Below are 44,523 nucleotides of genomic sequence, written 5' to 3'. Positions count from 1 at the left end.
CCCCCCCCCCCCGCCCCCCCCCCCCCCCCCCCCCCCCCCCCCCCCCCCCCCCCCCCCCCCCCCACCCCCGGGGTTTCTTTTAGTGCCTAATCATCGGCGCTGGTGTGGTGCATCGACTCCTGCGCCCACTTGAACGCCGCCTGGCCGGTCTGGCCCAGGGTGTCCGCATCCACGCCGATCTTCTCGGCGATCTCCAGCGCGCGGTCGACCTTGTCGCGCTCCAGCAGCAGCACCATCATCAAATACGGGCCGTACTCGCCTTCGCTGTTCAGCAGCACGTCGCGGATCTCGTCCGACAGATGCATCTTGCCCACCAGGTTGGCCATCGGCACGCCCAGCAGCACGTCGAACAGCGACAGCAGGCCGACCAGGAACAGCTCGTCCCGCTTGGCCTGCGGCAGCGGGCTGCAGGTCTCGAGGAAGCGCGCGCGCGTCAGCGCCACTTCCAGCAGCGATTCGTCGCGGTCCTTGTTGGCGCCGCCGCCGAGGCGGAACATCGACACCGTCAAGCCCCGGTACAACTGGTTGCGGCCCAGCACCATGAATGCCTGGTTCAGGCTGGTGACCTTGGAAGCCTGGCCGTTGCTCGGCGCGTTGGCCCATTGCAGCACCTGGTAAGTCATGCCGGGGTCGCGCTTGGCCACCTCGATCATGGCCGGCAGTTCGGCGTCGCTGCGCAACAGGTTCAGCAGCTCGATCGACGTCATGCGGCTCTGGTCGACCTTGGCGTCCGGATCCACCTTGTCGCTGGTGGTCAGGAAATGGCCCATGAAGTAGTTGCAGCCCCACGACAGGCACATGCGCTGCTCGTCCCACGACTCGACGCCGTCGACCACCAGCTTCATGTCCGGGTAGCGCATGCGCAGCTGCTTGATGATGGTCTGGAATTCGGCCAGCGTGTGTTCGTTCAGGTACAGCACGGCGACGTCGCACAGCGCCAGCAGCGGCGCGTCCTCGGCATCGAGCGACACGCCGCGCAGCGCGACCTTGCAGCCGGTCTCGCGCAGCGCCGCCATGCGGCCGGCGATCTGTTCGACCGGGAGGGCGCCGGCCTTGCGGTCCAGCATGAAAATCGTATGCGGCGCGACCAGCGGCAGGTGGCGGTTGAACACCACGGTGTCCATGCTCAGCTGTACCAGCGCGATGCGCTTTTGTGCAAACTCCGGCAGCCGGGCGGCCACCAGCGCTTCCATCACCGCGGGTTCGGGCATCGCCACGCGGTTGGCGCCGAACGGCACCGAGAAGCGGTAGCCGCACAAGCGGCTGTGATCATCGACGATCTCGGAACGGACAACGATGGCCTCCGGATCGCGCGCTGGTTCCACAGCTTTTACCTTCGCCGGCGCGGCGGACGCCGAAGAGCTGGCAGCTGCTTTTTCGGGTTCCGGTTTTGATTTCAGAAACGATAAAAGTCCCACTTTATTGCCTCCATCAGCCGCGTGTTTTTTTGATCATACAATGAAACAACGGCACAAAATCATTCCTCAACGAAAAAATCACGCGGCCCGCATCACCGTATTTGTAACTAAAGTACAAGCTTGTCGTTATAATCCCTGCCACCCCTTCCAACCACGAAAGCGCGACCATGAGCTACGCCCCACCGACCGACCTGTCCTGCCCGTCCATCGTCACCAGCAAAGGTGGACCGACGCTGTCGCGCATCGTCGCCGGCATGTGGCGCATGAACGAATGGAAGCTGACGCCGCAGCAACGCGTGACCTGGATCGAGCAGGCGCTGGCCATGGGCGTGACCAGTTTCGACCACGCCGACATCTACGGCGGCTACGGCGTCGAAGCCGTGTTCGGCGAAGCGCTGGCGCTGGATCCGTCGCTGCGCGGCCGCATGCAGATCGTCAGCAAGTGCGGCATCAAGCTGCTCAACGCCGCCCGCCCCGAACACACGATCCAGCACTATGACACCAGCGCCAGCCACATCATCGCCTCGACGGAAAACTCGCTGCGCCAGCTGGGCACCGGCCATCTCGACCTGCTGCTGATCCACCGTCCCGATCCGCTGATGAACTTCGATGAAATCGCCGATGCTTTCCAGCGCCTGCGGCAGGAAGGCAAGGTCAGGCACTTCGGCGTGTCGAATTTCTCGCGCCACCAGTTTGAAAGTCTGAACCGCCGCATTCCGCTGGCCACCAACCAGGTCGAGTTCTCGCCGCTGTGCGTGGCGCCGATGTTCGACGAAACCTTCGACGGCCTGCAGGACCTGGGCGTGGCGCCGATGATCTGGTCGCCGCTGGCCGGCGGCCGCCTGTTCAGCAGCGACGACGCCGCCGGCGTGCGCGTGCGCGCGGCGGTGCAGAAAGTGGCCGATGAACTGCAGCGTCCGTTCGGCAGCGTGGTGTTTGCGTGGATTATGCAGCTGCCGAGCCGCCCGCTCCCGCTGACCGGTTCCGGCCGCATCCAGGCGGTGGCGGAGGCGGTGCAGGCGACCCAGTTCAGCCTGAGCCGCAGCCAGTGGTTCGAGATCCTGCGCGCGGCGCGCGGGCACGAAGTGGCGTAATTAGTCTGTGTAGACGGCTGGCGGGGCGATGCCCCTCCAGCCCCGCTTCCACGCCAGGTTCAGCGCCAGCGTGCCGGCGATGTAGACAGCGAAGAACAGCGCGAAATACATGGCCTGCAGCCAGGCCAGCAGCCCCAGGTTAATCAGCAGCACGACCAGCGCGGTGCGGCTCTTCTTTTGCTTGGAGCTGGGGAAGCGCACGGTGGTCACCATCAGCCCGCCCACGATGAACAGCAGCGCCACGATCAGGCCGCCATGCAGCACCGTGGCCGCCGGGTCCGGCCACGCCACCACCACCGAGGCCACGCAGGCCGCGCCCGCCGTGCTCGGCATGCCGACGAAGTAGCGCGGATCGGTGCGGCCGACGTTGACGTTGAAGCGCGCCAGCCGCAGCGCGGCGCAGGCGACAAAGAAGAAACTGGCGATGCCGCCGATGCGCAGCAGCGCCGCGTGGTCGACGCCCAGCTGCACGAATCCGTAGCAATACAACAGCAACGCCGGCGCGCAGCCGAAGTTCATCATGTCGGCGATCGAGTCGAGCTGCATGCCGAACTCGGAGGCGGTATTGGTGGCGCGCGCCACCAGCCCGTCGAGGGCGTCAAACACGCCGGCCAGCACCAGCAGCACGGCGGCCAGGCGGTAGTCGCGGGCCGAGCCGACCAGGGCGTTGTCGACCGAGATGACGATGCTGCCGAAGCCGCAGGCGATCGACATCAGGGTGACCATGCTGGGCAGGGCGAACTTGGCGCGTTGCACGCGCGCATGATTTTTAGGCTTCAATGGACACAATCAAAAAAACGGCTGGCGAAATGGCAAGCTTACCATTTTACCCTGCACAGGTTTATCCGTAACGGGTGCTGTCAGACCGGAATCTGGCTTAGAATTGGCTCAGCCAGGCGCGTTCCCGGCGGCATACCGTACAGGAGTACCGAATCATGATCCCCCGCCACCGATGGCACAACGTTCTTCCCGCGCTGCTGACGGCTGCGCTGCTGGCCGCATGCGGCGGTGGCGGCGGCAGCTCCACAAGCAACCAGGTGGTCACGCCGCCGGCCACCCCGTCGGAGCCGGGCGCGCCTGCGCTGACCGGCAACACCGCAACCGACGGCTATGCCTGGATCAACTACCGGCGCGGCATGCTGGGCCTGTCGCAATTGTCGCGCAACGCCAGCATCGACGCCGCCGCGCTCGGCCACTCGAACTACCTGCGCGCCAACAACACCGTCACCCATGACCAGACGCCCGGCCTGCCCGGCTTCACCGGCGCCCACCTGATCGACCGCCTGACCAACGCCGGTTATCCGGTGGTGGCGCCGTACGCGATCGGCGAAGTCATTTCCGCCACCTCCAATCCGTCCGGCTTTTACCAGGCCGAGGAATTGATCACGGCGATCTACCACCGCTTCGTCATGTTCGAGCCCATCTTCAAGGAAATCGGCACCGGCGCCGCCACCAACAGTTCCAGCTACACTTATTTCACCGCCGACCTGACCGCCGTGCGCGGCTATGGAACCGGCCTGGGCGCGGGCAAGATCGTCAACTATCCGATCAACAACCAGACCGCCGTGCCGACCACTTTCTCCAGCGACAGCGAATCCCCCGATCCGGTGCCCGGACAGGACGTGGTCGGTTATCCGATCAGCGTGCATGCGGACACCATCCGCGATGGCGTCGGCGTGGTGGTGCAAAGCTTCACGGTGGCGCCGCGCGGCGGCGCCGCGCTGTCGGTGCGCCTGCTCAGCCACGCCACCGACAGCATGACCACCGAGACAGCGGCCGCCATCATCCCGCTGGCGCCGCTCAAGAGCGCCACCGTCTACGACGTCAGCTTCAGCGGTGTGGTGGCGGGGGTACCGGTCACGCGCACCTGGTCGTTCACCACCAAATGACGACGGTCATCCTGCAAGTGGAGACCGGCCTGCAGCAGCTGATGGGCGACCGCGCGCTGTACCTGCAGATCCTGCACCGATTCCGCCAACGCTACCACGACGTGGCGGACCGGGCGCGCGCGGCGCTGGCCGCCGGCGACGCCGCCGAGGCGCAGCGCATTGCCCATACGCTCAAGGGGGCGGCCGGCATGATAGGCGCGCAGCAGGTGTATGTGCTGGCGGCGGCGCTGGAGAGCGCCTGCACGGCGCCGGCCCTGCCGGCGGACGGCCGCGCCGCGCCGCTGGCGCAGCTGGAGCAGGCATTGCGCAACCTGTTGCCGATGGTGGAAAACGTGCTGGCCTCGGCCGACTTGCCCCCGCCGCCCGCCGCGGCGGCGGACCTGCATCCGCCGTCGACGACGATGCTGGTGCAGCACCTGGCGCGGCTGCTGGAGGATGGCGACGGGGCTGCGATCGACGTGCTGGAACAGTCGGCGACGGTGCTGGCGGCCGGCTTGGGCGTGGCGGTGTTTCAGGAAGTGACGGCGGCGGCGCACCAGTTCGAATTCGAGGCGGCGCTGGCCGCGCTGCGGGGCGGTTCCGCCTGAGGTCCGGCCAGGGTATTCAGCTGTGCATCTAGCTGTACTCTCAGCGGGTATATTCCTTTTCCTCGTCGAAGGCATCGGCGCACTCCTTGTCGCAGAAGCGCTTGACGTTGTCGAGCGGCTTTTCGCAATACCAGCACGATCCCTTGGGCGGCAGCATCTGCCTGGTGCGCGGCGCCGACGGCGCAGCCGTGGAGGATGGCGGCGCGGCACCATCGTCCGGTACGCTTTCTTGTGTCGGTTCCACGATCCCTCCTTTCCAGGTAGTGCTCACGTCAACGTTGCAAGGTTACTTCAGCGGAATACCACAGGCATGAGAATTCTCAACGAATCAATAATAGCAGGTTCGGCAAGCCCGCCACACGCGCCGAAATGGCAAAAAACGTCGCCAAACGACACTTCCTCCAGCTCCCGCATTCGGTGAGCAACAATGCTCCGGGTGAAGAAATATTTTTTAATTGAAAATTCAAAAATGATAGTGCGTCTGGATGACAACGCTGAACCGTAAAACGTTGTGACGGAAGGCAAGATTCAATACAATCGACTGGCAAGCAAGCCGCTTTCGCAGCCGCCCGACAACCAATGCGCCCACCGTTCTCCTTGAAATGGAAACAAGCCCCCAACGTGCGCGCCAGCCTTGCGGCCCTGGTCATCGCTTGCATACTGCCAGTGGCCGCCGTGGCCGCCCTCGTCATCGTCAATTTCTACGCCAGGGAACGCGAAAAGCTGATTGAGAACACCGTCAGCCGCGCCCGCTCCGTGATCGCCGCCGCCGACCACGATATCGAAAGCGTCCAGCTGGCGCTGCAGATGCTGGCCACGTCGCAGGTGCTGCTCAGCGGCGACCTGCAGGGTTTTCACGCGCGCGCCACCTCGGTGGTCGGCAAGCTGGGCGCCGACAGCATCGTGCTGCTCGGCACCGACGGCGCGATGCTGATGTCGACCCGCCGGCCGTGGGGCGCGCCGCTGCCCAAGCTGGGCACGGCGCCGCTGCTGCGGCACATTCTTGCCACCGGCCAGCCCGGCGTGTCGGGCGTGTTCACCGGACCGCTGAACGGCAAGCCCATCTTCAGCATCGGCGTGCCGGTGGTGCGCAATGGCGTCATCGTCATGTCGCTCAACGCCATCGCCACGCCTGACCGCCTGCTGCACGTGCTGGCCGAACAAAAGCTGCCGCCCAACTGGCGCGCCAGCGTCATCGACCACGAGGGCCGTGTGGTCACCCGTTCGCACGAGATCGACAAGTACGCTGGCCGGCAGATCAGCGACCAGTTGCGCCAGCAACTGGCCAGCGCCAGCGAATCGGGCATGAACAGCCGCACCCTCGATGGCCAGGACGTGTACGTGGTCTACAGCCGCTCGCCAAGCACGGGTTGGGCCGCCGTGCTCGGCATCCCGCGCGACGAGCTGACGGCCGGCCTGCGCCGCACGCTGGCCTGGCTGGTCTCGGCGACGGCGGCGGCGCTGGGTGCCGGCATGGCGCTGGCGTGGCTGCTGGGCGGGCGCATCGCGCGCTCGGTGCAGGCGCTGGTCAAGCCGGCGCTGGCGGTCGGCGCCGGCTACAGCCTGCCGATCCCGCCGCTGCACTTTCGCGAAGCCAACGAGCTGGGCCAGGCGCTGCACGAGGCGGCCGCCAGCGTCCAGCGCGCCCGCGCGGCCACCCACGAAAGCGAACGGCGGCTGGCCCTGGCCGCCAACGCCGCCGAACTGGGGATCTGGACCCGCGACCTGCAGCGCGATGAAATCTGGGTCTCGGACGCCTGGCGCGCGCTGTTCGGCTTCCCGCCGGACCAGCGGCTGACGCTGGACCAGGTGCTGGCCATCGTGCACCCGGACGACCGCGCCGCCGTCCAGCGCACCTGGGACAGTTCGCTGCGCGGCGCGCCCCGCTACGAGATGGAGTACCGCATCCTGCGCAGCGACGGCGGATTGTCGCGGCTGCGCTGGATAGGCTCGCACGGCAGCGTCGAGCTCGACGACCAGGGCCGGCCGGCGCTGCTGCGCGGCGTGTCGCTCGACATCACCAAGCGCAAGCAGGCCGAGCTGGACCTGCAGCAGAAGCAGAAGGAAGTCACGCACCTGGGGCGGGTGGCGATGTTGGGCGAGCTGTCCGGCGCGCTGGCGCACGAGCTGAACCAGCCGCTCACCGCCATCCTCAGCAACGCCCAGGCGGCCCAGCGCTTCCTCGCCCAGCCGGCGCCCGACCTGGCCGAGGTGCGCGAGATCCTCGGTGACATCGTCGACGAGGACAAGCGCGCCGGCGACATCATCCAGCGCCTGCGCCGGCTGTTCGGCAAGCAGGACATGCCGCGCCAGCGCCTGGACGCCGGCGAGCTGGTGATCGGCGCCGTCCGCCTGCTGCGCAACGACATGATCAACCACGGCCAGACCGTGCGCGCCGAGCTGAGCGAAGAACCGCTGCCGATCGCCGCCGATCCGGTGCAACTGCAGCAAGTGATGATCAACCTGCTGATGAACGCCAGCGACGCCCAGCAGGACGGCGGCACCATCGTGGTGCGCAGCGCGCGGGCCGGCGACGCGGTGCAGATCAGCATCATCGACCAAGGCACCGGGCTGGCGCCGGCCGTGCTGGAACGGCTGTTCGATCCCTTCTACACCACCAAGGAGCGCGGCATGGGGCTGGGCCTGTCGATCTGCCGCACCATCATCGGCGCCCACGACGGCCGGCTGTGGGCCGAAAACAATCCGGACGGCGGCGCCAGCTTCCATGTGCGGCTGCCGCTGGCCGCCGCGGAGCAGGCGGCATGAGCGGCCTGGAACAACAGCAGCAGCAGGTATTCCTGGTCGACGACCAGCCGGCGGTGCTGAAGGCGCTGTCGCGGCTGCTGTCCTCGGCCGGCTTCGCGGTGCAGGCCTACGGCACCGCGCAAGCCTTTCTCGACAGCGGCAATGCGGCCACCGACGGCTGCCTGGTGCTGGACCTGTCGATGCCGGACATGGGCGGGCTGGCGCTGCAGCAGGTGCTGGCCGCGCGCGCCAGCGTGCTGCCGATTATCTTCCTCACCGGCCATGGCGACATCGACACCGGCGTGCGCGCGATGAAGCTGGGCGCCGCCGACTTCCTCACCAAGCCGGTCGACGACGAGCGGCTGATCGCGGCGATCCGCCTGGCCCTCGAACAGAACCGCGCGGCGCGCAGCGACAGCGACGAACTCGGCGACATCCGCCGGCGGCTGGCAAGCTTGACGCCGCGCGAGACCGAGGTCATGCAGCTGGTCGTCGAGGGCCTGCTGAACAAGCAGATCGCGGCCGCGCTGGGCACGGTGGAAAAGACCGTCAAGGTGCACCGCGCGCGCGTGATGTCGAAGATGCAAGTGCGCTCGGTGACGGCGCTGGTGCGGCTGGTGGACCGCGCCCGCGGCCGCTGACGGCGGTGCATCCCCGCCACATGTTGGCCCAAGGTCCAATATCGGCCGCCCGGCCGCCGCGGTATCGTGGCAGCCATGGACACCTCTCTTCCCTGGATAGCAATAGTCGATGACGACGAAGCGATACGCCGGGCGCTGCTGCGCCTGATGCGCTCGGCCGGCATCCCTGCGCAGGCCTACGCCGGCGGCGAAGCCCTGCTGGCAGCCATTCCGCTGGCCGCGCTGCCGCCGTGCTGCGTGGTGCTCGACGTGCACATGCCCGGCCTGTCCGGACTCGAGGTCCAGGAGCGGCTGGCCGCCATCGCGCCGGCCACCGGCGTCATCATCATGACCGGCCACGGCACGCCCGAGGAACAGGCGCGCGCCATGCGCCTGCGGCCGCTGGCCTACCTGACCAAACCCGTCAACGACCAGCTGCTGCTCGACGCCATCGGCGCGGCCTGCCCGTCACCGCTCCCTCCTGTCATTTGAGGCCCGCATCATGATATCGCTCACCAGCCTGCACAGCGCCAAGATCCTGATCGTCGACGACCAGCCGGTCAATATCGCGGTACTGGAACAGTTGCTCGCCAGCGCAGGCTACACGGCCGTCAGCTCCACCAGCGACGCGCCCGCAGTGGCCGAGATGCACCGCCAGCACCGCTACGACCTGATCGTGCTGGACCTGAACATGCCGCTGATGGATGGCTTCCAGGTGCTCGAAAGCCTGCGCCTGCTCGAGGCGGAGCAATATCTGCCGGTGCTGGTGGTGTCGGCCGAAGCCTCGTGCAAGCTGCGCGCGCTGGAGGCCGGCGCCAAGGATTTCATCTGCAAGCCCTACGACTACGGCGAGCTGCTGACGCGCATCCGCAACATGCTGGAGGTGCGGCTGCTGTACAGCGACAGCCGCGCCTACGGCCTGCGCATGGCCAGCTACGACAGCCTGACCGGGCTGCCCAACCGCCAGCTGTTCACGCAGTCGCTGGAGCAGCAGCTGGCGGCCGCCTGGCCGCGCGCCAGCGCGCTGCTGAAGATCGACATCGACGGCCTGTCGATCGTCAACGATACGCTCGGACACGGCGCCGGCGACGACGTGCTGCGCCAGTTCGCCGAGCTGCTGAAACGGCTGGAGCTGCCGCGCGCCTGCCTCAGCCGCCTGGGCAACGACGAGTTCGCGGTGCTGCTGCCGGCGCTGGACCAGTTGCACGACGCCGGCGCCGCCGCCGAACGGATCCGCGAGGCGCTGTGCGTGCCGTTCCAGCTGGACGGAGCCGAGCGCGCGCTGACGGTCAGTATCGGCATCGCCACCTGCCCGGGCGACGCCGACGACGTCGCCACGCTGATGCGCTATGCCGGCATCGCGCTGCACCAGGCCAGGCAGGAGGGCGGCGACCGCTGCTGCCGCTTCACCGCGGCGATGAACACACTGGCGCAGAGCCGCTACCAGCTCGAGCGCGCATTGCGCGGCGCCTGCGAGCAAGGCGAATTCGAGCTGTACTACCAGCCCAAGGTGCAGATCAGCAGCGGCCGCATGGTCGGCGCCGAGGCCCTGCTGCGCTGGAACCGCTCCGGCCACGGCCTGGTGTCGCCGGGCGAATTCATTCCGGCGCTGGAACATACCGGCCTGATCGTTCCGGTCGGCGCCTGGGTCATCGACCAGGCCTGCCGCCAGATCGCCGCCTGGTCGCAGGTCAACGACGAGCCGCTGGCGATCGCCGTCAACGTCGCCAGCCGCCAGTTCGCCAGCGACGCGCTGGAACGGACGGTGGCCGACGCCATCGCCCGCCACGGCATCGCGCCCGGCCTGCTGTCGCTGGAAGTGACCGAGAGCAAGCTGATGGACGACATCGAACGCACCGCCGCCACCCTGGCCAGGCTGCGCGCGATGGGCGTGCGCATCGCCATCGACGACTTCGGCACCGGCTATTCCAGCCTGGCCTACCTGAAGCGCTTCCCGGTCGACACGCTGAAGATCGACATCGCCTTCATCCGCGACATCACCAGCAGCCCGGACGACGCGGCCGTGGTCGACGCCATCATCGCCGTGGCGCACAGCCTGAAGCTGGACGTGGTGGCCGAAGGCGTGGAAACCGCCTCGCAGCTGAACTACCTGGGGCGCCGCTGCTGCGACCAGATCCAGGGCTACTACTACAGCCGGCCGCTGCCGGCGCAGCAACTGGAGCAGCTGCTGCAACGGGACGTGCGCCTGAGCGTGCCGCAAGCCGCCGCCGCCGAGCGCACGCTGCTGATCATCGACGACGAACCGCATGTGCTGGCCGCGCTGCAGCGCCTGCTGCGCCCGGACGGCTACCGGGTGCTGGTCGCCAACGGCGCGGCCGAGGCCTTCCAGCTGCTGGCCGCATACCCGGTGCAGCTGATCCTGTGCGACCAGCGCATGGAGGAAATGAGCGGCACCGAGCTGCTGGACAAGGTCAAGGACATGTACCCGGACACCTTCCGCATCATCCTGTCCGGCTACACGGAGCTGAAGACCATCATGGAATCGATCAACCGCGGTTCGCTGTACCGGTTCTACACCAAGCCCTGGGACAACCGCACGCTGCGCGACAACATCCGCGCCGCGTTCCGCCACTACTGGCAGCTGCACGGACTGAACGAAGAAGCGGCGCGCCCGCAAGCCGCCGCCCGGCCCCAACTGGCCCTGACGGGAGGCTGCTGATGCATCCGCTGCTGTCGCGCCAGCTCGAGCGCTACTGCCCGGCATCCGGCGACACCGACCTGCAAGGCCTGAGCGCCGCCGTCGACGCCAGCTACGCCGGCTTTGAACGCCAGCTGGCGCAGGCCGGCAAGATGGCCGCGCTGGGCCGGATCGCCGCCGGCGTCGCCCACGAGATCAACAACCCGCTCGGCTACGTCGGCTCCAACCTGGACACCCTGCAGGAATACCTGGAGCGGCTGCTGCCGCAAGACGGCGACGACGCCGCGCAACTGCGCCAGGACGTGGCCGCGCTGCTGCAGGAGTCGCGCGACGGCATGCGGCGCGCGCGGCAGATGGTGCAGGAATTGCTCGACTACGCGCACGGCGGCGAGGCCGAGCAGCAATGGGCGTGGACCGACCTGCGCCGGAGCCTGGACGCCACGCTGAACATGATGCGCAACGAACTCAAATACCGCGCCGAGATCGTCAAGGACTACGGCGCGGTGCCGCCGGTGCATTGCCTGCCGTCGCAGCTGAGCCAGGTCATGATGAATTTGCTGGCCAACGCCGCCCATGCGCTGGGACCGCGGCGCGGCCGGATCACGCTGCAGACAGGAACCGATGGCGACGGCGAAGCCTGGTTCGCCGTCGGCGACAGCGGCGCCGGCATCGCACCGGAGCACCTGCCGCAATTGTTCGAGCCGTTTTTCACCACCAAGCCGATGGGCCAGGGGACCGGCCTCGGCCTTTCGCTGGCGCAGCAGATCGTGCACCGGCACGGCGGCCGCATCGAAGTCAGCACCGAACTGGGCAAGGGCAGCACGTTTCGCGTGGTGCTGCCGCTGCGGCACGATGGCCGGCAGTACGCGGCCTGAACCATCAAGGAGACCGCCATGCCATTCCCGTCCAAACTGCTTGCCGTGCTGGGGCTGGCCGCCGCGCTGCCGGGCATGGCCGCGCCGCAGCTCGACGAACCGATCAAGCCGGTGCCGCTGACGCTGCACCAGGACCCGGCACGCGCCGATCTGGGCCGGCGCCTGTTCAACGAACGCCGGCTGTCGGCCAACAACACCGTATCCTGCGCCAGCTGCCACGACGTGGCGCGCGGCGGCGGCGACGCCCGCGTGCGCTCGCCCGGCTTCCAGGGCAAGTTTGGCGGCGTCAACGCGCCCAGCGTGCTCAATGCCGCGCTCAATTTCAGGCAATTCTGGGACGGCCGCGCCGACACGCTGGAAGCGCAAATCGACATCGTGGTGCAAAATCCGATCGAGATGGGCTCCAACTGGCACGATGTGCTGGCCAAGCTGGACGCCGATCCGGTCTACCGCCGCGACTTTGCCGCCACCTACCGCGACGGCCTGACCGCCGCCAACGTACGCAACGCCATCGCCAGCTACGAACGCACGCTGATCACGCCGAACTCGCGCTTCGACCAATACCTGCGCGGCGACCACAACGCCATCAGCGCGGCGGAAAAAACCGGCTACGCCAGGTTCAAGCAATACGGCTGCGTGGCCTGCCACCAGGGCGTCAACGTCGGCGGCAACATGTTCCAGAAGTTCGGCGTGATGGGCGACTATTTCGCCCGCCGCGGCAAGCCCACCGAGGCCGACATGGGCCGCTACCTGGTCACCCGCAATCCCGACGACATCCACGTGTTCAAGGTGCCCAGCCTGCGCAACGTGGCGCGTACCGCGCCCTACTTCCACGACGGCTCGGCCAGGACGCTGGAAGAGGCCATCGACGTCATGTTCACCTACCAGTTGGGCCGGCCCGGCACGCCCGAGGACAAGGCGTTCATCATCCAGTTTCTCAATACGCTGAGCAGCACACCGGTGGGGCAGCCATGAAGCTCCCACCTCACTGGCGCACGCGGCTGGCGCTGCCGGCCGCCATCCTGTTGCTGGCCGGCCTGCTGCTGGGGCTGTACCTGCGCACCCGGCACGACGACGCGACCAGCTATTTCGCCAACATCGCGCAGCTGCGCCAGATCCGCCAGCTGGACGCCCAGTGGGAACTGGACGCGCTCAAGTCCAAGGCCGGCCTGAACCAGAATTACGACGCGCTGGTCGATCCCCTGCACGACATGGGCGAGCTGCCGCAACAGCTCGACGGCCTGGCCCGGGAAGCGCCCGACGGCGCGCTGGCGGCCGCCGTGGCCGCCTATCGGAAAGCGCTGCACGACAAGTCCGCGCTGATGGAAGCGTTCAAGTCCCACAACGCCGTGCTGCGCAATTCGCTGGCGTTCCTGCCGGTCGCGGTCGACGACATCGGCGCGATGATCAACGCCCACCACGGCCGGCGCATGGTGGCCATGGGACAGGCCGAGGCGGCCGCCAACCGCGTGCTGCTGGCCACGCTGATGTACAACGAAATGCCGTCCGAGCAGGAGCTGGCGGAAGCGCAAGCCGAGCTGGCCGGGCTGAACGCCGTCAAGGCCAGCCTGTCGACCGACTTGAAGGAGCAGATCGACCTGCTGGCGGCCCATGCCCGCACCGTGCTGCGCGAACAGGCCATCGTCGCCCGGCTGCTGGGCGATATCGCGGCGACGCCCACCGCCGCGCGCATCGACGCCATCAGCGGCCTGCTTGGCGAGGCCCAGCAGCAGGCCCTGCAGCGCCTGCAGACCAACCGCCTGTACCTGACGCTGCTGGCCGTCACGCTGGGCGGCCTGCTGAGCTGGATGGCGCTGCGGCTGATCCGCACGCACGCCACCGTCAAGCGCGTCAACGCCGAGCTGCAGCAGGCCAACGACCACCTGGAGGGCCGGGTGCAGGAGCGCACCGTCGAACTGCTGCAGGCCAATGGCCGGCTGCAGCAGGAAATGGCCGAGCGCAAGGCGCTGCAAAGCCGCCTGGTGCAATCGGAGAAGCTGGCCTCGATCGGCCAGCTGGCGGCCGGCGTGGCGCACGAGATCAACAATCCGCTGTCGTTCCTGGCGTCCAACTTCAGCACGCTGGAGCACTACCTGGACAGCCTGTTCGAGATGCTGAGAGCCTACGAGGAGGCCGAGTCCAGCGTCGCCTCGCAGGAGATGGCGGCGCGCCTGAGCGACACCCGCAGCCGCATCGACCTGGCCTACCTGAAGGAAGACATCCCCGTGCTGGTGGCCGAGTCGCGCGGCGGCATGAACCGCGTCGGCAAGATCGTGCAGGACCTGAAGGAGTTTTCCAACGTGGAGCTGGATCAGCAGTGGCTGTGGGCCGATCTGCGCGTGGGACTGGAATCGACGCTGAACGTGCTGGCCGCCGAACTGCGTCAGGTGGCCGAGGTGCGCACCGAGTTCGGGCCCATGCTGGAAATCGAATGCCTGCCGGCGCAGCTGAACCTGGTTTTCATGAACCTGCTGCAGAACGCCATGCAGGCGCTGGAGCCGCAGGCGCGGCCCGGCCGCATCACCGTGCGCACCGGCGGCGAAGGCGGGCAGGTGTGGGTCGAAATCGCCGACAACGGCTGCGGCATCGCCGCCGACGTGTTGCCGCGCATCTTCGATCCCTTCTTCACCACCCGGCCGATCGGCAAGGGAACGGGGCTGGGATTGTCGCTGTCCTACGGCATCGTGCGCAACCATCGCGGCCGCATCGATGTGCGGTCGGCGCCCGGCGAGGGCAGCACCTTCCGCGTGACGTTGCCAATCAACCACCACATGGCCGAGGCATAACGGAAAGCAACAATGGGCGCGCGGCTGCGCATATAATCGTGGCACGATTATTGGTCCCGCCAGGAACGCGCATGCAAGAACCGACCTCCGCTCCCCAGGCCGCCGCCGGCGGCCACGCCCACCTGTCCACCCGCGTGCTCGCGCTGGCCAAGCTGGGATTGATGGTGCTCGATGCCAACCAGCGCATCGTCATGTGGAACCAGTGGCTGTCCAGCCATTCGGGCATGTCGGCGCACCGCGTGCTGGGCAGCGAGCTGTTCGAGCTGTTCCCCGAACTGCGCGGCCAGCGGCTGGAGCAGGCGGTGCAGAGCGCGATGCAAAGCAAGCAACCGCAACAGCTGTCGCCGGCGCTGAACCGCTCGCCCTTCCCGCTATATCCGGACGGCAGCTGGGGCGGCGAGCGCATCGAGCAGGCGGTGTCGGTGACGCCGTTCAGCGAAGGCAAGGAACGCTTTTGCCTGATCGAAGTCAGCGACATCAGCACCACCGTCGGCCGCGAACGCCAGCTGCGTGGCGCGGCCGAGGCGCTGCGCGCGCAATCGTATGTCGACGGCCTGACCGGCATCGCCAACCGCCGCCACTTCGACGTCGCGCTGGACCGCGAGCTGCGGCGCGCGCACCGCAACAACGGCCAGCTGTCGCTGCTGCTGATGGACATTGATTCGTTCAAGGCCTACAACGACCACTTCGGCCACCAGCAGGGCGACGCCTGCCTGACCCTGGTGGCCGAAGCCTTTGCCGCCACGCTGCAGCGGCCGGCCGACCTGGCCGCGCGCTACGGCGGCGAGGAATTCGCCGCCGTGCTGCCGGACACCGGCCCGGAGCAGGCGGCGCAGGTGGCCGAGACCATCCGCGCCCGCATCGCCGCACTGGGCATCAGCCACGCGCCCGCCGCCGGCCGGCCGCACGTGACGATGAGCATAGGCGTGGCCACCTTCGACAAGGACAGCCTGGCCGACGCCGCCGCCATGCTGGCCGCCGCCGACAGCTGCCTGTACGCGGCCAAGCACGCGGGCCGCGACTGCGTGATCGTCCACCGTCCCGAGGCCAGCGCCGCCTGAACCGGGGCGCTTATCCAGAGCTGCCTGCGCATGAAATGATAGCGGTAACTTTGCACCGGTGTTAGACTCGGCGGCAGTCCTTTTTCAGAAAGCCTGCCCGCCATGACCCTGCTCCGTTCCGCCCTCGTTCTTGCCGCCGTGCTGACCGCACCGTCCACCTTTGCCGCGTCGTGCACCGGCAAGGCGCCGTCGGGCGACCTGGTGGCGACGCGCATCGCCGCCGCCAATTCCACGCGCACCGAACCTGGGCTGTACGAAGGGCCGGTATGGATCAAGGACGCCTTGTACTTCTCGGACTTCACCTTCGGCCCCGGCTTCCCTTCGCGCATCCGCAAGCTCGACGCGTCGGGCAAGGTCAGCACCTTGATCGAGGACAGCGGCAGCAACGGCCTGGCGGTGGACAACGACGGCAACATCCTGGCGGCGACGCACAAGTACAAGAGCGTGTCGCGCTACACGCTGGACGGCAAGCGCAGCGATGTGGTCGGCAAGTACCAGGGCAACGTCTTCAATTCGCCGAACGACATGGCGATGACCAAGGACGGCACGCTGTACTTCAGCGATCCGGATTTCCAGCGCGAAGCGGCGCCGGGCGGCCAGGACAAGACCCGCGTGTACCGCGTGGCAAAGGATGGCGGCGTGACGGTGGTGGACGACACGTTGAAGAACCCGAACGGCGTCTCGCTGTCGCCGAAAGGTGACGTGCTGTACGTGAACGGCATGGTGGGCGACCACGGCGTGCTGCGCGCCTACAAGATCGTCGACGGCAAGCCGCAGAAGGGCAGCGACCTGGTGGCGAAGCTGGGCATCCCGGACGGCATGGCGGTCGACTGCCACGGCAACATCTATGTGACCGAGCACACCGACCAGCGCTTGCGCGTGTTCACGCCGGCCGGCAAGCAGATCGCCACGATCAAGGTCGACGCCAACGTGACCAACGCCGCATTCGGCGGCGCCGACGGCAAGACCCTCTACATCACCGGCGCCGGCGCGCTGTGGCAACTCCCGCTGGACGTGACCGGCTCGCCATATTAAGTCGAAAGAACTTCAGGCAGCCAGCGGTGCTGGCTGCACCTGCATCGGTGTATCAATGAAACGCTGAGCAGCCTGCCACACATCGTATGCGCTTTGCTCAGCGAGCCACAGCCGGGCCTCACCGCCGCGATCTACGCCTAACCATGCTTCGATTCGCAAAGCCATCTCTGGCGAAATTGCAGCGCGGCCATTGAGAACACGGGACAGCGTGACGCGGTTGACGCCCAGTTGCTGCGCCGCTTCCGTTACGGACAAGCCAAGTGCCGGCAGAACGTCATCCCGTAAAGTCAGCCCCGGATGTGGTGGATTAAACATGCGTGCCATGATTCAGTGTAGTGCGTAATGCCACGCGCATCAACATCACTACATTACGCTGAGCGGAGCCGGCGCCGTCGATACGCATCGGCACTGACCCCGATGTTTTACGATGCAGAATGCGATGAACATGGTGAGGACCCGCATTCTGCCTAGAAATTCCATCGCATATCTCGCACCGTGTACCAAAGCGTGTACCTAAGACTCAGTGTATGCACCCACGTTTGCGATTCATGACAACTCGGCCGCCCGCCTCTGCACGCGATTCCATATGGCGGCCAATCAATGTCTAACGCGATCCAGGCCCTTGCACGACGATTGGGATCCAGTTGACATCAGCATTCACCAAGGCAAACTCGTGTTCAACCTCCTCCTGGCGGAAAAACGGACCTGTCATATAGAAGACCGCGTAGAAATTGCGCCAAGCATCATCCTGTCCATATCCTTTCATATCCGCGTAGATGCCATCCAAGCAGGCTTTCATCTCGATCTCGCTAGTGACATACTTGTACTCCGCAACTGCTCTCAATGCCGGAACACCGATATCCGCTCGATATGTCTTGAACGGCTTTTGGATAGGTACGTCTTTTCTAACATCATCAAAAGCGATACGCAGAAATTCCATCATTTCATTCCTTACACTTGCCTCCGATTTCGGATCCAGATTACGCTGAGAAATCAATTTCCCTGTGTTCAGCAGCATGGTTTTGAGTACGTCGTGAGCAGTAGTTGACATGACATCAGTCATCGCCCTTAGAGACTCAAAGTGGCCTCTTACACGAACCAGATGGGGCACATGCGGCACAATGTCGTGATGCGTATAGTTGTTATTAGAAAACTTTGACAGATTTCTAGAACGTTCCGAATTTATCTCTGACGCGAATATCGGTAAGCCAAGTCGTTCTGCCAAGATCCCCGTATCTCTGTATAATTTTTCTATGTAAAAGGCCAAGAGCTCTTGAGCTTCCTGCTGTGTAGTATCCTCATCGATTGAGTCTATGGTGGCGCTCTCTTGACAATCGTGAAGCCGCAAGACTGCTTGATGGGCTTCGTCGAGAGTCGTTTGGATCGATTCAGCCAACAGTATTTCTTCTCTACGCATCCTCTTCTCCTCCAATTACATAGCTGCCGTTGCGATGTGCTAGCACGCGCTGGCCGTCAGCTACTCTTGTTCACGTTGTACCCTCTGTCCGCTGATGCAAAGGCAAAATCAACAGATTTCACTGTGTATAACTGGCCGTTCATCACGTCGGCTACGCCAAGATCGAAAAGGGCAATGTTGTAGCCTGGTCCAAGCCGACTTTTGTACACCACTCCGTCAAAACCCTTCTTCTTGAAGAACTCGGCGATGACCTGAGTCGGCACATACTCGGCCGTAGCATGATCGGTGGCAACTGGCTTTGAAAATGCACGTTCCAGTTGTGTCCATATAGCCTTCTCCCTTTTTTTAGGCGGCGGCTCTTCGAAGAAAAATGGCGTACTCTCATCGTCATGCCCAGCCGAAAAGTCAACCAGGGTGACTTCGCGATTCAGCATTAGCTGTGCCAGTGAGACTTCCGAGCCCACAGCTGGTCGAACTTCCGACATGGCGGTTTCCTTGTCATTCGCTACGTAAAGGCAAGGTATTCCCTTGGGATTAACCCTACCTTCCTGCGCTGCATGGGCCAAAGGCTTCATGCGCTTCGCAGGATACGGAGCAGGGTCGGTGTATTCAACCCCATCCTGCTCCATATCGACCGTCGTTGCACCCAGCTGCGCCCGCCAGACACATTTATCCTTCGAAATGCGACGATGCCGAGTCTTACTGGACTGGTAGAGGGTATCGAGAAACGCCTCTATAACTTTATCGTGAACGAACCGCGATTTGTACGTTACCGCGTGCGAGAACGACATGAAATCCCACCAAGACTTGAAGTGCTTTGGCATGTCTGCTTTGAAGTAGCTTACGAAAAACCAATCATAGCAGTTTCCTTTCAGATCACTTACCAGCCGACGCTGCTGCCTTCTCCCTCAAAATTGCCAACAGCGTATGCGGCGAATTTTCGATACCCGATCTGAACTGCCAAATACTTACCTCGCTGCGATGCTGCGGCTGATGCCTCGATTCAAGAAAAATTCAGATACATATTCCTAAACTGTGATTGAACCAGTCACGCTTATTTGGCGACTTTGACGTTGCCGATCGATCGACTCCACACTAGGAAATTTACATGAATCAAAATTCTCACACCTTGGTCGCTGACAATGGTCATACATTAATCTGCCCGGATTGCCGCTCCCAGCGTATTCAATCAATGGGCCGCGCTCGAAAATTAGGCGGCGCCGTAGGGGGCGTTGCTGGCGCTGCAAGCGGTGCCACCGGTGCGATGAGCGGCGCAGAAATTGGAGCAGCCGCCGGGATAATTGCGGGCCCCCTGGGCGCACTATTTGGAGGCATAGCCGGAGCGATCATCGGAGGGCTTGCAGGCGGGGCCGTTGGTGGTATCGCAGGTGCGCGCGTTGGACGCGTCGTTGATGAGAATGTCTTAGATGATCACCTTTGCCTGTCTTGCGGCCTGAAGTTCAGCAAATAAAAGCAAGTCGCGTCCCGCCTGGCGTCAGCGATTGGCAATAGCTACCTTGCAGATCACTTAGCCTGCATGAAGGTAGCAAGTCTAACTAGCCGCATTACTCAAAAATCATAAAAAAGGAAAATTATCATGGCACATCTTCTTGAACAAATGGCCTACGTCGGAGCAATTCCATGGCATGGATTAGGCAATCAACTTGCTGCAAACGAGTCCATCGAAATATGGGCGAAGCAGGCTGGTATGGACTGGCAGATCCGAGAAGCGCCTGTGCGCTTCATGGCTAGCGAAGTCGGTAACTCCGGCACAATCCAGTCCTTTCCAGAAAATAAAGTGCTATTTCGCTCCGACACGAACTCGCCTCTATCTGTGGTAAGTCAGCGCTACAAGGTGGTCCAGCCTAGCGAGATTCTTGAGTTCTACCGCGATCTTTCCGAAGTCTCGGGGTTCGAGCTCGAGACCGCTGGAATATTGAAGGGTGGTCGAAAAGTATGGGCACTCGCGCGGACGGGGCAATCGTCCGCGCTCAGGGGCAATGACGTGACAAACGCCTACGTGCTTCTTGCCACTGGATGCGATGGAACGCTGGCGACGACAGCGCAGTTTACCAGCATCCGAGTTGTCTGCAATAACACGCTGGCCGTTGCGCTGGGCAGTAGCACAGGTGCGGTGAAAGTTCCACACAACACATCGTTCGATCCGCAATCAGTCAAGCGTCAACTCGGGATATCCGTCGCAACCTGGGACACGTTTATGTACAGAATGAAAGGTTTGAGTGAGCGACGAGTGATGGCAAATGAGGCGGCTAACTACGTCCATCGTGTCTTTTCGAATCTCGACAAAACGACTTCTCAGAATACAAACGAGCGAGCAATGGCAAAGGTCATGGCGCTATTTGATGGTCATGGAAAGGGCGCCGAATTAGCGTCCTCGAAAGGGACGGCGTTTGGCCTACTGAACGCTATCACAGAGTTTGTCGATCACGAGCGTCGCGCACGGAGTGCTGCTCATCGTCTCGAATCGGCATGGTTTGGTCAAGGTGCTGCCCTCAAGCAGAAGGCGCTCGAACAGGCGCTCATCATGATTGCCTGAGGGCTTCGATGGCGAAGAGGTCTGGCACTCAAATACGAACCAACCTCTTTTAGAGGCTTCCCCTCCCCCAAATCAAGATGCGCTAAACGGCTGACGGGTAAAGTCAGTTGGTTGGCGCAGTATCCTTGGACAGCAATCTGGGTTTTCTCTATAATCCCAGAAAAGGAAAATAATGCGCGCATCCAAACCACAAACACAAGCACAACTCTCAGCGTTCTCATCCATGGATGATGATGTTATCGCCCCTCAGTATGCCGAGCTTCCGTTACATGTCGGAGACCCCGATGTGGCTTTTGAACACCTCGGAAGCCTCGATTTGGGCTTCACTGACGACGACACACGATTTCTCGGCCATGATCTACATCCGTACCCGGCAAAGTTTATTCCACAACTGCCGGGGACGTTCGTTTCCTTGCTCAGCTCACGAGGGGAACTCGTCTTCGATCCATTTGGCGGAAGCGGAACGACTGCGCTCGAATCCATTCGCCTAGGAAGGCGAGCCGTAAGCATAGATGCAAATCCCGTTGCGGCGCTAATCGGTAAAGTTAAGACTGCACGCGTTGCACCAGAGTCGGCCGCTGAACTTCACCTTCTACATGGTGCGCTTCGGGCTTTGCTTGATTCCCTACCTAGCGATTCCAACGAACTGGTTGAAAAATATCTCACATACGCCCCAACCATCGCAAATCGCGAAAAGTGGTTTTCAGACGCTGCGTTTGGGGAACTCTCTCACATCCGTTTTAGAATTACGCGCTTGGAAAACGAGACTGCTCGGAACATCGCTTTGCTTGCTCTGTCACGCACGGTATTGTCGGCATCATTCCAAGATTCAGAGACTCGATATAAGAGCGTGCCTCGCGAAGTCCTAGTCGGCGAAACAACTAGAAAATACATCAAGGAATTTGAGTCCGTAATGAAATCCGTGGCACGCAACGCGCCCGCGACAAGGTACGGCGTTTCGAGCTTCCTGACTGGTGATGTACGGAACCTTGCTGCGACTGACATCGCTGACAATTCAGTGGATTTCGTTATGACCTCCCCGCCATATGGAAACGCTACCGACTACCATTTGTACCATCGTTTCCGCCTGCTGTGGCTGGGCTTTGATCCGGTCGCGCTAGGGAAAATTGAGATTGGGTCGCATCTAAAGCATCAACGTGAATCTAGTGGCTTTGATAGCTACTTCTCAGACATGCTCAAGGCTATAAGTGGAATCAGTCGAGTGCTGAAACCGGGGCGGTACGCTGTACTGGTCATCGGTGACTCGGTTTACAACGGTGAGACGTTCGACACTGCTCGTCTTTTGGCTGAAAAGGCAACCGAGTATGGTTTCGATAGAAATTGCATAGTCGAAAGGCGGCTACACAAGACCAAGCGCTCCTTTGCCGCCGCTGGGCGGCGTGCGGCGTCCGAAAGTCTGCTCATCCTTCGAAAGGCAGCGAGCAAAACTATCGTCGGCTTGGACTTACCGCCTTACAAATTGTGGCCCTATGAGGAACTCTTACGTCAGGGGGAGACTGGTGAAACGCTGCGCGAAACTAAGCATGTAACGGGCACAAAAAAAGCGGCTGACGTGCAAGCGCTCCTGTCGGCACGACGCCTTGTGTTCACTCATCAAATTTCCTATCCTGGCGGCCATAAGGAACCTACTTGGCAAGCCATCTTGGAAAACGGGATGGCGAGTAATCCCGGAGCCCGCAAAGACCCGAAATACGTCACTCATGGACTTCATGCTTACAAGGGCAAATTCTATCCGCAGCTCGCGAAGGGGTTGATAAATCAATTGCATTTGCCTCAGGGGGCGAAAATTCTCGATCCGTTCTGCGGTAGCGGAACGACGCTGCTTGAAGGACATTTGAACGGTTACACGACTTTTGGGTGTGATCTGAATCCGTTGGCCGCACAAATCGCGCGTGCCAAAACATCGATTGTTGAGGTAAATCCTGACCTATTGACCGAGGTCGTGTCTGCGGTTGTCGAAGCAATAGAGGCCGCGCCCGATGAATTTCCGGGGAATTTAGATCAGTTCCCGTCTGACTGCCTGGACGAAATCCAGCGATGGTTTGCGGAGCCTGTCGCTAAAAAGGTAAACTGGCTGCTTGGAATAATTCGTTCGGGAAGCAGCGGGGCGGTGCGGGATTTTCTCGAAGTTGTGCTTAGCAGCATAATCCGTGACGTGTCTCAGCAAGAGCCAACAGACCTGCGCATTCGATATCGTAAATCACTATTAGATGATGCCGATGTGCTTTCTTTGTTCAAAGATCAACTTGCAGTCCAGTTTGGTCGAATTGAGAAATTCTGGAAGGTAAAAGGCTATGCGCCGAACGAATTTTTCCGTTCAAGCGTGGTGAGGGGCGACAATCGGGAAATCTCAACTTACGATGCGCTAGGCTTATCTGCCAATTCCGTTGATTTAGTGTTGACGAGTCCACCATACGCGATGGCTCTTCCTTACATTGATACTGATAGGCTATCGCTTTTAGCACTGTTCGGACTTGGGGGAACACAGCGGCGTCCCATTGAACACGCACTGATTGGAAGCCGTGAACTTACCGCCACGACAAAACGAACGTTGGAAAACGATTTCTTGCATAGCGATGACTTGCCCGTCCAATGCCTGGAGTTTATTCGGGGGCTGCATCGTTCGCTTGATGTCTCGACAGACTCCGGTTTTCGTAAGCAAAACATGCCTGCCCTTATGCATAGATTTTTGAAAGATATGGACGCAGTGCTGGAACAAGTTTACAGAGTCTGTAAGCCGGGCGCGCAAGCAATGATCGTAATTGGTGACAGCAAAATGACTATAGATGGGGTGGACGTTCGGATCCCTTCCACCGACTTGATTGAGGCTATCGGAGCGGCGCGCGGCTTTACGCCGCTGCCGCGAATCGACATCTCAGTTACGACGGAAAATCTTGTTCACATCAAAAATGCGATAACCGAAAACGTTGTGCTGCGGCTTCGGAAGAATTAAGAGAAGCCAAATACGCGAGGGGATCGCTCACTGCTGGCAGTGCATTGGGCTTTCCATTCCGCGTGTTCTGGCGTGCCGGACAGCGCTAATGCGCAGTCAAAAACATAGGCTGCATCGTCGCATCGAATAATTCGAACTATGTCACCAGCTTTTGCCCAATTAACAAGTGCGCCAGAGTGAAAGCGAAAATCTGAAACGTTTGCGTAGTAGTACATCCGAACACCGGTCGTCACGTCCTTGGCCGCGTCGTGAATCGAGCGTACGCGCCACAGTGGCTTCCACTCAATGTAGACGCGTTTTTCGCCAGGCGCATCTGGACCCTTACGTGGATTGATTTTCTCCGTGTAATGATCAGGCCAACCCCAAAATTCTTGTGCAGAATTAATGGCTTCCAGTGGAATTCGTTGTTCGCCGGGAATTTTGCCTTCAGCACCCTGGGTTGCAGTCAGCTCTAAGTAAAACGCCTGGGGAACAATCTGTGCAAGTGGCACCAAGCTCCTGATATCCTTGTCGGCCTCTGGCGGCTCGGCCCCTGCTTCCACAATGCCCGCCGCCGCTGCCGCCTTCGCTGCCGCTTTGCGTTCTGCCTTGGCCTTCTTTTTTGCCGCGTCAAGTCCTTCAATTTGATCACGCAAAGCAGCCATTACTACGGCCTGCACTTCAACTGGCAGAATCGCTGGGCCGGGTGTCGATTCGAAGCCAAAGGCCTCAACGGCACCCGCTTTGTCCGGCGACTGCCCACGCGCGGCCTTGCGCCGCAGGCGTGCTTCTGCATCGCTTGGAATTTCGGTTCTAGCCTTAAGAATTTCCAGGTATGGCGCGTCTAACCGACGACCTACCGGTGCTCCGGGTTCGATGAACTTCGCAAGCTGCTCTTTCGCCTTCGCGAACTCGACATCATCCTCGGGAAATCCATAAGTGACGCGCACGGCGCCCTCATAGTTTCCGTAGAGGCCTCCGTCTGTGAGATTGTTCGAACCGAGAAATATTTCGGCCGACTCTGCGAATTCGACAACGTATAGCTTCGGGTGGAAGGTGACGCCACTCTTACGATTCTTAAAGACAAATACCTCAACGGGCCACTGAGCCAGCTCATGCAAGACCTCTTGGCTGGTTCCCCCCATATCCACACCGACAACGATGCGCACGACTGCGTCGTCAGCATGTAATTCGCGGAGCCGTGTCTTCAAGCGTAAGACAGCCTGAAGCGAAGCGAAGGCCGACACAATTGTCACTCGTGTCGGTTTTGCAGGTGCCGCTAGCGATGCCTGTAACAGGACCCCAAGTTGCTGTTGCGGTTGAGCAATGAAATTTACCTGCATCTTATTCCCGCCGAGAAGTGTCAATAATAATCACATTGTACTGGGGAAATACACCAGCCGTGATTATTAAAAATATCATACTAAGCTCGGCCGTCGTCCGCCCTGAATTTAGGTTCCTCCAGCTCGCCCCCTCTCAGGACTCTCAATAGAGCAGGGCCTTCAGTAAGTCAGCACGCGACACGTTTGTAGTGGCGTTGTAAATCACTTGCGCAAGCTTATGGATGTCTTCTTGATTGTTTGTAACGAGGTCAAACGACTCAATTAACAAATCATCAACCTCAGCCTCAATCCCTACCGCGTGCGCTTGGTCGTCAACACTCGCAATGTCATCTTCGCAACCGGCGGTAGTCGATGTTAAAACTGACAGTAGCATTTCCTCTTCAATTAGATTCTGACCGTGTACTCCTGCAAAGCCAATCTTGACGAACTCCCTAGTTTTCTCCTTAGTCCAAAGAGATTGCTTCTCTTTAGGACCAAAATGAGCTCGGGCCAGATGTCTCGTACTCGGATCAGGGAAAGTCACGGCAGGATCATTGATTTGCCAATGTTCAGACCTGTGGACGACAAACGCATGTGCCGCCTCGTGGAGCGCCGTGATGTATCGGCTGAGCTGTGCATGATTCATGTGAAGTGGAGGCATATACCGGAATGGCTGAGAGTGATCGGGCATTGTATCAGCGTGAGTCAATAAGCACCCCGAGAGCCGCTGCTATCACACAGGCAGGGCCTAGTGATGCGAGTCATCCTCCCCCGCAAAAACTATCAAAGACGGTCTGCACTCCAGACATCATTGATAATCTCTCAACACCTAAAACCTATTGATAAAAGGAATTACCATGACGATTTATGGCTACGCCCGCACCTCGACTGTTGAACAGGTCGCCGGGCTCGCGGATCAGATCGCGAAGCTAAAAGAGGCTGGTTGCACTGACCAGACGATCTACCAAGAACAAATCAGCAGCGTCAAAATGCAGGACCGGGTTGAGTTTTCAAAGGTGCTTGTCCGGCTCAAAGCTAACGACGTGCTCGCGTTTAGCAGCCTGTCACGGGCGGCACGCTCAATGATTCACATGATCGAGATTGAATCGAAGGTTGCTGCTGCTGGTGCTTCCATTCGCATCCTGGACTTAGCAATCGACACGGCTACTCCGTCCGGTCGGCTCACATTCAACTTGTTTGCGTCAATCGCTCAGTTCGAACGGGAAAATATGCTGGAACGTCAAAAAGTTGGCATCGCCGCTGCCAAGGAGCGAGGGGTCTACGCCGGTCGCGCGCCAACGGCCAGAGCGAAAAGCACAAAAGTTCTCTCTCTATACGCGAAGGGGCTAACCAAGCAGGAAATCGCAGACGCCTGCTCCATTGGAATCGCGTCGGTGTATCGAATACTAAAATCGGCCGCATGATCGATTGGATTACAAAATTATGCCGCAAAAAAATCAGTAGGAGTTGCTATCTCCCATGCCCCGCTTCCTCTGAGGTTGAAAACGTCTCCGCGACATCCAGAATCTTATTTTTGTTATTGCTGGACATTCGGTAGAACAGAACCACCAACTTTGCTTCGTCCTCTTCTGCGGCGTAGAAGTAGGTAAGAGGCACATCCAACACCTCCGCAATCCGTTCCACCAATTCGACGCTGGGCACCCTTGTCCCCCGCTCATATCGGTTCATCCTAGCACTGGCGCTTTCCACTTCAAGACCTGCCCGAAGGCCAACTTGCTCCTGTGACAGGCCTTTTTTAAGCCGCGCATCCTTGAGCCGCTTTCCCAATATGGACATCTTCTGCCTTCAGACCCGAAAGAAAAAGATAGTCGTCGTTTCAGCTTGCCGCCATGCTACCGAATTGGTAGGATTGCGTTGCTATAGATCAATCATTGCTGAGTTTGCAAGCTCGTGACCAGAACTATTTGCAAATCGAGCATCCCGCATAAGTTTTCCCATTTACAACCTTGATAAACGGAATTATCGTGAAAACTACAACTCTTCAAAAATATCGTCCAATATTAGTACTCTTCGCAGCCACGCTTTCATTGCAGGCCTGTAGTAACAAAATGGACTGCAACGGAGATAAAGTGAAAGAAAACGCTTTATCTATCATACAGTCGCACCTTAGCAACGCAGTTTGGTACAACGAAATGAATGCGGCCCTGTCGGGGAAGCCGAATTTGAGCAATATAAAAACGCTGACCAGCAATTCTGAACTAAACCAAACTCAGTGCAGCGCAAAATATTCGTTCACCTACAACGAAAAATCGCGAGACATCGACTTCACTTACAATTTATCTTACCTCCAAGATAAAAAGGAGTCCGAGGTCAAGGTAGCGCTAAATGATCTGATGAGCGGCATGATGGCTATCGCAACCACGGAGCCCCCTATTAAGAACGGAACGCAAAGAATCATTGATCCTAAGACGAGAAATTTGCAACACCAACTGGAATGGAAGAACGGAATTCAGGATGGCATCGAACGTGTATACAACCCTGAAACCAACAAACTAATAGCAGAAATTCATGTCAAAAATGGGAAGAAAGATGGTACGGAAAAACGTTGGAGTCAAGACGGGTCCGTTATCTTAATCGATCTCAATTGGGAAAATGGATTAGCCACCGGGCGCGAAAAGCAACTTGATAGCACGGGGCAAAAAGTCTTTGTAGATTTAAACTGGAACGAAGGCAAAGCTACCGGACTGCAAACGAATGGAAATCTTTCAACTGGATACACCGAATCCAATTTAAAAGACGGAAAATTAGATGGCCAAAGAAAAACATACTCTCTAGGAAGCGACGGAAAGACTCTATACGTTTCAAAGATAGAAAACTTCAAGGACGGGAAACTTCACGGATCTGTACAAGACATTGGCGACAATGGAAGCGTTCTCGAAGAAAGAAAATATCAAGATGGGATTGAGGTAAAATAATTCGTAAGCAAAAATACTGTTCTTCAATATTTGGAGACATAGCTGAACAATCGAGTTTGGCTATGTCTTCACTAATAACTTATTTCCAATACATTTTTTTCTGGACGATTTATTTCCCTAGAACGCGGTCGCCCTGCACCACTTTGACTCCTCTCCGCAACGATACCCTTGCCAATAGTCTTGATTTTCGAATTCAATTTCAACTTCAAATACTGCTCTTTTTTACAAAGATAACTCACAACTTCCGATAAAAATATTGCGCGCTTTTCCACATCGAAATGGCTTACCATACCGATACCACAACGCTTGTAGCGGGTTTTGCTACGGTTACAGTTGAAATGAGTTCCTTTATTTTCCGAAACGTTTCCCTCCCAGTACTTCCCTATCTGCCAAGCCAGATAATTATCATTTTGAACCTTTGCACCATCGCAGAAAAATATCAGGTGGAAATGGTAACCTTTTCTTTCCCCGTACTCTATCTTCCAAATATAACCAACAACATTCTCAAATATGGAATTCCATCTTTTGCTGTTGTGGAACTTTGCCAAATGACGTCTAGCTTCTTCTAAAGAGATGGTTTTACTCAAACCCTTCCAGTAGCCAAAATCCAAACGAAGGACTAATAACCGTGAATACCTTAAGAATAAATTTTCCTCATATTTAAGACAAGATTTATAGTTTCGAGTAAAGCTATACTTTCTATCAGCTATTTTTTTTCGAGTTGCTTTACTTCTACCATCTCTTCGGATTTCAGTGCAAAGCTGATTGAAGCGACTGGCCTTGATAATTTCAGATTTATTTCTATTTAGATCGAATGGATTTTCGAAATATCCCATATGCAATCTCATCGAGTCGCAGGCTCTAAAGAATATTTTTACATGCTCACTGAATTCAAAAACGTCAGACTTAATGCTCAAGAACTTATCGAACATTTTTATCTTTCGACCTAGATAGCGGGCCCTGACTAAGTCATTACCGTTTCTATCCTTTTCAATCTTAAATGCTACCTCATCATTAATTAGAACACGCCTTACAAAAAGCTCTATCTCGCAGATCATTCTTTCTAACCTGTCTGCATATAGCCCAGGTGGATCGCCTTCTATTTCTATGTCAGCGAAATTGGCATCTGAGCTAATAGCATTGTAGATCGCGACTAGATCTTTTGGATGACCTTCCGTAGTTATAGCCGATAGGGATTCTTCATCATTGATATTCGTCTTCATTGCTCACGCTCTGTACACTCTCTTACTGTAAATTATAAATAACCAAATTCAATGCTCTAACGATCTTCGCGAAAATGCGCTGATTTCTTTAAAGTTGTGTCCGCAATATCGAAGATTTCATGAAGCACGACATCTGCATAGTTATGTCGTCATCTCTGCGAACCATCCGCCGGAAAAAATCTACAAGATTAGGAAAAACGCACAAGTTGTAGGGTGATCGCGTATCTCGTAGCAGTGGTGTTAGCTGCAATCACTTCCTGCACCCACCTTCCCGGCTAATACGTATCCGCCCTTCGATCCAAGCTTCTACTTCGGATTCAATCCAACCTACTGAGGAGGAAGACAAGCGGATCTGCGTTGGGAACGTGGGATCGTAATAAGGCGAATTCTTGTCCATCATGCAATACATGGTGGACACGGGAAGCCCGGTGCGCGCTTGAACCTGTTTACGCCGCAGTATCGTCACTGCACTTTGGGAGTTGTCTGGCATTTGGTAGACCTCGTAGGACTTAGTGGGAACGAAGCCATGATCTACCAAGTTCTTAGGGCATAAAAGAGGGAAAAAGGGGGGAACCGTTTCCGGTTCCCCCCTTTTTCCCTCATTTGCCTACGCTGCTCCTTTTTTGCCCTTAGGCCTGCCTGGCGGCCTAGCGGCTTCCGGCACTGCGATCTGCCATGCAAACTCTGCGAGATATTTCTTAATGTCGCATGACTCCCATAACTCGAATGCGGCTGCCTGGTCTCGATATTTTGCAAACTGATTTTCACCATCGCCCGGCCGCCAGGCGGACGCAACAACGACTAGTGCGTCAAAGGCGGTAAGCTTGCCATTTGATCGCCGCATTTCATAATGATTCTGGTTCCAGGACCGAAAGGACCAACGAAGCAAAGTAGCACCGAATTCCGCCAGCTTCTTTCCATACCCGCCCATTTCTCGCAGCGAGCGCTCCACGTCCTCAGTTCTTGGCTGAGTCCAGTCCGTTCGGCTACAGTCCCAATGCATCATTGCAGTTTTATACAGCGTAATCAGACGCGGAGGCATATAGGGTTCCTCGCAAAACCCGATGTCAAAGGGCTGGATAGGTGCTGTCGGAGCAGCCTCCTCTACAGGAAGGTCGCTACGAAGAATCCCCATCAGGTCTGTATTGATCGTTAGTCTTGATGGCGCAACTGTATCCCGTGTAGACCAATTGTTCGGGTCAACATTCTGAGGGTAGCAGGCGAAAGAGCGAAACATTAGGATATCTAAGAGCGTGTCGAATTCAGTAAGGGCTGGAGGTTCGATCAGCAGGGGTATGTCGCCTCCGTTGAGACGTACGCCAGCCTTAAATAGCGATTGAGATACACGACCTAACGAAACCGCTGCCTTGCAATCTGACGGCGATAACACGACCATGCGAACGTCATGCATGACGCGTGCGGACATGCCCTCAATCCTTTCCAAATGCATTTTCCGATTCATCCCGTTGAGGGTCGGATCTGCCAATTTAATCAAACTGGTAATAGTCGAATAAACGACCATGTCATCAGGGATGTAAGCGCAGATTCGAAGTTCCTTAGCTCCGCCTTTGTTGAGCAAATCTTCCACTGAGCAGCCCAACAGCGTAGCCGCCTCTAATAACGAAAATACAGCGCGTTTTGACATCATTGTCTTGCCCGGCATAATCAGGCTGCTTTAAACAGCGGAGTCACACGAGCGCCGTCTAGTTGTGCATGCACAAAGTCTGCCCATGCCTGAAGAATCACGCGGCGCTGGTCCGCATATTCGGCTCGGTTATACACTCCCTTGATACCTTGGATTTTGTGCGCAAGCGCCAGCTCGATGGCATCGGAAGAATGTCCCATCTCGTGCAGATGGGTCGAAGCCGTGCGCCTGAAATCATGCAAGACAAAATGCTGCACGTCCAACGACAGCGCGCGCACGGCTTGGTTAAGCGTGCTCTTGCTAATAGGTCGATCCTCATAGCCCCGCGTGCTTGGGAAGAGGTAGACAGACTCCCCGGAAAATGACCGAAGCTCGTTCAACATAGCGACGGCTTGACGGGACAAATAAACACGATGGGGCTTGTCCTTCTTCATTCGCTCAGCAGGAACATCCCATACCGCCGACTCCAGATCGAACTCGTCCCAGGTCGCTTCGGTAAGCTCGGCCTTGCGCACCATCGTGATGAACAAGAGATTCAACGCCAACTTGAGCGCCCGACGTATGTCTGACGTGTAAATTCCCCTCAAGACCTGCCCAATCTCGGTAGGTGAAAGAACGCGCGTGCGGCTTTCCTCAGTGGCGATAAAGCGGGCAACAAGCGCAGCAGCTGGGTTCGTTTCAGCCATCTGCCGTGCGATAGCGAAATCGTACATCCGCCGAAGTACGTTCCTCGTCAACAGCGCCATCTTCGGTGCGCCGCGTGACTTGATCCGGTCGCACAGTTCCAGGATGTCTATCGGTTTAACCTCAGCCAGCGGCATGCTCCCAAGGAACGGGTAGACATCCTTCTGCATGAGGCGGCGCATCGTCGTAACGTAGCTGTCCGACTTGCCCTTCACTTGCTCGTTTAGCCACTCAGCGCCGAACGCCGCCACAGTATTCAGTTTCGCCGACTTCTCGGCTTGCATAGCACGCTTCGGTGACTCTCCGCGCGCTACGAGGATGGCCCACTCGTCACGCCGCTTGCGTGCATCTGCCAAGCTGATTTCAGGGTAATTGCCGATGGTGAGTGTCGGCTGGCGAACGCCGTGGAGTTGGTAGCGGAAGCGCCAGGCCTTTGTGCCGCTGGGCATAATCTCAAGGGTCAGGCCGCCGGAATCGCTCACGCGATAGCGTTCGCTCTTGGCCTTGAGCGACTTTATTTTTGTATCGGTTAGCGGGGTAGCTTGGCGGGGCATGTACACAATCCTTTTAGGTACACAGTCAAGCGCCGTTGCTCGACCGTGTGCCAAAGTGTGTACCTAAAACATCGAGATGTCCATGTAAAATTTGGGAACCGATTGGACAACCAATTCAGATCTCATAGAGGAAGAGCGCAAGAAATTGGAGTCTACTGGAATCCCTCGGAACCTCAACTATTTTCCGATACAGAAGCGCGAGAAAATCACGCCCAGCAGATCGTCCGACGAGAACGCGCCGGTGATGCTCGACAGCTGGACCTGCGCCAGCCGCAGTTCCTCGGCGAACAAATCCAGCGACTGGTCGTTTTGCGCGGCGTGCTCGCCGGCCCGCGCCAGGTGGGCGCCGGCGTTCTTCAAGGCGATCAAATGCCGCTCGCGGGCCAGGTAAAGCGATTCGCCCGTCTGCTGCCAGCCGGCGATGCGCAGCAGCTCCGTGCGCAGCAGGTCGATGCCGATATGCTCGTGCGCCGACAGGTAGACGTGCGTGGCGTCCTCCATCGCGTCCACGCCAGGCTTGTGGCCCGACAGGTCGATCTTGTTCCAGATGCGCAGCACCGGCACGCCCGGCGGGAAGGCGGCGACGATGCCTTCGTCGGCACGCGTCGGGCCGTGGTCGGCGTCCAGCAGGTGCAGGATGACGTCGGCCTTGCCGACCTCGCCCCAGGTGCGCTCGATGCCGATGCGCTCGACCACGTCCACCGATTCGCCGGCCGCGCGGATGCCGGCGGTGTCGATGATGTTGAGCGGGATGCCTTCGATCTGTATCGTCTCGGTCACCTTGTCGCGCGTGGTGCCGGCGATCGGCGTGACGATGGCGACGTCGGTGCCGGCCAGCGCATTGAGCAGCGACGACTTGCCGACGTTGGGCTGGCCCACCAGCACCACGTTCAGGCCCTCGCGCAGCAGCGCGCCTTGCGCCGCCTGGCGGAACACGGTTTCCAGCGCCTCGACGATGCCGGCCAGCTGGCCGCGCGCGTCGGATTTTTCCAGGAAGTCGATTTCCTCTTCCGGGAAATCCAGGGTCGCTTCGACCAGCATGCGCAGGCCGGTCACGCCGTCCACCAGCGCGTTGACCGTCTTCGAAAACGCGCCCGACAGCGATTGCGACGCGGACTTGGCCGCCGCTTCGGTCGAGGCGTCGATCAAGTCGGCCACGGCCTCGGCCTGCGCCAGGTCGAGCTTGTCGTTGAGGTAGGCGCGGCGCGTGAATTCGCCCGGCTCGGCCAGCCGCAGGCCCATCTCCGCGCCCGCCTCCAGCACGCGCGCCAGCAGCAGCTGCAGCACGATGGGGCCGCCGTGGCCCTGCAGTTCCAGCACGTCTTCCCCGGTGTAGGAGTGCGGGCCCTTGAACCAGATGGCGATGCCCTGGTCGATGATGGCGCCGTCGGCCTGCCTGAACGGGATGTAGGTGGCGTGACGCGGCTGCAAGCTGGTGGCGCCGAACAGCGCGGCGATCAGCGGTTTCAGGTCTTTGCCGGAGGCGCGCACGACGCCGATGCCGCCGCGTCCCGGTGCGGTGGCGATGGCGGCGATGGGGGAAGAGTCAAGGTTCATGGGGGAATTGTAAAGTATAAAAAAAGCCCGCGATTAACACGGGCTTTTTAGCAACACTGGCGGGATGCTTACGCGGCGGCCGGCGGAGCGAATTTTTTCGAGATCACGTACTGCTGGCCGATCGACAGCACGTTGTTCACCACCCAGTACAGCACCAGGCCGGACGGGAAGAAGAAGAACATCACCGAGAACGCCAGCGGCATGAACAGCATCATCTTCGCCTGCATCGGGTCGGCCGGGGCCGGGTTCAGCTTGGTGGTGATGTACATCGAGATCGCGTACAGCACTGGCAGGATGTACCACGGATCCGGCGCGGCCAGGTTGGTGATCCAGCCGATCCACGGCGCGCCGCGGATTTCAACCGAGGCCTGCAGCACCCAGTACAGCGCGATGAACACCGGCATCTGCACCAGGATAGGCAGGCAGCCGCCCAGCGGGTTGATCTTCTCGGTCTTGTACAGCTCCATCGTGGCCTGGTTCATCTTGGCCGGATCGCCTTTGTAGCGCTCGCGGATCGCCTGCATCTTCGGCGTGACCAGCTTGACCTTGGCCATGCTGCGGTAGCCGGCGGCCGACAGCGGGAAGAACGCCAGCTTGATCAGGATGGTGAAGGCGATGATGGTCCAGCCCCAGTTGCCCAGCACCTGGTGGATGTGGTCCATGACCCAGAAGATAGGCTTGGCGATGATGGTCAGCCAGCCGTAGTCCTTGACCAGCTCCAGGCCCGGCGTGACTTTTTCCAGCAGCTTCGATTCCTGCGGACCCGAATACAGCTTGGCTTCGTTGCTCACGGTGGCGCCCGGCGCCAGGGTGCCCAGCGGCTGGATGGTGCCGATCGCGTACTGGTTGTTGTCGACCTTCTTGGTGAAGATGTCGCGCGTCAGCTTGTCCTGCGGGACCAGCGCCGAGACGAAGAAGTGCTGCGAGATCGCGACCCAGCCGTTGTCGGCCTTGGTCGGGTGATCCTGCACCGCCGGCTTGCCGGTCTTGATCGATTCCTGCGCCTCTTTTTCCAGCGTCTCGAACTTCATCTTCTTGTAGTGCTCGGCTTCGGTGTACATCGTCGGGCCGGTGTAGCTGCTGTTGAAGTAGGAGTCGCCGGCCGGCTTGTTGCCGTCGTGGATCAGCTGCATGTACAGCTCAGGCTTGACCGGCACGGTGCCGACGTTGGCCACGTCGTGGCGCACGTCGATCACGTAGTCGCCGCGCTTGAAGGTGAAGGTCTTGGTCAGCTTGACGCCGCCCTGCTCCGCTTCCAGCACCAGTTGCACCTGGTTGGCGTCGTTGAGCATGCGCGGGCCGGGCTTGGCGACGAAGCCGGTCTGGTGGTTCGGCAGGCCGGGCGCGCCGACCAGGCCGGTTTCGGCCAGGTAGGTCTTGCCGGTGGCGCCGTCGACGTCGAACAGCACCTGGTTCTTGGTCGGATCGACGCCGTCCTTGAACTTCAGCAGTTCCAGGCGCTTGATGGTGCCGCCCAGCGTGTCGATGTCGACGCGGAACACGTCGGTGGTGACGGTGATGCGCTCACTCTTGAACGGCTCGGCGGCCGCCGTGGCGCCCGCGCCAGGCAAGGCGGCGGCGCCGGTGGCGGTCGCGCTGGCGGCAGGCAGATCGGATTTTTTCGCTTCCGGCGCCTTGGCGGTTTGCGCCGGGGCCGGAGCAAACATGGAAGGACGACCCGTCGAGACCTGCCAGTTATTCCAGAGAATAACCAGCGACACGGCAAACACGATCCACAGGATGGTACGTTTATTGATATCCATTAGGGTATTTATCAGGAGTGGTTGCAACCGCAAGCGGTCGTTGAAGTATTCGTTTTGCCGTCCGCCGGGGGAACGGGATCGTGCCCGCCCGGATTCCACGGATGGCAGCGGCAAATGCGTTTGGCCGCCAGCAGGCTGCCCTTGGCCGCGCCATGCACTTGCAACGCTTCCAGCGCATAGTTCGAGCAGCTTGGATGGAAGCGGCACGAAGGCGTCATCAGCGGACTGATCGTCAGCTGGTAAGCGCGCAATAGGAAACGTAGCAATTTTTTCATGATGCCACAGGTGGAGGCGGCGGCGCGGAAGGCAAGGCCGGTTTCGGCGGTTTTGCCGTCTTGGCCTGGGCGAACAGGCGTGCCAGTTCCACCCGCAGGTCCGCTTTCAGCCTGGCGGTGGTGGCCGGCCCGTCCTTGCTGTTGACCGGCTTGGCCAGGCGCACCAGGCAGTCGATCGCCGGCAGGGCGGTCTGGCGGAACAGTTCGCGGGTAACGCGCTTGATCGTGTTGCGCGTGACGGCGCGCGGCGCAAATCGCTTGGCCACAACGACGCCCAGCCGCGCATGCGGCAAGTCATTCAGACGGGTGTAAAGCACGAAGTGCGCGCTTTTTTGCGTAGGGCGCAAACGAAAAACGGATGAAAATTCATCCGTTTTAACGATACGCCGAACGCGCGCGAAGTCGTGTGAACCTTCGCCTGTCGAGCCGCTTGAAATACAGCTTTCCACGCGATCAGCTAACAAGCAGTGGCTTATACAGCCAGACGCTTGCGGCCTTTGGCGCGGCGTGCGTTGAGCACATCACGGCCACCACGGGTAGCCATACGAGCGCGGAAGCCGTGGGTACGCTTACGGCGTACAACGGAAGGTTGGTAAGTACGTTTCATGTTGGTCTCGCTAAAAGCAGAAAAAAATGCAAAATCGGGTTGTGGCCCCGTCAGTTTTTGGTGCCAATGACACTTCGCGCACCCATGCCAACGCTCCGGCACAAGCTGGGTCCATCTCATCGCCCGCTAAATCCACGCTTACTCCATATTGACGTTCATGTGAATAAACAAGGAATACGGGCGGGGAACCCTGAATTATCAGCATTTCGGTCTCGCTTGTCAACAACTGATCAGGTCAGGAGCCCGCCGATACCCCGCCGAAACTGCGAAAATAAGCGTCGTGCCTGTGGATAACTTTGCCCGGCGAGAGTAGAATAGCGCGTTACGTGTGGCGAACCCAGGTCCGCTCGCACCCTTATCAGCAGTAAAAGAATAGATAAAAGATTCATGGAAAATTTCTGGCAGACCTGCTCCGCCCAGCTGGAGCTGGAGCTGACGCCGCAACAATTCAGCGCGTGGATAAAGCCGCTCATTCCCCTCGACTACGAGGCGGGCAAGTTGCGTGTGGCGGCACCGAACCGCTTCAAGCTGGACTGGGTGAAGACCCAGTTCGCCAGCCGCATCACGGCCCTGGCCTGCCAATACTGGGAAGCGCCGACCGAGGTGCAGTTCGTGCTCGATCCGCGCCTGTCCGCGCCGAAGAAGGCCACCACCGTCGCGCCCGTGCCCGACCACAACGGCGGCGTCCCGAGCGGCAACGCGCGCATGGCGGACCCGGTGCCGTCGGTGCCGGAACTGCCGGCCTCGGCCGCGCCGCGCCGCGAGCAGAGCCGCATCAACACCGACCTGACCTTCGACAGCTTCGTCACCGGTAAGGCCAACCAGCTGGCGCGCGCCGCCGCGATCCAGGTGGCCAACAACCCGGGCGTGTCGTACAACCCGCTGTTCTTCTACGGCGGCGTCGGCCTGGGTAAGACCCACTTGATCCACGCCATCGGCAACCAGGTGATGGCCGACCAGCCGGGCGCCAAGATCCGCTACATCCACGCCGAGCAGTACGTGCGCGACGTGGTGACCGCCTACCAGCGCAAGGGCTTCGACGACTTCAAGCACTACTATCACTCGCTCGACATGCTGCTGATCGATGATATTCAATTCTTCGGCGGCAAGAGCCGCACGCAGGAAGAGTTCTTCTACGCGTTTGAAGCGCTGATCGCCGCCAAGAAGCAGATCATCATCACCTCGGATACCTATCCGAAGGAAATCACCGGCATGGACGACCGCCTGATCTCGCGCTTCGATTCCGGCCTGACGGTGGCGATCGAGCCGCCGGAGCTGGAAATGCGCGTGGCGATTCTGCTCAAGAAAGCCAAGCAGGAAGGCGTGACCTTCTCGGATGACGTGGCCTTCTTCGTGGCCAAGCACCTGCGCTCGAACGTGCGCGAGCTCGAAGGCGCGCTGCGCAAGATCCTGGCGTACTCGCGCTTCCACGGCAAGGACATCACGATCGACATCGTCAAGGAAGCGCTGAAGGACCTGCTGTCGGTGCAGAACCGCCAGATCTCGGTGGAAAACATCCAGAAGACGGTGGCGGACTTCTTCAACATCAAGGTGGCCGACATGTACTCCAAGCGTCGCCCGGCCAACATCGCGCGGCCGCGCCAGATCGCGATGTACCTGGCCAAGGAGCTGACGCAAAAGAGCCTGCCGGAGATCGGCGAGCTGTTCGGCGGCCGCGACCACACGACCGTGCTGCACGCCGTGCGCAAGATCGCGCTGGACCGCACCAAGAACCCGGAATGCAACCACGAACTGCACGTGTTGGAACAGACGTTGAAAGGCTAGCGGGACAGTTGGTTTGCCTTTATGATCTAGGCAAAAATGCACGGCTGCTCACAAGGCAACATTGTTATAAAAATATCGTTTAATCTTTACTATTGAGGATAATCTATGCAATTGGTCAAAACCACCCGAGATACCCTTCTCCGGCCACTGCAGATCGTGAGCGGTATTGTCGAGCGTCGGCACACCATGCCGATTCTGGCCAATATCCTCATCCGCAAAGAGGGCGAAAGCGTATCCTTCCTGTCGACCGACACCGAAGTCCAGATCACCACCAACGCCGACATCGGCTCCGGCAGCGAAGTGACCGGCACCACCGTGGCCGCGCGCAAGCTGCTCGACATCCTGCGCGCGCTGCCTGAATCGGGCGACGTGACGATGACGCTGCTGAACAAGCGCCTGACGGTACAGACCGGCAAGTCGCGCTTCGCGCTGCAGACCTTGGCGGCCGAGGAATTCCCGACCGTGCAGCAGGCCGACAGCTACAGCGCCTCCGTCACCCTGCCGCAGAAAACGCTGAAGCACCTGTTCAACATGGTGCACTTCTCGATGGCCCAGCAGGACATCCGCTACTACCTGAACGGCCTGCTGCTGGTCCTGGACGGCAAGAACGTGATCGCCGTGGCCACCGACGGCCACCGCCTGGCCTTCTGCCAGGTCGAGACCGAGCAATCGTTCGAGCGCCAGGAGGTGATCATCCCGCGCAAGACCATCATCGAATTGCAGCGCCTGCTGGAAGAGAACGACGAGACCGTGCAGCTGGACATCGCCGCCAACCAGGTCAAGCTGACCTTTGCCGACATCGAGCTGATCTCCAAGCTGGTCGAGGGCAAGTTCCCCGACTACACGCGCGTGATCCCGAAAGGCTACAAGAACGAGTTCACGATCGGCCGCGATGAGCTGCTGCGCTCGCTGCAGCGCGCCGCCATCATGACCAGCGACAAGTTCAAGGGCGTACGCTGCATCATCACCCCGGGCAGCATGAAGATCAGCTCGACCAACGCCGACCAGGAAGAAGCGGTCGAGGAACTGGAAATCGACTACGGCGGCGACAGCGTCGACATCGGCTTCAACGTCACCTACCTGCTCGACGTGCTGAACAACCTGAAGTGCGACCAGGTCAACGTGGCCCTGGGCGATTCGAACTCGTCCGCGCTGATCTCGATCCCGGACAATGCCGACTTCAAGTACGTCGTCATGCCGATGCGCATTTGATTTTTTTGCAGCCGCCGTTTGAACACCAGTAATCGATAACAGAGAAAGCAGCACATGTCCGCCATCCCAGAAGAGAATCCAGTACCAGTACCGGCCAAAACCGAAGAATACGGCGCCTCATCGATCCAGATCCTCGAAGGTCTGGAAGCCGTCCGCAAACGACCCGGCATGTACATCGGCGACACCTCGGACGGCACCGGCCTGCACCACCTGGTGTTCGAAGTGCTGGACAACTCGATCGACGAATCGCTGGCCGGCCACTGCACGGAAATCCACGTCACCATCCACTCGGACAACTCGATCTCGATCACCGACAACGGCCGCGGCGTGCCGACCGGCCTGAAGATGGACGACAAGCACGATCCGAAGCGCTCCGCCGCCGAGATCGTCATGACCGAGCTGCACGCCGGCGGCAAGTTCGACCAGAACTCGTACAAGGTGTCCGGCGGCCTGCACGGCGTGGGCGTATCGTGCGTCAACGCGCTGTCCAAGCTGCTCAAGCTGACCATCCGCCGCGACGGCAAGGTGCACTACATGGAATTCGTCCGTGGCGTGCCGCAGAACCGCGAGCTGGAAGAGAAGGACGGCTTCGCCGTCTCGCCGATCAAGGTCATCGGCGAAACCGACAAGCGCGGCACCGACGTGCACTTCTGGGCCGACGAGGAAATCTTCACCCACGTCGAGTTCCACTACGAAATCCTGGCCAAGCGCATCCGCGAGCTGTCGTTCCTGAATAACGGCGTCAACATCAAGCTGACCGACCAGCGCACCGGCAAGGAAGAAATCTTCGCCTTCGAAGGCGGCACCCGCGGCTTCGTCGAGTACATCAACAAGGCCAAGACCGTGCTGCACCCGACCGTGTTCCAGGCCACCGGCGAGCGCATGTCCGACCAGGGCACCAACATCTCGGTGGACGTGTCGATGCAGTGGAACGACGCCTACAACGAGCAGGTGCTGTGCTTCACCAACAACATCCCGCAGCGCGACGGCGGCACCCACCTGACCGGCCTGCGCGCCGCGATGACCCGCGTCATCAACAAGTACATCGACGAGCAGGAATTCGCCAAGAAGGCCAAGGTGGAAATCTCCGGCGACGACATGCGCGAAGGCCTGACCTGCGTGCTGTCGGTCAAGGTGCCGGAGCCGAAGTTCTCGTCGCAGACCAAGGACAAGCTGGTCTCGTCCGAAGTGCGCGGCCCGGTCGAAGAGATCGTCGCCAAGACCCTGTCGGACTACCTGCAGGAAAAACCGAACGACGCCAAGATCATCTGCGGCAAGATCGTCGAAGCGGCGCGCGCGCGCGAAGCGGCCCGCAAGGCCCGCGACCTGACCCGCCGCAAAGGCGTGATGGACGGCCTGGGCCTGTCGGCCAAGCTGGCCGACTGCCAGGAAAAAGACCCGGCGCTGTGCGAACTGTACATCGTCGAGGGTGACTCCGCAGGCGGCTCCGCCAAGCAAGGCCGCGACCGCAAGTTCCAGGCCATCTTGCCTCTCCGAGGCAAGGTGCTGAACGTGGAGAAGGCGCGCTTCGAGAAGATGCTGTCGTCCGAACAGATCACCACGCTGATTGCCACCCTGGGCACGTCGATCGGCCCGGACGAATTCAACGTCGAGAAGCTGCGCTACCACCGCATCATCATCATGACCGATGCGGACGTCGACGGCGCCCACATCCGCACGCTGCTGCTGACCCTGTTCTACCGCCAGATGCCGCAGCTGGTCGAGCGCGGCCACATCTACATCGCGCAACCGCCGCTGTACAAGGTCAAGGCCGGCCGCGACGAGCGCTACCTGAAGGATGACGCCGAAGAAGCGAGCTACATGATGAACGTGGCGCTGAACACCGCCGCGCTGACCCCGCGCGAAGGCGCCGATCCTATCGTCGGCGAGCCGCTGGGCGAGCTGGTGCGCCAGTTCAACCTGGCCAACGTCATCATGACGCGCCTGACGCGCGTGATCGACCGCGCCGCGCTGACCGCCATCATGACCGGCGTGACCCTGAACCTGGACACGCAAGAGCAGGCCGAGGCATCGGCCCGCGCGATGATGGGCGAGATCAACGACATCGCGGTCAAGATCACGGTGATTTCGGATGAGCTGTCCGAGAAGCACGCGCTGCGCATCGAGCGTATGCATCACGGTAACATCAAGGTCAGCTCGATCGACGCCGACTTCGTGCAAGGCGCCGACTACAACGTGCTGGCCAGCGCGGCGGCCACGTTCAAGGGCCTGATCGGCGAAGGTGCCTACGTGCGCCGCGGCGAAGGCGATCGCACCAAGGAATCGGCCGTGGTCGACTTCCACCAGGCGATGCAGTGGCTGCGCGACGAGGCGGAGCGTGTGGTGTCCAAGCAGCGCTACAAAGGTCTGGGCGAGATGAATCCGGATCAGCTGTGGGAGACCACCATGGATCCGACCGTGCGCCGCTTGCTGAAGGTGCAGATCGAGGATGCGATTGCTGCGGACCAGATCTTCACCACGCTGATGGGGGATGATGTGGAGCCGCGTCGGGCGTTTATTGAGAACAATGCGCTGCGGGCGGGCAATATTGACGTTTAATGCAAAGTTCTTGTCTTCAAACCCTGCCTGACGGTGGGGTTTTTTTATTCTATTTTACCTGAACCATATTAGCCAGCCTAGAAACAGGCAAAGTCCATGTGCGGCGCAAGTGTGAGATTCCCACAGGAATCTTATTCAAATTAGCCAAAAAGGTAGATTCACCGTGAAATACAAAGAAAGAAATATCTCAAGCGTCGGGGAATTACTGGCCGCATTAAAATCCCACGTCAAACCCGGTGAGATCGTTTGGCATCGGGGGCAAACAAATAAAAACTGGGGCCTGGTTCCATCATTAGCTAGGGAAGACGGAAAACATTTACACAAGGAAAATGCTCTTTATAAGCGGTTCATCCAAAACGCAACTCAGTTATTAGAGCATCCACCAGATTTTGACGATGAATGGCAAAATGCTACGGCGCCAGCAAGCAAAAAGGGCCGCGACATCATCGACCACGTAAAAAATGGAATCGCGATCCACCTATTTGTTCGCGAGTCCAAGCTCGAAAGCGGGAAGGGAGCGCCATTCGTTTATCACGGTCCCGTGACTTATCAGAGCCACACCGGAAGCAGCCCGATGAGCGTGGTTTTCAAAATTCTTTGAGCTTCAATTCAACTTAATCTTCGATACTTACGACAAACCGAGTTTAGGCGAGCCGCCGGCTGGCCCCAGGAACGCACGCAAATCTTCTTCCAGCGTCGTCAGATCGCCAAGCTCACACTCCCACACCACATGCACTTGCCATCCCGCCTGGCGGAGGGCGTCGTAGGTACGCGCGTCGCGCGCCTTGTTGCCGTTGAGTTTGTCGCTCCAGAACTCCACCCGCGACTTGGGCATGCGCGCCAGATTGCAATTGTCGTGACGGTGCCAGAAACATCCATGGACGAAGATGACTTTCTTCCGCCCCGGGAAGACCATGTCTGGCGATCCGGGCAGAGTCCGCACATGCAAGCGGTACCGGTAGCCAGCCGCGAATACCAATTTGCGTACGATGAGCTCGGGGCGCGTGTTCTCGCCCCGCACCCGCGCCATCACCGCACTCCGCTCCGCCTGGCCTATGGAATCGACCATATCGTCCCTCGCCCTCTTCAACCTGATTTAGAGCAAAGATCGCAGACCTCACAGAATATTCAAGCGTGTTCTGATAAAACACAAGAAAGTCACATTGAATACTGTTTAAACATACAGTAAAATTGGTACAGTTTGTGCCTTATCGGCCTCTGGCGGTGTTGGTTGAGGTCGGGCATTGCTTTATACTGCTGCAGTTCCGGACGGCTAACCCGGCCGCGTCGGGAACGTCGCGCTAACAGATTACGTCTGGTTGGAGCCACATCGATTCAATCCGATCGTATTAAAAAACACCATGTACAAGCAGCCCCTCACCTCCGCGCTCCTCGAAGAACATCTGACATTGGCGCCGCCGCGCGCTCTCGATTCGATCGAGCTGTTCGCGGGAGCTGGCGGCCTGGCGCTGGGTTTTTCCGGCAACGATGTTCGCCATCGCGCGGTGGTCGAATGGAACACGCACGCTTGCAACACCATTCGGCACAACAAGCGGCACAACGTCGATCCGATCAGCCATTGGCCTGACGTGACCGAGGGTGACGTCAAGAAATTCAATTACGGCGCGTTCGAAGGTATCGACCTGATCACCGGCGGCCCGCCTTGCCAGCCGTTTTCGATGGGAGGCAAGCATGGCGGTTTCCTGGACGAGCGGGACATGTTCCCGCAAGCGGTGCGCGCCGTGCGCGAGGTGAGGCCACGTGCCTTCGTCTTCGAGAACGTGCAAGGCCTCACCCGCGCTGCCTTCGCTGATTATTTCGACCATATCCTGCTGCAGTTGGAGTTTCCTTCGGTGGTCGCCAAGGCCAAGGAGCAATGGGGCGACCATCTGGCCCGGCTGCGGAAGTTGAAGCAGAAGGGTACCGCCAGCGAGTATCACGTAACATTCAAGCTAGTGAACGCCGCGAACTATGGCGTCCCGCAGAAGCGCATGCGTGTCTTCTTCGTGGGGCTCCGGGCGGACGAGGACAAGATTTGGCAGTGTCCGGCAGAGACGCATAGCAGCGATGCTCTGCTGCTGTCCCAATGGGCGTCCGGCGAGTATTGGGATCGCCACAAGGTCGCGACGCGAAACCGCCCATCCAAGCCTGACGGCATCGAGAAGAAAATCCAGTCGCTGATCAATGCAGACTATGGAAGCAACGTGCTCGCTTGGCGAACTGTTCGTGATGCCATTTGTGATCTGCCAGATCCAGAGCGTTTCCCGGGCAAGGTGCAAGCGCATCGTTTTCAGCCTGGCGCGCGCACTTATGCTGGCCACACCGGCAGTCCCATGGACGAGCCGGCGAAGGCGTTGAAGGCCGGCGACCATGGTGTTCCCGGCGGCGAAAATATGCTTCGGCGCGTAGATGGATCGGTTCGCTATTTCACCGTGCGCGAGTCGGCCCGCATTCAGACCTTCCCCGATGAGTTCCTATTTGAGGGTACCTGGTCGGAAATCATGCGTCAGCTCGGCAACGCGGTGCCGGTGCACTTGGCGTCCGTGATCGCCGAGAGCGTGTGCGATCTGCTTAGGGAATAACGTTGGTGGCCCGCGCCACCCCCGCCCCCACGAGCTAAAACACCCCCGGCGCGGGCGGGTTTGAAACAAACCAGTGCAGCGGGGGGAATTGTTGGGGGGAGGGCGGGAAAATTTTGTGGTTGT

General features: G+C 59.8%; 41 protein-coding genes. 22 read left to right on the top strand and 19 right to left on the bottom strand.

What is annotated here, in order from left to right; all coding sequences use genetic code 11:
* Positions 1-86: 86 nt before the first annotated feature.
* A complete protein-coding gene (locus ACCD07_RS28445; RefSeq protein WP_353405401.1) occupies positions 87-1,325 on the bottom strand; it encodes an EAL and HDOD domain-containing protein in 1,239 nt (412 codons plus the stop codon).
* Between the two features lie 260 nt (positions 1,326-1,585).
* Here ACCD07_RS28445 and ACCD07_RS28440 point away from each other — a divergent pair, with 260 nt between their 5' ends.
* Complete coding sequence (locus tag ACCD07_RS28440) at positions 1,586-2,512, top strand: aldo/keto reductase (RefSeq protein ID WP_353405403.1); 927 nt, start codon at positions 1,586-1,588, stop codon at positions 2,510-2,512.
* Here ACCD07_RS28440 and pssA read toward each other — a convergent pair whose 3' ends face one another.
* On the bottom strand, positions 2,513-3,268 hold the full coding sequence (gene pssA, locus ACCD07_RS28435) for a CDP-diacylglycerol--serine O-phosphatidyltransferase (RefSeq protein ID WP_353405422.1): 756 nt from the start codon (positions 3,266-3,268) through the stop codon (positions 2,513-2,515).
* 179 nt (positions 3,269-3,447) lie between these two features.
* Here pssA and ACCD07_RS28430 point away from each other — a divergent pair, with 179 nt between their 5' ends.
* Both ACCD07_RS28430 and ACCD07_RS28425 read left to right on the top strand, forming a co-directional pair.
* Positions 3,448-4,401: a CAP domain-containing protein gene (locus ACCD07_RS28430; RefSeq protein ID WP_353405404.1), complete on the top strand. Its 954-nt coding sequence runs from the start codon at positions 3,448-3,450 to the stop codon at positions 4,399-4,401.
* Entirely contained in the window at positions 4,398-4,988 is a 591-nt protein-coding gene (locus ACCD07_RS28425) for an Hpt domain-containing protein (protein ID WP_353405405.1), read from the top strand. The genes ACCD07_RS28430 and ACCD07_RS28425 overlap by 4 nt, the downstream gene beginning before the upstream one ends.
* Before the next feature lie 40 nt (positions 4,989-5,028).
* Here ACCD07_RS28425 and ACCD07_RS28420 read toward each other — a convergent pair whose 3' ends face one another.
* Positions 5,029-5,232, bottom strand: a complete 204-nt coding sequence (locus ACCD07_RS28420; RefSeq protein ID WP_176655838.1) for a hypothetical protein — start codon at positions 5,230-5,232, stop codon at positions 5,029-5,031.
* A gap of 353 nt (positions 5,233-5,585) precedes the next feature.
* Between ACCD07_RS28420 and ACCD07_RS28415 the strand changes: the two genes are divergently transcribed.
* The 9 genes from ACCD07_RS28415 to ACCD07_RS28375 all read left to right on the top strand — a co-directional run bounded on the left by ACCD07_RS28415 (position 5,586) and on the right by ACCD07_RS28375 (position 16,769).
* On the top strand, positions 5,586-7,754 hold the full coding sequence (locus ACCD07_RS28415) for a sensor histidine kinase (protein WP_413449284.1): 2,169 nt from the start codon (positions 5,586-5,588) through the stop codon (positions 7,752-7,754).
* Complete coding sequence (locus ACCD07_RS28410; protein ID WP_353405407.1) at positions 7,751-8,374, top strand: response regulator transcription factor; 624 nt, start codon at positions 7,751-7,753, stop codon at positions 8,372-8,374. The genes ACCD07_RS28415 and ACCD07_RS28410 overlap by 4 nt, the downstream gene beginning before the upstream one ends.
* Positions 8,375-8,449: 75 nt before the next feature.
* Positions 8,450-8,845, top strand: coding sequence for a response regulator transcription factor (locus ACCD07_RS28405; RefSeq protein ID WP_176655841.1), 396 nt, complete (start codon positions 8,450-8,452; stop codon positions 8,843-8,845).
* Positions 8,846-8,855: 10 nt separating this feature from the next.
* The gene (locus ACCD07_RS28400; RefSeq protein WP_413449283.1) at positions 8,856-11,033 is read left to right on the top strand and encodes an EAL domain-containing protein; all 2,178 of its coding nucleotides are present in this window, start codon (positions 8,856-8,858) and stop codon (positions 11,031-11,033) included.
* Entirely contained in the window at positions 11,033-11,887 is an 855-nt protein-coding gene (locus tag ACCD07_RS28395) for a sensor histidine kinase (protein ID WP_413449282.1), read from the top strand. Before ACCD07_RS28400 ends, ACCD07_RS28395 begins: the two co-directional genes overlap by 1 nt.
* Before the next feature lie 18 nt (positions 11,888-11,905).
* Positions 11,906-12,862 carry a cytochrome-c peroxidase gene (locus ACCD07_RS28390; protein WP_413449281.1) on the top strand — a complete coding sequence of 319 codons (957 nt, stop codon included), beginning with the start codon at positions 11,906-11,908 and terminating at the stop codon, positions 12,860-12,862.
* The gene (locus tag ACCD07_RS28385; RefSeq protein WP_413449280.1) at positions 12,859-14,673 is read left to right on the top strand and encodes a DAHL domain-containing protein; all 1,815 of its coding nucleotides are present in this window, start codon (positions 12,859-12,861) and stop codon (positions 14,671-14,673) included. The genes ACCD07_RS28390 and ACCD07_RS28385 overlap by 4 nt, the downstream gene beginning before the upstream one ends.
* Before the next feature lie 71 nt (positions 14,674-14,744).
* A complete protein-coding gene (locus ACCD07_RS28380) occupies positions 14,745-15,734 on the top strand; it encodes a diguanylate cyclase domain-containing protein (protein WP_176655846.1) in 990 nt (329 codons plus the stop codon).
* A gap of 102 nt (positions 15,735-15,836) precedes the next feature.
* Positions 15,837-16,769: an SMP-30/gluconolactonase/LRE family protein gene (locus ACCD07_RS28375; RefSeq protein WP_413449279.1), complete on the top strand. Its 933-nt coding sequence runs from the start codon at positions 15,837-15,839 to the stop codon at positions 16,767-16,769.
* 12 nt (positions 16,770-16,781) lie between these two features.
* Here the strand turns inward: ACCD07_RS28375 and ACCD07_RS28370 are convergent, their stop codons facing one another.
* From ACCD07_RS28370 to ACCD07_RS28360, 3 genes are all read right to left on the bottom strand, one after another.
* Positions 16,782-17,093 carry a HigA family addiction module antitoxin gene (locus ACCD07_RS28370; protein WP_413449278.1) on the bottom strand — a complete coding sequence of 104 codons (312 nt, stop codon included), beginning with the start codon at positions 17,091-17,093 and terminating at the stop codon, positions 16,782-16,784.
* A gap of 280 nt (positions 17,094-17,373) precedes the next feature.
* On the bottom strand, positions 17,374-18,186 hold the full coding sequence (locus tag ACCD07_RS28365) for a hypothetical protein (protein ID WP_413449277.1): 813 nt from the start codon (positions 18,184-18,186) through the stop codon (positions 17,374-17,376).
* Positions 18,187-18,242: 56 nt separating this feature from the next.
* Entirely contained in the window at positions 18,243-19,010 is a 768-nt protein-coding gene (locus ACCD07_RS28360; protein WP_413449276.1) for an RES family NAD+ phosphorylase, read from the bottom strand.
* Positions 19,011-19,294: 284 nt separating this feature from the next.
* On the opposite strand from ACCD07_RS28360, the gene ACCD07_RS28355 reads away from it, so the two are divergent.
* From ACCD07_RS28355 to ACCD07_RS28345, 3 genes are all read left to right on the top strand, one after another.
* Positions 19,295-19,657 carry a hypothetical protein gene (locus tag ACCD07_RS28355; RefSeq protein ID WP_413449275.1) on the top strand — a complete coding sequence of 121 codons (363 nt, stop codon included), beginning with the start codon at positions 19,295-19,297 and terminating at the stop codon, positions 19,655-19,657.
* A 126-nt stretch (positions 19,658-19,783) separates the two neighbouring features.
* Positions 19,784-20,743 carry a DUF932 domain-containing protein gene (locus ACCD07_RS28350; RefSeq protein WP_413449274.1) on the top strand — a complete coding sequence of 320 codons (960 nt, stop codon included), beginning with the start codon at positions 19,784-19,786 and terminating at the stop codon, positions 20,741-20,743.
* Positions 20,744-20,915: 172 nt separating this feature from the next.
* Positions 20,916-23,717, top strand: coding sequence for a DNA methyltransferase (locus ACCD07_RS28345; protein WP_413449273.1), 2,802 nt, complete (start codon positions 20,916-20,918; stop codon positions 23,715-23,717).
* On the opposite strand, the gene ACCD07_RS28340 is transcribed toward ACCD07_RS28345, so the two are convergent.
* Positions 23,714-25,039 carry a phospholipase D-like domain-containing protein gene (locus ACCD07_RS28340; protein ID WP_413449272.1) on the bottom strand — a complete coding sequence of 442 codons (1,326 nt, stop codon included), beginning with the start codon at positions 25,037-25,039 and terminating at the stop codon, positions 23,714-23,716. The two genes, ACCD07_RS28345 and ACCD07_RS28340, sit on opposite strands and share 4 nt — an antisense overlap.
* Before the next feature lie 142 nt (positions 25,040-25,181).
* Positions 25,182-25,664, bottom strand: a complete 483-nt coding sequence (locus ACCD07_RS28335; RefSeq protein ID WP_413449271.1) for a hypothetical protein — start codon at positions 25,662-25,664, stop codon at positions 25,182-25,184.
* A 211-nt stretch (positions 25,665-25,875) separates the two neighbouring features.
* Between ACCD07_RS28335 and ACCD07_RS28330 the strand changes: the two genes are divergently transcribed.
* Complete coding sequence (locus tag ACCD07_RS28330) at positions 25,876-26,442, top strand: recombinase family protein (protein WP_413449270.1); 567 nt, start codon at positions 25,876-25,878, stop codon at positions 26,440-26,442.
* Positions 26,443-26,488: 46 nt separating this feature from the next.
* Here ACCD07_RS28330 and ACCD07_RS28325 read toward each other — a convergent pair whose 3' ends face one another.
* Positions 26,489-26,815 carry a helix-turn-helix domain-containing protein gene (locus ACCD07_RS28325; RefSeq protein ID WP_413449269.1) on the bottom strand — a complete coding sequence of 109 codons (327 nt, stop codon included), beginning with the start codon at positions 26,813-26,815 and terminating at the stop codon, positions 26,489-26,491.
* A 188-nt stretch (positions 26,816-27,003) separates the two neighbouring features.
* Between ACCD07_RS28325 and ACCD07_RS28320 the strand changes: the two genes are divergently transcribed.
* Positions 27,004-27,954, top strand: coding sequence for a toxin-antitoxin system YwqK family antitoxin (locus tag ACCD07_RS28320; protein ID WP_413449268.1), 951 nt, complete (start codon positions 27,004-27,006; stop codon positions 27,952-27,954).
* A 71-nt stretch (positions 27,955-28,025) separates the two neighbouring features.
* Here the strand turns inward: ACCD07_RS28320 and ACCD07_RS28315 are convergent, their stop codons facing one another.
* The 9 genes from ACCD07_RS28315 to rpmH form a co-directional block, all read right to left on the bottom strand.
* Positions 28,026-29,177, bottom strand: a complete 1,152-nt coding sequence (locus ACCD07_RS28315) for an inovirus-type Gp2 protein (protein ID WP_413449267.1) — start codon at positions 29,175-29,177, stop codon at positions 28,026-28,028.
* 250 nt (positions 29,178-29,427) lie between these two features.
* Entirely contained in the window at positions 29,428-29,667 is a 240-nt protein-coding gene (locus ACCD07_RS28310; protein ID WP_413449266.1) for a helix-turn-helix transcriptional regulator, read from the bottom strand.
* A 117-nt stretch (positions 29,668-29,784) separates the two neighbouring features.
* On the bottom strand, positions 29,785-30,825 hold the full coding sequence (locus tag ACCD07_RS28305; RefSeq protein WP_413449265.1) for a hypothetical protein: 1,041 nt from the start codon (positions 30,823-30,825) through the stop codon (positions 29,785-29,787).
* A 17-nt stretch (positions 30,826-30,842) separates the two neighbouring features.
* On the bottom strand, positions 30,843-32,060 hold the full coding sequence (locus tag ACCD07_RS28300) for a tyrosine-type recombinase/integrase (protein WP_413449264.1): 1,218 nt from the start codon (positions 32,058-32,060) through the stop codon (positions 30,843-30,845).
* Positions 32,061-32,237: 177 nt separating this feature from the next.
* Entirely contained in the window at positions 32,238-33,617 is a 1,380-nt protein-coding gene (mnmE, locus tag ACCD07_RS28295; RefSeq protein WP_353405417.1) for a tRNA uridine-5-carboxymethylaminomethyl(34) synthesis GTPase MnmE, read from the bottom strand.
* Positions 33,618-33,685: 68 nt separating this feature from the next.
* Positions 33,686-35,380 carry a membrane protein insertase YidC gene (gene yidC / locus ACCD07_RS28290; protein ID WP_353405418.1) on the bottom strand — a complete coding sequence of 565 codons (1,695 nt, stop codon included), beginning with the start codon at positions 35,378-35,380 and terminating at the stop codon, positions 33,686-33,688.
* Between the two features lie 11 nt (positions 35,381-35,391).
* Positions 35,392-35,655 carry a membrane protein insertion efficiency factor YidD gene (yidD, locus tag ACCD07_RS28285; RefSeq protein ID WP_176655855.1) on the bottom strand — a complete coding sequence of 88 codons (264 nt, stop codon included), beginning with the start codon at positions 35,653-35,655 and terminating at the stop codon, positions 35,392-35,394.
* Positions 35,652-36,092: a ribonuclease P protein component gene (gene rnpA, locus ACCD07_RS28280; protein WP_176655913.1), complete on the bottom strand. Its 441-nt coding sequence runs from the start codon at positions 36,090-36,092 to the stop codon at positions 35,652-35,654. The genes yidD and rnpA overlap by 4 nt, the downstream gene beginning before the upstream one ends.
* A 35-nt stretch (positions 36,093-36,127) precedes the next feature.
* Entirely contained in the window at positions 36,128-36,262 is a 135-nt protein-coding gene (gene rpmH / locus ACCD07_RS28275) for a 50S ribosomal protein L34 (RefSeq protein WP_010401996.1), read from the bottom strand.
* A 387-nt stretch (positions 36,263-36,649) separates the two neighbouring features.
* Between rpmH and dnaA the strand changes: the two genes are divergently transcribed.
* From dnaA to ACCD07_RS28255, 4 genes are all read left to right on the top strand, one after another.
* Positions 36,650-38,047: a chromosomal replication initiator protein DnaA gene (dnaA, locus tag ACCD07_RS28270; RefSeq protein ID WP_176655856.1), complete on the top strand. Its 1,398-nt coding sequence runs from the start codon at positions 36,650-36,652 to the stop codon at positions 38,045-38,047.
* A gap of 105 nt (positions 38,048-38,152) precedes the next feature.
* A complete protein-coding gene (dnaN, locus tag ACCD07_RS28265; protein ID WP_161084215.1) occupies positions 38,153-39,259 on the top strand; it encodes a DNA polymerase III subunit beta in 1,107 nt (368 codons plus the stop codon).
* A gap of 54 nt (positions 39,260-39,313) precedes the next feature.
* Positions 39,314-41,818, top strand: a complete 2,505-nt coding sequence (gyrB, locus tag ACCD07_RS28260; RefSeq protein ID WP_413449263.1) for a DNA topoisomerase (ATP-hydrolyzing) subunit B — start codon at positions 39,314-39,316, stop codon at positions 41,816-41,818.
* Between the two features lie 163 nt (positions 41,819-41,981).
* Complete coding sequence (locus tag ACCD07_RS28255; protein ID WP_413449262.1) at positions 41,982-42,419, top strand: DUF3427 domain-containing protein; 438 nt, start codon at positions 41,982-41,984, stop codon at positions 42,417-42,419.
* 27 nt (positions 42,420-42,446) lie between these two features.
* Here ACCD07_RS28255 and ACCD07_RS28250 read toward each other — a convergent pair whose 3' ends face one another.
* On the bottom strand, positions 42,447-42,887 hold the full coding sequence (locus ACCD07_RS28250) for a very short patch repair endonuclease (protein ID WP_413449261.1): 441 nt from the start codon (positions 42,885-42,887) through the stop codon (positions 42,447-42,449).
* Between the two features lie 292 nt (positions 42,888-43,179).
* Here ACCD07_RS28250 and ACCD07_RS28245 point away from each other — a divergent pair, with 292 nt between their 5' ends.
* Positions 43,180-44,400, top strand: coding sequence for a DNA cytosine methyltransferase (locus ACCD07_RS28245; protein ID WP_413449260.1), 1,221 nt, complete (start codon positions 43,180-43,182; stop codon positions 44,398-44,400).
* Positions 44,401-44,523 lie beyond the last annotated feature (123 nt).

Origin of the sequence: Duganella sp. Dugasp56 (assembly GCF_047304105.1) — a bacterium.
GTDB lineage: Bacteria > Pseudomonadota > Gammaproteobacteria > Burkholderiales > Burkholderiaceae_D > Rugamonas > Rugamonas hordei.
This window is presented reverse-complemented; position numbering and strand designations above follow the sequence as displayed.

Bases quoted from the DNA above. Each gene is read 5' to 3' on its own strand.
- ACCD07_RS28440 (WP_353405403.1), top strand. From the start codon at position 1,586: ATGAGCTACGCCCCACCGACCGACCTGTCCTGCCCGTCCATCGTCACC.
- ACCD07_RS28430 (WP_353405404.1), top strand. From the start codon at position 3,448: ATGATCCCCCGCCACCGATGGCACAACGTTCTTCCCGCGCTGCTGACG.
- ACCD07_RS28425 (WP_353405405.1), top strand. From the start codon at position 4,398: ATGACGACGGTCATCCTGCAAGTGGAGACCGGCCTGCAGCAGCTGATG.
- ACCD07_RS28410 (WP_353405407.1), top strand. From the start codon at position 7,751: ATGAGCGGCCTGGAACAACAGCAGCAGCAGGTATTCCTGGTCGACGAC.
- ACCD07_RS28405 (WP_176655841.1), top strand. From the start codon at position 8,450: ATGGACACCTCTCTTCCCTGGATAGCAATAGTCGATGACGACGAAGCG.
- ACCD07_RS28400 (WP_413449283.1), top strand. From the start codon at position 8,856: ATGATATCGCTCACCAGCCTGCACAGCGCCAAGATCCTGATCGTCGAC.
- ACCD07_RS28395 (WP_413449282.1), top strand. From the start codon at position 11,033: ATGCATCCGCTGCTGTCGCGCCAGCTCGAGCGCTACTGCCCGGCATCC.
- ACCD07_RS28390 (WP_413449281.1), top strand. From the start codon at position 11,906: ATGCCATTCCCGTCCAAACTGCTTGCCGTGCTGGGGCTGGCCGCCGCG.
- ACCD07_RS28385 (WP_413449280.1), top strand. From the start codon at position 12,859: ATGAAGCTCCCACCTCACTGGCGCACGCGGCTGGCGCTGCCGGCCGCC.
- ACCD07_RS28380 (WP_176655846.1), top strand. From the start codon at position 14,745: ATGCAAGAACCGACCTCCGCTCCCCAGGCCGCCGCCGGCGGCCACGCC.
- ACCD07_RS28375 (WP_413449279.1), top strand. From the start codon at position 15,837: ATGACCCTGCTCCGTTCCGCCCTCGTTCTTGCCGCCGTGCTGACCGCA.
- ACCD07_RS28370 (WP_413449278.1), bottom strand. From the start codon at position 17,093: ATGGCACGCATGTTTAATCCACCACATCCGGGGCTGACTTTACGGGAT.
- ACCD07_RS28365 (WP_413449277.1), bottom strand. From the start codon at position 18,186: ATGCGTAGAGAAGAAATACTGTTGGCTGAATCGATCCAAACGACTCTC.
- ACCD07_RS28360 (WP_413449276.1), bottom strand. From the start codon at position 19,010: ATGCCAAAGCACTTCAAGTCTTGGTGGGATTTCATGTCGTTCTCGCAC.
- ACCD07_RS28355 (WP_413449275.1), top strand. From the start codon at position 19,295: ATGAATCAAAATTCTCACACCTTGGTCGCTGACAATGGTCATACATTA.
- ACCD07_RS28350 (WP_413449274.1), top strand. From the start codon at position 19,784: ATGGCACATCTTCTTGAACAAATGGCCTACGTCGGAGCAATTCCATGG.
- ACCD07_RS28345 (WP_413449273.1), top strand. From the start codon at position 20,916: ATGCGCGCATCCAAACCACAAACACAAGCACAACTCTCAGCGTTCTCA.
- ACCD07_RS28340 (WP_413449272.1), bottom strand. From the start codon at position 25,039: ATGCAGGTAAATTTCATTGCTCAACCGCAACAGCAACTTGGGGTCCTG.
- ACCD07_RS28335 (WP_413449271.1), bottom strand. From the start codon at position 25,664: ATGAATCATGCACAGCTCAGCCGATACATCACGGCGCTCCACGAGGCG.
- ACCD07_RS28330 (WP_413449270.1), top strand. From the start codon at position 25,876: ATGACGATTTATGGCTACGCCCGCACCTCGACTGTTGAACAGGTCGCC.
- ACCD07_RS28325 (WP_413449269.1), bottom strand. From the start codon at position 26,815: ATGTCCATATTGGGAAAGCGGCTCAAGGATGCGCGGCTTAAAAAAGGC.
- ACCD07_RS28315 (WP_413449267.1), bottom strand. From the start codon at position 29,177: ATGAAGACGAATATCAATGATGAAGAATCCCTATCGGCTATAACTACG.
- ACCD07_RS28310 (WP_413449266.1), bottom strand. From the start codon at position 29,667: ATGCCAGACAACTCCCAAAGTGCAGTGACGATACTGCGGCGTAAACAG.
- ACCD07_RS28305 (WP_413449265.1), bottom strand. From the start codon at position 30,825: ATGATGTCAAAACGCGCTGTATTTTCGTTATTAGAGGCGGCTACGCTG.
- ACCD07_RS28300 (WP_413449264.1), bottom strand. From the start codon at position 32,060: ATGCCCCGCCAAGCTACCCCGCTAACCGATACAAAAATAAAGTCGCTC.
- mnmE (WP_353405417.1), bottom strand. From the start codon at position 33,617: ATGAACCTTGACTCTTCCCCCATCGCCGCCATCGCCACCGCACCGGGA.
- yidC (WP_353405418.1), bottom strand. From the start codon at position 35,380: ATGGATATCAATAAACGTACCATCCTGTGGATCGTGTTTGCCGTGTCG.
- yidD (WP_176655855.1), bottom strand. From the start codon at position 35,655: ATGAAAAAATTGCTACGTTTCCTATTGCGCGCTTACCAGCTGACGATC.
- rpmH (WP_010401996.1), bottom strand. From the start codon at position 36,262: ATGAAACGTACTTACCAACCTTCCGTTGTACGCCGTAAGCGTACCCAC.
- dnaA (WP_176655856.1), top strand. From the start codon at position 36,650: ATGGAAAATTTCTGGCAGACCTGCTCCGCCCAGCTGGAGCTGGAGCTG.
- dnaN (WP_161084215.1), top strand. From the start codon at position 38,153: ATGCAATTGGTCAAAACCACCCGAGATACCCTTCTCCGGCCACTGCAG.
- gyrB (WP_413449263.1), top strand. From the start codon at position 39,314: ATGTCCGCCATCCCAGAAGAGAATCCAGTACCAGTACCGGCCAAAACC.
- ACCD07_RS28250 (WP_413449261.1), bottom strand. From the start codon at position 42,887: ATGGTCGATTCCATAGGCCAGGCGGAGCGGAGTGCGGTGATGGCGCGG.
- ACCD07_RS28245 (WP_413449260.1), top strand. From the start codon at position 43,180: ATGTACAAGCAGCCCCTCACCTCCGCGCTCCTCGAAGAACATCTGACA.